Origin of the sequence: Nocardioides currus, from assembly GCF_003057875.1 — a bacterium.
GTDB classification, from domain to species: Bacteria; Actinomycetota; Actinomycetes; order Propionibacteriales; family Nocardioidaceae; genus Nocardioides; species Nocardioides currus.
Map to the genome: position 1 here is coordinate 110723 of NZ_PYXZ01000009.1, position 56947 is coordinate 167669.

Here is a 56947-nt window from a genome sequence, read left to right on the forward strand (position 1 = left end):
CCGATCACCTGCGACTCGTCGAAGGGACCGTCGGTGCGGGGCTGGGCCGGCGCCTCGGCGGTCACGTCCTCCGGCTCACCCGTGGTCGTCTCGGTGTCGGGCTGCGACTTGCGGCCGAACCTCACGTCAGTCACTCCGTTCGTGGTCACGCTGGGCAGCGGGTGTGAATCCGCCAGTAGAACCGTAGCCTCCCGCGCCACGCACCGACTCGGGGAGTGCGTCGACCTCGACGAACCGCGCCCGCTCGAAGCGCTGGACGACCAGCTGCGCGATCCGGTCGCCGCGCCGCAGGGCGACGGGCTCGGTGCGGTCGTGGTTGACGAGCAGCACCTTGATCTCCCCGCGGTAGCCCGCGTCGACGGTGCCGGGGGTGTTGACGATCGACAGGCCGTGGCGGGCTGCCAGCCCGGACCGCGGGTGGATCAGGGCGACGAAGCCGTCGGGCAGCGCGATCGAGATGCCGGTCGGCACGAGCGCCCGCTCACCGGGCTGCAGCTCCACGTCGACAGCGGCGTGCAGGTCGGCGCCGGCGTCGCCGGGGTGGGCGTAGGACGGCAGCGGCAGGTCGGGGTCGAGACGGACGATCGCGACGTCGAGGTCGGGCGTCCGGTCGGGCGTCTGGTCGGGCACGGGCGCAGAATCTACCCGCCAGCGCCGCGTGCGCGCGGGCCGCCTAGGCTCTGCGCCGTGGAGTTCGCGGAACGGTTGAGCGTGCCGCTGCGCTGGTGGGTGCAGGGGACGATGCTGGTCGCCACCTTGTGGCTGGCCCTGGTCGTCGCGGTGCCCGAGACCGTCGCCTGGACCGTGACCGGCCTCGCCCTCGCGCTGATGGCCGGCCTCTTCGGGGCGTACGGCGCCGCGCGGATCAGCGTCGACGGCGACGAGCTCCGGGCCGGCCGCGCGCACATCTCCACCCGCCACGTCGGGGCCGTGACGGCGCTGGACGCCGACGGGATGCGGCTGCAGGCGGGGCGGGACGCGGACGTGCGGGCCTACCTGCTGCTGCGGCCCTACCTCAAGCGGGGCGTGCGGGTCGACCTCACGGACCCGGCCGACCCCGCGCCGTACTGGCTGCTCAGCAGCCGCCGGCCCGAGCGGCTGGTCGCGGCGCTCATGGCCGAGCGCACTGCTGGGTAGTGTCTCCCCATGGCATCTGACAGCAGCAAGGCATGGTCTGCCTTCTCCCTCGTCGCCGCCCTCGGGGCCGCGGCAGTCGCGAAGAAGGGCCTCAACACCACCTGGCGCGCGGCGACCGGCAAGAACCCGCCGGCCAACCCCGCCGACCCCGACGTCGACCTGTGGGAGGCGGTGGCCTGGGCGGCCGTCAGCGGCACGCTGATCGCGATCGCCCGGATGCTGGCGACCCGGCGGGCGGCCAACTACTACGCCCGCTCCACCGGCCACCTGCCGCCCGGGCTGCAGAAGGACGACCAGGACAAGGACAAGGCGCCCGCTCCCACCAGCTGAGTCGCTGGTGACGCAACGAGGCCGCACCCCGATGGGGCGCGGCCTCGTGCTGTGTCCGGGTGATCAGGCGCAGTCGCGGCAGATCATCTTCTTGGCGTCCGCGAGCTGCGAACGGTGGTGCACCAGGAAGCAGCTCATGCAGGTGAACTCGTCGGCCTGGGTGGGCATCACCTCGACGGCGAGCTCCTCGTGCGAGAGGTCGGCACCGGGCAGCTCGAAGGACTCGGCCGCCTCGGTCTCGTCCTCGTCGACCTTGCCGGAGTTCTTGTCGTGCCGGCGAGCCTTGAGCTCTTCGATGCTCTCTTCGCTCTGGTCTTCCTCGGTCTTGCGAGGCGCGTCGTAGTCAGTAGCCATGGTCGTCTCTCTCCCCTTCGCGAACGATCCGGCCGTCGGCTCCAATTGGATCGTTCATGTCCAACGTCGGCAGATTGTGCACCATGGCGATCACTTGCGCCACGGCGGTCCCGACGTGACGCCCCAACAGGTGACCGGGCGCGGCTATTCCCGCTCGTCGCGGGCGAGGAATCCGGCCCCCGACAGGGCCTCCAGGAAGGTCTCCCAACCGTCCGCCGGGGCGCCGACCACGAGGGCTCCGGTGGGCGCGTCGGGGACGGACTCGTGCAGCCGCCCGGGGAGCACCCCGAAGCGTCCGCCCGCCTCCGTCAGCACCAGCGAGGCGGCGCTGTAGTCCCAGGGACGCGGCCCCTCCTCGACGTACGCGTCGCCGCTCCCGTCGGCGACGTGGCACAGGTCGAGGGCGCTCGAGCCGTGGCGGCGGATGTCGCGCACACGCGGCAGCAGGGCCGCGACGCAGGCGGCCTGGTGGGTGCGCACGTCCGCGCGGTAGCCGAACCCGGTGTGCACGAGCCGCTCGGCGACCGGCGGGCTGGGGCGTACGGCGATGGGCACCCCGTCGCGGGTCGCGCCCGAGCCCCGCGCGGCGGCGTACTCCACGCCCGACGTGCCGTTGATCACGGCCCCGGCGACGATCTCGCCGCGGTGCTCGGCGGCGATGGACACCGCCCACTCCGGCAGGCCGTAGAGGTAGTTGACCGTGCCGTCGATCGGGTCGACGATCCAGCGCACGCCGGAGGTGCCGGGGTGGTCGGCGCCCTCCTCCCCCATGATCGCGTCGTCGGGCCGGACGGCCAGGATGCGCTCGCGGATCAGCTCCTCGCTGGCCCGGTCGGCGGCGGTCACCACGTCGGTCGAGCTGGACTTGGTGTCGGCCACGTCGATGCCGCCGCGGCGCATGGTCCGCGCCAGCACGACGGCCTCACGCGCGACGGCGAGGGCGAGCTCGCGCAGGGCCTCGTGGTCCAACAGGAGCGTGCTCATGGCCGTACTCGCTTCGCTCCGTGCGTCCATGAGGCACTGTGGGCGCTGTTCTTGTTGATTCGCTCGCTGCGCTCGTTCATGCGTCCATCCCGCACAGGGCGGGGCGCTCACCGCGCGGGTTGGGGCAGCAGCCGACCGCGCACACCCCGGGCCAGGCCCGCAGGTCGCCGACGGCACTCGCCTCGACCGACTCCCCGCGCTCGGCGGCCGCACGCTCGACCAGCAGGTCTCGGACCATGGCCACGAACCGCGGGTCAACGCCCGGCGTCGCGGCGCGCACGGCCTCGAGCCCGAGCTTCTCCGCGGTGGCCAGGGCCTCGGTGTCGAGGTCGTAGATGACCTCCATGTGGTCGGACACGAAGCCGACCGGGATGAGCACCACCGCCCGTCCACCGCGCTCCGCGACGGCTGGGAGGTGGTCGTTGACGTCGGGCTCCAGCCACGGGGTGCGCGGCGATCCGGAGCGCGAGCAGTAGACGAGGGACTGCTCGTGGTGGCGCCCGGTCTCCTGCCGCACCCGCGAGGTGACCTCGGCGGCGGCGCTGAGGTGCTGGCGCACGTACGCGTCCCCGTCGGGCCCGCTGGTGGCCGCCATCTCCGTGGGGATCGAGTGGGTGACGAAGACGAGCTCGGCCCGCTCGCGCACGCCGTCGGGCAGCTCGGCCAGACCGGCGAGCGTGGCGTCGACCACGGGCTCGACGAAGCCCGGGTGGTTGAAGTACTGCCGGAGCCGGTCGAGCCGGGGTGCCCCCTCCACCTCGGCGACGGCGTCGGCGAGGTTCTCGCGGTACTGACGGCAGGAGGAGTAGGACGAGTAGGCCGAGGTGGTCAGGACGGCGGCCCGGGTGATCCCGTCGTCACGCATCTGCGCGAGCGCCTCGGCGAGGTAGGGCGTCCAGTTGCGGTTGCCCCAGTAGACGGGGAGGTCGATGCCGCTGCCGGCGAGGTCCTCGCGGATGGCCGCGAGGAAGGCGCGGTTCTGGTCGTTGATCGGGCTCCGGCCGCCGAAGAGGAAGTAGTGCTCGCCGACCTCCTCGAGCCGCTCGCGCGGGATCCCGCGCCCGCGGGTGACGTTCTCCAGGAACGGCACCACGTCGTCCGGCTTCTCCGGGCCACCGAAGGACAGCAGCAGCAGGGCGTCGTACGGCGAGACGTCTGGACCGGCAGGCGAGAACATGCCATCAGCCTAGTGACGTGGGTGGCGCCCACTACCCTCTCCCCATGGCTTCGTGGACCAACTGGGCAGGCACCGAGCGGGCCCAGCCGCGCGACGAGGTCACTCCGACGGTCGCGTCGCAGATCGTCGAGGTCGTCGAACGCGCCGTCGCCCACCGCACCACCGTGAAGATGGCGGGCGCCGGGCACAGCTTCACCGGCATCTCGGCCCCGGTCGACACCCTGCTGCGTCCCGACCACCTCTCCGGTGTCGTGTCGGTCGACCGCGAGGCGATGACCGTCACCGTGCAGGCCGGCACCCCCCTGCGTGTCCTCAACGCCGAGCTCGCCCGCCTGGGGATGGGGCTGCACAACATGGGCGACATCGACGAGCAGACGCTCGCGGGCGCCACCTCGACCGGCACGCACGGCACCGGCGGCACCGTCGCCTCGCTGTCCGCGCAGATCGCCTCCTTCACCATGATCAGCGGCCGGGGCGAGATCATCACCGCCTCCCCCACCTCGTTCCGCGAGCTCTTCGAGGTCGGACGCGTCGGGCTCGGCGCGCTCGGTGTGCTCACCGAGATCACCCTCAACGTCGAGCCGCTGTTCGCCCTCGAGGCCCAGGAGCGGCCGATGTCGTGGGACGCCGCCATGGCGACGTACGACGAGCTGACGACCGACCACCACCACGTCGACGCCTACTGGTTCCCCCACACGGACCACGTGATGACCAAGCTGAACGACCGGCTGGCGGAGCTGGACGACCTGCGCCCCCTCGGCCGGTTCAAGCGGTGGCGCGACGACGAGTTCCTCTCCAACACCGTGTTCGGCGCGCTGACCGCCGTCGGCAACCGCGCGCCGGCGGCCGTCCCGCGGCTCAACCAGATCTCCGGCGGCGCGCTCTCGGAGCGCACCTACAGCGACATCGCGCACCGCGTGTTCACCTCGCCGCGCCGCGTGCGGTTCAAGGAGATGGAGTACGCGCTCCCCCGCCAGGTCGGCCTCGAGGCGCTCAAGGAGGTTCGCCGGGTGATCGACGCGGCGGGCTGGCGCATCGGCTTCCCGATCGAGATCCGCTCCACCCCGGCCGACGACATCGCGCTGTCAACCGCCGCTGGCCGCGCGTCGATGTATCTCGCCTTCCACGTGCCGGTGAAGGCCGACCACACGGAGTACTTCGCGGGCGTCGAGCAGGTGCTGCGCCACTACGACGCGCGCCCCCACTGGGGCAAGATGCACAGCCTCGGCGTCGACGACCTCGCAGCGCTCTACCCGCGCTTCGACGAGTTCCTCGACCTGCGCGACCAGCTCGACCCGGAGCGGGTCTTCACCAACCCCTACCTCGAGAAGGTGCTGGGGAAGTGACCCCGGGCGCCTAGACCGAGGACGGCCCGCGGGGCAGGGGCGCGCGCAGGTCGAGCACGACGGCGACCAGGCGCAGCACCAGGCAGAACCCCGCCCCCGCGCCCGCCACCAGCGCGAACGGCTGGTCGAGGTGGTCGAGCCCCACCGCGATCGCCGCCCCGGCGAGCGCGGGCGTGGCGTACAGGTTGCCGCTGAACACGTCCGGCGGCCGGCCGGACAGCACGTCTCGGACCATGCCGCCCCCGATCCCGGTGACCATCCCCATCAGGGCGGCCGGGATGGGGCCGAGACCGTACTCCACGGCCTTGAGCGCGCCGGTGACGCAGAACAACGAGAGCCCGAACGCGTCGAACACGGTCACGATCGGCTCGAGCCGGCCCACGACCGGGTGGAAGACGAAGGTGAGCAGGCCGGCGGTGACCGGCACGAGGAGGTAGCGCCAGTCCGCCAGCGCGGCCGGCGGCGTGGCATCGATGAGGACGTCGCGCAGGAACCCGCCCCCGAGGCCGGTCGTGCCCGCGAGCACCAGCACCCCGAACACGTCGAAGTGCCGCCGCACGGCCACCAGCGCTCCCGAGGTGGCGAAGACGAAGATCCCGAGCAGGTCGAGGACGACCAGTGCGTCGGTGGAGTCGGGCAGGACGACTCCCGGCAGCAGCAGGACGGGCACCGCTGCACGCTATCGGCAGGCACGCCGCCCGCGTAGCCGGGCTCCGCGCACGCGCTGGCGTAGGCTCGAACGGACCGGACACCGGCGTGTCGACGACCACCAGCTGGAGTGCACCATCCATGGCCCACCTGACGCTTGCGGGACGCAGCGACGACGGGTCGCGCCTGCTGCTGGTGGACGACCACGGAACCGAGTTCACCCTCGACATCGACACCCCGCTCCGAGCCGCCATCCGCGGCGAGCACGCCCGCATCGGCCAGTTGGAGATTCACATGGACAGCGCTCTTCGCCCCCGCGACATCCAGACCCGCATCCGGGGCGGCGAGACACCCGAGTCGGTGGCCCAGGTGGCGCAGACCTCGATCGAGAAGATCATGGTCTTCGCTGCGCCCGTGCTCGCCGAGCGCGCCCACGTCGCCGAGCGGGCACAGTCCTCGTCGCTGCGACGCAAGACCGGCGAGACCGGCGCCCGGACCCTGGGCGAGGCGGTCAGCGCCCACCTCCACGGCCTCAACGTCGACCCCGACCTCGTCGAGTGGGACGCGTGGCGGCGTGAGGACGGCCGCTGGACACTGGTCGGCGCGTTCCGCACGACGCAGCGGAAGGGGAAGGCGACCTTCGCGTTCGACGTGCGCGGCAACTTCGTCACCGTCGAGGACGACGACGCCCGCTGGCTGGTGGGCGACGTCGTGGCGCGCGCCGCCGCAGGCGAGCCGAGCACCGGGTCCCGCGACGACCTCCAGCAGGCGCGGACCCGCCGGCTCAGCGCCGTACCCGCCGAGGAGCTGCCGCTCGGCGACGACGCGATCGAGCTGGTCACCGACGCGACCGAGGAGGCCGACGCGACCGAGACGACCCTCGACCTGACCGAGGCGGGTCTGGGCTCCGATGAGTCGACCCGTCCCGACGAGGACTCGGCGGAGGACTCGGCGGAGGACTCGGCGCGGGACGCCGACGAGAAGACCGGCGACCCCGCTCCCGACCCGGCGGCCGACGAACCCACCTCGCGCCGGCCCGCCCGGAAGGCGCGTGGCCGGGCGTCGGTGCCGAGCTGGGACGAGATCATGTTCGGCGGCCCGAGCGAGTGAGGCGACCGCGGCCGTGCGGCTGACCGCGCTGAACATCCATCCCGTCAAGAGCACGGCGATCCGACCCGTCGACACGGCGTCGGTCGGGCTCGGCGGGCTGACCGGGGACCGCACCTGGGTGGTCGTCGACGACGACGGGGTGATGGTCAGCGCGCGCGAGGTGCACGCGCTCTTCGCCGTCACGGCCGACACCCCGGACACGGACGCCGGGCTCACCCGCGCGCTGCGCCTGCGGACGGCCGACCTGCCCGACCTGCTGCTCGACGCACCGACGGGTGAGTCGGTGCGGGCGAAGGTCTTCTCCAACGAGCTCCGCGGCATCCCGGCGGGGCCCGGGGCGGACGCCTGGGTCCAGAAGGCCCTGGGCCGCGACGACCTCCACCTGCTCTGGTGCGACGACCCGACCCGTCGCACCCTCAACCCGGCCTTCTCGAGCCCGGGCGACTTCACGGCGTACGCCGACGGCTACCCCGTCACGATCGCGTCCGAGGCCTCGATGCGCCGGCTCAACGACTGGATCGCCGAGGGTGCCCTGGACCGGGGCGAGGAGCCGCCCGCTCCGCTGCCCATCTCCCGTTTCCGGCCCAACCTGGTGGTCGACGGCGAGGAGCCGTTCGCGGAGGACGACTGGTCGCAGGTGACGATCGGCGAGGTGCGGTTCCGCGTCGCCAAGCCGACCGACCGGTGCGTGATGACGACGATCGACGTCGAGTCCCTGCGGACCGACAAGGAGCCGATCCGCACGCTGGCCCGGCACCGACTGGTCGAGCACAAGACGTTGTTCGCCGTGCACCTGATCCCCGAGACGACCGGGCGGATCAGCGTCGGCGACGCCGTCGACGTGCGCTGAGCCCCGCTCAGCCCGCGCCCCGCGTCCACGCGCACGGCGCGTCGGACGGGTGGAAGTCGCCGTACGGCGACGACGCACGCTCGGGCGCACGTGCCCGCCGGACTTCATCACGTCCGACGCGCCGCAGCGGCTGGGACGCGAACGAGCGGGGACGGCCGGTGGCCGTCCCCGCTCGCTCTCCTCCATGACTCAGGTCAGCGGATGGTGCCGACCTTGACCTTGACCGTCTTGCTGGTGGCGCCGGAGGTGGCGGTCACCTTGACGGAGATCTTCTTGCCCTTGAGGTCGCGGGTGACCTTGAGCTTGGACTTCGTGGCCTTCTTGATCTTCTTCGCGCCCGCGAACCACTGGATCTTGTAGGAGACCGATGCGCGCGAGACGAGCGCCTTGAAGCTCTTGAGCTTCAGGGTCGAGCCGACCTTGAGCGCACCGGCGACGTCGATCTTCTTCGAGAACGAGATGACGGGCGCCGGGGGCGTCACGACCGGCGGGGTGACCACCGGCGGGGCCGGGGGCGTCACGACGGGCGGGGCCGGCGCGGCGACGATGGGGCCGACCACGGTCGACATGTTGGTGCGGTCCTGGTAGCCCGGCGCGGAGGCGTCGACGATGACGACGAGGCTCTTGCCCAGGTCGGTGGCCGTCGGGACGTACGTCGAGGCGTTGGCGCCGGCAATGGGGCCCTCGTCGTTCCACCACTGGTAGGCCGCGGTGATCTCGGAGTCGGGAGCGTTCCACGTGCCCTTGGTGACGGTGAGGGTGCTGCCGACCTGCGGCGTGCCGCTGATCTGCGGGATGGTGACGCCCTCGAGGAACGGCAGCGGGTCGTGCTCGCCGGCGACGAGCTTGGCGTCGATCGCCGAGACGTCCTGGTCCTCGGAGACGACGATGTCGTCCGCCTCGTCGATGTCGGCCTTGTTGTTCCAGGCCTCGTAGAGGTACTGGGTGTCGGACACCTCGTGGCCGAACTCCACGCGGTAGGTGCCGGCGCCGAGCCCCTTCAGCGTGTAGTGCCCCGACGCGTCCGTCGTCGCGTACGCGATGCTGTCCCAGCCATCAGCACCGTGGACGCTGGCGCGCACGTCGGCGCCGGCGATCGGAGCGTTGCTCACGTCGGTGACGGTGCCGGAGACGCTCGAGGGCAGGGCCAGGGTGGCGTTGATGCCGCCCGTGGTCGCACCCGTGCCGACCGTGACGTCCTGCGCGGCCTGGACGGTGAGCTGGTCGCGGTAGTACTCGCTGGCGAAGCGGGGCTCGTTGAACGGCGGGGCCACCTGGTGAGCGGGGCGCGGCGGCGGGAACCCGCTGTCCTCATAACCGACGCGGTAGGTCCCGGCGGGGAGCCCGCCGACGTCGTAGGAGCCGTCGGGCTCGACCCACGCCCCGCTGGCAAAGCGCCACCACGTGTCGCCGTCGACGGTCTCGGTCGCGGCGTAGACCGAGACCTGCACGCCCGAAGCGGACTGGCCGGCAGGGACGCTGACGGTGCCGGCCACGTGGCTGGCCGGGGTGAGCGCGACGTCGATGTCGCGGTCACCGTCGAGCACGACGGTGTCGGCCTGCTCCACCGTCGGCGCGTCGTCGTAGTACTCCCCGAGGTAGTGGCCGCTCTCGTAGTCCTGGAACTCGAAGCGGTAGTCACCGGGGGGCAGGGCGAGCGAGTAGTCGCCGTCGACGTCGGTGATGCCGGAGGCACTCTCGAGGTCGACGTAGTCCCACTCTCCATCCACCTCCTGGAGCGTGCTGACGTACACCCGGTCGACGGGCGCGGCGGCGAGACCGGTCACGGTGCCCGAGACCGTCCACAGCTCGACGGCGTGGGCAGCGGGCACGATGCCGAAGACGCTGGTGGCCACCGCGGCGGCCAGGAGCGCGCCGGCGGGGCGGCGCAGACGAGAGTTCACGAGAGACTCCGATGAGTGGATCGCCGCGCCGCGGAGGGACGCAGTCCGATATCCGGACCGTAGGCGGGCCAGGCGGTGCCCGTGGGCGAACGGCGTCTAGACCACCCGTTCGGGTGCCTCGAACTACATCGCCGTCTCAGCCGACGGACCACTCCACCGCCGGCGGACGCAACCGCGCGCACCGCGGGAGGCCGGCCTCGTCGGTGAGGTCGACCCGGGCGACGACGACGTCGGCCTCGGGCGCGTCGGCGAGCATCAGCTTGGCGCGGCGGAACATCGTCGCGTCCGGCCCCTCCAGCCAGGTGAGGTAGACGAACCGCTCGCCGCGCTTGCCCTGGACGACCGGGCCGTGGAAGTCGCGGACGTCGGCGCCGTACGACTCGGTGACCTCGACCTCCCACGTGGCGCTCGCGGCGTCGGCCGGCACCAGCTCGGCCGGCTCGCGTCGGACCTGGATGCCGACCTGGACGTCGCGGTGCGAGCCGGGGTCGCGTCCGGGCAGCGTGTGCCCCTCGATGCGGATCCTCACGAGGTCTCGACCGCCCGCGCGGGGTCCGACACCCATCCCGACCAGCTGGCGGGGTAGAGCGCGGCGTCGACGCCGGCCACGGCGAGGGCCAGCAGGTCGTGGGTGGCGGTGACGCCGGACCCGCAGTAGACGGCGACGTCTGCTCCGGGTACGGCGCCCACGCCGGCGTAGAGGGCCCGGAGCTGGTCGGCGGGCAGGAACGTCCCGTCGGCGGCGAGGTTGCGGGAGGTGTCGATGTTGACCGCTCCCGGGATGTGTCCGGCGACCGGGTCGACCGGCTCTGTCTCGCCGCGGAAGCGCTCGGGGGCGCGGGCGTCGATCAGCACGCCGGCAGCCGGCACGGCGCCGGCGTCGACGACCGGGAGGGAGCCGCCCGTCCCGGTGAAGTCGCCCGGCGCCGGCGCGACGGCGTCCGTCGACACCTCGCCACCGCCGGCGACCCACGCCGACCACCCGCCGTCGAGGACGCGCACGTCCGGGTGCCCGTGGTCACGCAGCAGCCACCAGGCCCGCCCCGCCGCACGGCCCTGCCAGTCGTCGTACACCACGACCGGGACGTCGCTGCTGACGCCGGCTGCCCGCATCGCGGCGGTGAAGTCGTCCGAGCCGGGCAGCGGGTGCCGACCGTCCTCGCCGACCGGGTCACCGGGCGGTCCGGAGAGGCACGAGTCGAGGTCGACGTACGCCGCGGTGGGCACGTGTCCCCCGCGGCGAACTCATCCCCGCCGGGTGGTCCGCCCAGCCGGTAGCGGACGTCCAGCACGGTGACCCGGCCGAGCAGCGACACGAGCTCCGCGGCCGGGATCAGCGGTGAGGTCACCCGGTCAACCTATGACAGGATCACGCCTCGTGGCTGAACTGCACTTCTTCACCGGCACCATGGACAGCGGCAAGTCGACCCTGGCCCTGCAGACCAACCACAACCACGCGGCACGGGGCCGGGTCGGGCGCATCTTCACCTCCCACGACCGGGCGGGGCAGGCCGTGCTGTCGAGCCGGCTCGGGCTGACGCACGACGCCCTCGAGGTCCCCGAGGACTTCGACTTCTGGCGCTACGTCGTCACGTCGCTGACCGCGGGCGGCCGGATCGACTACCTGATCTGCGACGAGGCCCAGTTCTACACCGGCGAGCAGATCGACCAGCTCGCCAAGATCGTCGACGAGCTCCAGATCGACGTCTTCGCCTTCGGCATCCTCACCGACTTCCGCAGCCAGCTGTTCCCGGGCAGCAGCCGCCTGGTCGAGCTCGCCGACCGGATGAACGTCCTCCAGGTCGAGGCGCTGTGCTGGTGCGGCAAGCGGGCGACGCACAACGCCCGCACCGAGAACGGCGTCATGGTCACCGAGGGCGACGTCGTCGTGGTCGGCGACGTCGAGGCCGCCGACGAGCCGCCGGCGCACGTCGCCTACGAGGTGCTGTGCCGCCAGCACCACCGCCGTCGCCTCACGGCCGCGCGCGCCAAGGCGGTCTCGCTCGCCCCCGAGCCCCTCCCCTTCGGCTGACGCACCCCGGTCAGGGCCGGCGCACGAGTCGACCGACGACCCGCAGCGGCGCCGTCGCCCGCCACGAGTGCGAGGCGTGCAGCTCGGCGAGCTGGTCGGCGAGGCTGGCCGCTTCGCGCTGGGCCCGCCGTGCCACGGCACGGGCGCTGCGGAGGTCGGGGGTGAGCGCCGCGGCCAGGGTGGCGGCCGGCGCCGCCGCTTGCCGGTGTCGCGGCGCGCCCTGCCCGTAGACGTCGACGGTGGTGCCGAAGAACTCGACGTCGCGCTTGCCGAGCAGGTCGGGTACGGCGCTGCGCAGGTGCTCGGCGTAGTCGCGCGCGGCCTCCGGCGTGTCCGCCAGGTAGAGCTTGTTGGGCGACAGGGCGAACGGGACCAGCCGCGGCTGGTCGAGCAGGTACGTCGCCGTGCCGGTCAGGACGCCGAGCCAGTGGCCGTTCAACATGTCGTCGAGGACCACGACGCCGCCCTCGCCCAGGCTGGCCTCCGCCAGCTCGAGGTCGTGGCGGGTGATCTCGGCGGTGTGGCCACCGTCGACCGAGAACATCCGGGGCCGGCCGAACACCTCTCGGGCGTCCTCGACCGACACGTCCAGGCTGGAGCGCGCCACCACCGCGACCGGGACGCCGGGCGCCCACCGCTCCAGGTTGTCCTCGAACCGGCCGCGGTCGCCGCGCCCCGAGTGGTCGGTGTTCTGCTCCTGGTGCTCGAAGACGTCGAGCGCGACGGCTGATTCCCCCGGCCCGAGACCGTTGGCGAGCAGCAGGAACGAGCGCCCGTGGTGGACCCCGATCTCGGCCACCCCGCCTCCGAGCCCGAGGTCCAGCTGGTGCAGGAGCAGGTCGGCCATCAGCTCGGCCGACTCGGGCTCGAACCAGCCCTGGACCTCGGCCAGCCCCTGGTCGCGGTAACGGTCGAGCCGCTCGCGCACGTCCTCGAGCTGGTCCACGGGGCTCCCGTCAGTCGTCGGGCAGGGCGGCGAACGCCTTCTTGGAGTCGTTGTACCACCCGAGCGACCGCTTCGGGTGGCGCCACCGGCTCTTCATCTCGTCGCGCGCCGGGCCGTGCGCCGTGTCGCCGGCCCTGACGGCCTCCTTGAGGTGCCTGTCCTGCGAGTTGATGACGTCGTCGGCGGTCTCGCCGTGGTGCTCGAGGTCGCAGGGTCCGCCGAGCTGGCGGCACGTCATGGTCTTCATCGTGGTCCTTCCGTGGTCGTCCGCGCCCTCGACGAGCGCTCCCTGCCTCGTTGACGGATCCCGAGGACCGATCGTGACAGGTCAGCCGACGAGGATCGGGATCAGCATCTCCGCGGCGGTGAGCGAGCCGTGCATGCCGACCAGCGACTTCTCGTAGGGGAAGTCGGCGCTCGACACGATCGCGGCGTCGTCGTGGCACGCCACCATGACGTCGCCGACGCGGGGCAGGACACCGGGCGACACCTCGCCGAACCAGCCGCGCGCCACGGCGTCGTCGCGGGTCAGCACCAGCGCCCGCTCCCCCAGCACCTCGCGCCAGGTGGCGACCACCGAGTCGACCGCCCCGCGCGAGCAGTAGAGGTGGCGGAACCGCGCCTCGCCGCCGAGCAGGCTGACGCCGTCGCGCAGCTCGACCACCTCGTCGACGTCGACCCGGGCGGCGACGGCCGAGTCGACCATGCCGTGGTCGGCCACCACCAGGAGCCGCACGGACGCCGGCAGCGCCTCGCGCATCTGCTCCGCCTCCGCGTCGACCATCGCGAGCTGCTGCAGCCACTGGGTCGACGCGACGCCGAACTTGTGGCCGGTCCAGTCGAGGTCGGAGTCGTAGACGTAGGTCAGCGACGGGGTGTACGCCGCTGCGCCGACCATCGCCGCGATCCGCTCGCCGACGCGGTCGGCGCCGACGTAGGTCGCGCCCCGGTGGGCGGCGACGGTGAGCCCGGACCCGTCGAACTCGCGCTTGTTGACGACCGTGACGTGCACGCCCGCCGCACCCAGTCGGGCGAACGCGGTCGGGTGGGGCTGCCAGTCGAGGGGGTCGACGTGCTTGTCCCACGTGAGGTGGTTGATCAGCCGGTCCGTGCCCGGGATCCGTGCGGTGTAGCCGATCAGCCCGTGCGCGCCGGGGACCAGACCGGTGCCGAGGGAGGTCAGGCTGGTGGCCGTCGTCGAGGGCACTCCCGCGGTGCCGACCGAGCCGCCCTCGGCCAGCGAGGCGAGGAACGGTGCGGCGTGGGCGTAGCGCCGCAGCAGCTCGGCCCCCAGTCCGTCGATGAGGAAGACGACGTACGCCCCGGCGTCGGGGAGCACGAGGCCGGAGGGTCCTGTCCCGTCGAGGACGTTGCCGACCCCGAGGGCCCGGGCCACGGCCGGCACGACGTCGCCGAGCGACCGGTCGCCGTACGCCGGCAGCGTGAACCCGTCGGGGCGCGGGTCGGGGTGACTCATCCTCGCGTCAGCGAGGACAGTGACTCGGCGAAGCCCAGGAGGCGGGCCACGGCCTCCCCGCCGTCGGCCGCGGCCGAGACACGGAGCGAGAAGTCGTCGCCGGCGAGGACGCCGGTGTAGCCGTGGTCGGCGTCGCACTCGGGGTCGGAGCAACCGGCGGGCTCGAGGTCGATGCGGCTCACGCCGCCCCAGCCGACCGTGAGCACGGCCTCGGCCGGCGTCGACGGGCCGGAGGTCGGGTTGGCGATCATCCGGGTCACGACCACCGACCGGATCGACGACAGCGACACCGCCTCGGTGGAGGTGGACGTGTAGGGGTCGGGCAGCAGGTCGTCGCCGGGGTGCTCGTCGGTGTGGGCCAGCACGAGCCGCGACGGCGTCAGCGCGGCCACGGTCAGGTGGCGGCGCACCTCGTCGCGGTCGAAGGTCGGCTCGTGGTGGAGGAAGAACGCCAGCAGCTCCTCGCCGCCGACCGCGGAGAAGACCCCGTCGGAGACCACCTCGGGGTAGTAGCCGGTGTGCTCGATGGCTCGCCGGAGGTCCCCGATGGGCCCGGAGTCAGACGTCTTGCTGCGCATGCGGGCAGTCTGTCACGCGGCGCGGACCCTCAGTCGGGCAGCGTGTCGCCCGGCGGCGTCGAGAGCCGGCGCACGAACCAGTCGGACCGCGGGTCGATGACGGGCTCGATCCGGATCGCGCTGCCGAGCACGGCCGCCCCGTTCGCGCCCGCGAGCACGAGGGGCAGGTCGAGGGCGCGCACCTGCGGCAGGTCGTTCTGGATCTGGGCGACGCGCCGCACCAGTCGCTCGATCTCGGTGACGTCGACGATCTCGCTGCCGCGGTAGCCGAAGAGGATCGGCGAGGCCTTGATCTCCCGCACCATGTCCTGCGCGTCGTGCTCGGCGAGCGGCGGGATCCGGAACGACCGGTCGCCCAGCAGCTCGGTCAGCGGCCCGCCGATCCCGAAGGACAGCACGGGTCCGAACAGCGGGTCCTCCATCGAGGAGATGCCCACCGGGACGCCGGGCGGCGCGTTCTTCTGCACCACGAAACCAGCCGTCTCGGGCTCGGTGATGAGCTCGTTGAGCGACCTCCACGCGTCCGACATGTCGGCCGGCCCGTCGATGTTGCGCCACACGTGCGCGAGGTCGGGGCGGTGGCGCAGGTGGGGGGCCGTCGCCTTGAGCACCACGTCCCAGCCGAGCTCCTTGCCCGCGTCGAGCGCCTGCTTGCGCGTCGTGACCGCCCGCGTCTCCCAGAGCTCGATGCCGTACGCCGCCAGCAGCTCACGCTGCTCCGGCATCGTCAGGTCGTGGCCCTCGGGGTGGTGCATGAGCAGCTCGTTGACGACCCGGCGCGCGGCCTGCCGGTCGACGAGCTCCTCGTCGGCGGCGCCCTTGTCGGGGGTGCGCAGCCACACGGCGTACTCCACGACGCGCGCCAGCGCGCGCACCGCCGCCTCGACGGCGGGGTAGGACGGGACGGAGCCGCGGCCCGCGCTGGAGCCGGCGACGTCGGGCACGCGCAGCAGCTCGGGCACGCCCTCGGCGCCGAGGAAGGTCGACACGATCGGCTTGTCGGACTGCTCGCCGACGGCGGCGAGCACGTTGGCGACGTCCTCGCCGGAGGTGTTGAGCGGGGGGATGTAGATCGCCGCGACCGCGTCGACCTCGGGGTCGTCGATGGCCGCGTCGAGGGCGTCCTCGAAGTCCTCGGCGCCGGCGTCGGCGCCGAGCGCGACCTGCTTGTTGACGACGAGGCCCACGCTGGTGGCCGCGTCCGCGGCGAGCAGGCCGAGCGCGTCGGAGTTGCCGACCACGGCGACCCGGCGACCGCGCGGGAGCGGCTGGTGCGCGAGCAGCTGGGCGACGTCGAACATCTCCTCGAGCGTGTCGACCTGGATGACGCCCGACTGGCGGAACATCGCGTCGACGGCCTGCGAGGGCGCGGCGATCTTGCGGACCGCGTGGCCCATCGGGACGCCCTGGGTGGAGCGGCCCGACCGGACGGCGATGATCGGCTTCTTGCGGCTGACGCGGCGGGTGATGCGGGAGAACTTGCGCGGGTTGCCGATCGACTCGAGGTAGAGCAGCACGACCTCGGTGGCGTCGTCCTCGAGCCAGTACTGCAGCAGGTCGTTGCCCGACACGTCGGCGCGGTTGCCGGCGCTGACGAAGGTCGAGATCCCGAGGCCCCGGTTGTTGACCTTCTCCAGGATCGCCGAGCCGAGGGCTCCGGACTGGCAGAAGAAGCCGGCGCGACCGCGGGGAGGCATCACCGAGGACAGCGAGGCGTTCAGGCTGACCTCGGGGTCGGTGTTGATGACCCCGAGCGCGTTGGGCCCGATCAAACGCAGGCCGTAGGAGCGGGAGAGCCCGACGAGGCGGCGCTGGCGGACGCGCCCCTCCTCGCCGGTCTCGGCGAAGCCGGAGGAGATGACGACGAGGCCGTGAACCCCCTTGGCCGCGCAGTCGAGGACGACGTCCTGCACGGCCTCCGCGGGGACGGCGACGATCGCGACGTCGACCTCGCCCGGGATCTCACCGACGGTCTTGTACGACGGCATCCCCGACACCGCGTCGGCGCTGGGGTTGACGGCGTAGACGCGACCCGTGAAGTCGCCCGTGACGAGGTGGCGCACCAGCGCCTGGCCGATCGTGTCCTGGCGTCGGCTCGCGCCGATGACGGCGACCGACCGTGGCCGGAAGAAGCGCTCGATGGAGGCCGACTCCGCGCGGTGCTCGCGCTGGGCCATCACCCCGATCGCGGTGTCGGTGGGGTCGATGCTGAACTCGAGCTCCATCACGCCTTCGTCGTACTGGCTCGCCACCCGGTAGCCGGCGTCCTTGAAGGTGTGGATCATCGCGTGGTTGTCGGGCAGCACCTCGGCGATGAAGCGCTCGATGCCCCGCTCGCGGCCGGCCTGCGCCAGGTGCTCGAGCAGCAGCTGCCCGATCCCGCGACCCTGGTGGCCGTCCTCGACGAGGAACGCGACCTCGGCCTTGCCCTCCTCCACCAGGTCGTAGCGGCCGACGGCGATCATGTTGTCGCCCGAGGTCAGCACCAGCGCGACCCGGGTGACGTAGTCGACCTGGGTGAAGCGCTTGACGTCGCGGTCGGACAGGTGCGGCATCGGGGAGAAGAACCGGTAGTACTTCGATTCCTCCGACACGCGGGCGTAGAACTCCACCAGCAGCCCGGCGTCCTCGGGGCGGATCGGGCGGATGTGCGCCGTCTTCCCGTCGCGCAGCAGCACGTCCGCTTCCCAGTGCCGGGGCGGCGGGGTGCTCGTCACGGCGTCGCTGGTGGTCACGCCGGGAAATCTACAGGTCGCGGAGGTCGCCCTAGGCCGGTGTCAGCCGCAGCAGCCGTCCGGCACCCTCGTCCTGCAGGAGCCAGATCGCGCCGTCGGGTCCCTCCTCGACGGCCCGGATCCGCTCCCCCAGGTCGAAGACCTCGGCGTCACCGGCGCTCCGGCCGTCGAGGTCGACGCGGACCAGCGCCTCGCCCGAGAGCGCGCCGAGGAACGCGTCGCCCCGCCAGTCCTCGAAGAGATCGCCGTCGTAGATCATCAGGCTGCCCGGGGAGATGCTGGGGACCCACGACCGGACCGGCGCGGTGAACCCGTCGCCCGCCGCGTGGTCGGGGATATCGGCGCCGCCGTAGTCGCTGCCGTTGGACACCTCCGGCCAGCCGTAGTTGGCGCCGGCCTCGACCAGGTTGAGCTCGTCGCCGCCCTCGGGTCCCATCTCGGACTCCCACAGCGTGCCGTCGGGGGCGAACTCGAGGCCGAGCGGGTTGCGGTGCCCCCAGCTCCAGATCTCTGCGGTGACCCCGCCGCGGTCCGCGAGCGGGTTGCCCGGCGCGGGCTCGCCGTCGAGGGTCAGCCGCACGACGGAGCCCAGCGTGTTGGACGTGTCCTGGGCCGGTGCGCCGAGCTGGCGCTCGCCGGAGGACACGAAGAGGTGCTCCCCGTCCGGGGAGAACGCGAGCCGGTGCCCGAAGTGGCCCTCGCCCTCGGTCTTGGGGGTCTGGCGCCACACCACCTCCAGGTCCGCCAGGCGGGCGCCGTCGCCGTCGGTCTCGAGGCGGGCCCGGCCCACGGCCGCGCCGACTCCTCCGTCACCACCCTCGGCCCAGCTCAGGTAGACCGTGCCGTCGTCGGCGTACGTCGGCCCCGGCAGCACGTCGCCCAGTCCGCCCTGTCCGGCGTCGACCACCTCAGGGGTGCCTGTCACCTCGACCCGCTCACCGGTGTCGGCGTCGCGCAGGTGCAGGGCGCCGGTGCGCTCGGTGACGAGCAGGTCGCCGCTGTCCGGCAGGAAGGCCATCGCCCAGGGCTCGTCGAAGCGGTCGACCTCCTCGACCTCGAACGGCCACCCCCGGTCGCCCTCGGCGGTGACGGGTCCCAGGGCCCCGGACGAGGCTGTGTCGGAGCACCCGGCGGTGAGCGCGGCGACGAGGCCGATGGCGGCGAGGATCGCTGACTTCATGGCCCCATCGTGCGCGCGAGCCCCAACTCGGCGGCCGAGGTCCTAGGGTCGGCGGATGGAGCCGAGCGACCTGTCCCCCGCCGACCTCGTCCACCTGCGCCGCTGCGTCGACCTGGCCCGTCAGGCGCTGGAGGCCGGCGACGAGCCGTTCGGGTCGGTCCTGGTCGGAGCGGACGGCGAGGTGCTCCACGAGGAGCGCAACCGGACGGGCGACGGCGACCAGACGCGGCACCCCGAGCTGGACCTGGCCCGGTGGGCGGCCGTGCACGTGGCCCCCGAGGTCCGGTCGCGGTGCACCGTCTACACCTCGGGCGAGCACTGTCCGATGTGCTCCGCCGCCCATGCCTGGGTGGGGCTGGGCCGGATCGTGTACGCCGGCTCGACCGCCCAGCTCACCGAGTGGCGACGGGCCATGGGCCTCGCGCCCGGGCCGGTGCTGCCACTGCCCATCGGTGCCGTGGCGCCCGGGGTATCCGTCGCCGGGCCTGCGCCCGAGCTGGCCGACCAGCTGCGCGCCCTGCACGAGAGCAGCGCCGCGCGGGACGCGACCGGCTGAGGCTCAGAGCCGCGCGGCCGTGCGGACCAGGCCGGCCACCCCGGTCGAGGTGCTGTGGGGCGGCCACGCGATGACCGTCGTCACCTGGGGAGCGTCGGTCAACGGCACGACGGCCAGGCCGTCGCGCAGGCCGGCCCGGGCCGACTCCGGCAGCACGAGCGCCGTCCGCCCCAGCCGGACCAGCTGGAGCACCTGCGTCAGGTCGCGCAGCTCGGGCCCCGGGCCGTCGGGGTAGCTGCCGTCGACGTGCGGCCAGCGCGGCAGGGGAAGGTCCGGGATCGAGGTCGCCTCACCCACGGTCATCGACTCGCGGGCACTGGCCGGGTGGCCGGCGGGCAGGATCAGCACCTGGTCCTCCACGACCAGCCGGTCGACGTCGAAGCCGCTGACGTCGTCGAAGGGCAGGTGGAGGATCGCGACGTCCGCGCGCCCGTCGCGGAGCATCGGCGCCTGGTGCCCGGGCGGGCTGAGCACCACCTCGACGTCGACCGCGTCGGGCTCGGCGGCGAAGGCGTCGAGCAGCTTGGCCATGAGCTCGCTGGAGGCCCCGGCCTTGGCGGTCAGCACCACCGAGGCCCGGCCCGCAGCCTCGACCGTCCGGCGGGTCCGTCGCTCCGCCGCCTCGACGGCGGCGAGGGCGACCCTGCCCTCGCGCAGCAGCGTCTCGCCGGCGCTGGTCAGCGTCACTCCGCGTGGCCCGCGCACGAACAGGTCGGCGCCCAACCGGCGCTCGAGCTGCGCGATCGCCCGCGACAACGGCGGCTGCGCCATGCCCAGGCGCCGGGCGGCACGCCCGACGTGCGACTCCTCGGCGACGGCGACGAAGTAGCGCAGCTCTCGGGTCTCCACCTCGCCAGCGTACGCCGCTGACCTGCCCTCATACCGGCGAGGTATCGGGGCGCACCGGATCGGTGTTGGAACCGCCGTACGCCGCGAGCACAGGATCGAGGCATGACCGAGAACACCACACACACCAGGACCGCACTGGTCACCGGCGCCAACAAGGGCATCGGCTACGAGATCGCCGCCGGGCTCTCCCGGCTCGGCTTCCGCGTGGGCGTCGGCGCCCGCGACGCGGGTCGACGCGAGGAGGCCTTGGCGAAGCTCCGGGCCGACGGGCACGACGTCTTCGGCGTCGCCCTGGACGTGACCTCCGACGAGAGCGTCGCGGCGGCCGCGGCGCAGCTCGAGGAGGACGGCGGGCTCGACGTGCTCGTCAACAACGCCGGGATCACCGGCGGGATGCCGCAGGAGCCGAGCATGGTCAGCGCCGAGCAGGTCCTCGGCGTGGTCGACGTCAACGTCGTCGGCGTCATCCGGGTCACCAACGCGATGCTGCCCCTCCTGCGCCGCGCCCCCTCGCCCCGCATCGTCAACGTCTCCAGCACGGTCGGCTCGCTGACCCTGCAGACCGCCCAGGCCGATGCGGTCGGACCGATCTCGGCGGCCTACTCCCCCACGAAGACCTACCTCAACGCCGTCACCGTGCAGTACGCCAAGGAGCTCGCCGGCAGCGGGATCCTCGTCAACGCCGGTTGTCCCGGCTACGTCGCGACCGACCTCAACGGCCACCAGGGATTCCGCACGCCCGAGCAGGGCGCCTCGGTGTTCCTCGACCTCGCGACCCTGCCCGACGACGGACCCAGCGGGACGTTCCGCGACGAGACCGGCGTCCAGCCCTGGTGAGCCGAGGAGCGGTGACGTGCCTCGCCGGATGCTGCTGGAGGCGTCGGGGTACGAATGGCCCATGCGCATCTTCCTCACCGGCGGCAGCGGCAAGGCCGGACGGCACGTCGCCCCCCACCTCGCCGAGCAGGGCCACCAGGTCACCAACGCCGATCTGCTCCCCCTGGACCACCCCGACGTCGCCGACCTCCGGGTGGACCTCACCGACGCCGGTGAGGTCTACTCGGCGCTCGCCGGCCTCGCCACGTTCGACGAGCTCGACCTGCCCGCGAAGCCGTCGTACGACGCCGTGGTGCACCTGGCCGCGGTGCCCGCGATCCTGCTGAGGGCCGACTCGGCGACGTACGCGACGAACGTGCTCAGCACCTACCACGTGCTCGAGGCCGCGACCCGCCTCGGCATCCCCAAGGTCGTCTTCGCCTCCTCCGAGACGACCTACGGAGTGTGCTTCGCCCAGGGCGAGCGCAAGCCGCTCTACGTGCCGGTCGACGAGGAGCACCCGACGGTGCCCGAGGACTCCTACGCCATGTCCAAGGTGGCGGGCGAGGTGACCGCACGCTCGTTCCAGGCGCGCTCCGGCGCCGACGTCTACGGCCTGCGGATCAACAACGTCATCGAGCCGCACGAGTACGCCGAGCTGTTCCCGCCCTTCCTTGCCGATCCCTCCCTGCGGCGGCGCAACCTGTTCGCCTACATCGACGTGCGCGACCTCGGCCAGATGGTGCAGCGCTGCCTGGAGACCGACGGGCTGGGCTACGAGGTCTTCAACGTCGCCAACGCCGACATGTCGGTGGCGGCGACCTCCGCCGAGGTCATCGAGCGGTTCTACGGCGACGTCGAGGTCCGCCGCGAGATGGGCCGTGACGAGACCTTCTTCGCCATCGACAAGGCCCGCGAGCTGGTCGGCTTCGACCCGCAGCACTCGTGGCGCGACGTGCTGGACGACCCCGACCACGATCGACCCGACCACGAGAGCCAGTGAGGACGACCGCCGTGACCGTTCGCAGCCTTCGACAGGAGGAGGCCGCCGAGCGCGCGGCCCTGCTCTCCGTCACGTCCTACGACATCGACGTCGACCTCACCGCCTTGGTCGAGGGCCCCGCGTTCCGGGCGGTCAGCACGATCCGCTTCACCGCCACCGCCGGGGCCTCGACGTTCGTCGACTGCTGCGCGGAGGTCGAGTCGGCGACCCTCAACGGAGCCCCGCTGCCGCCGGTCCAGGAGGGGCGGCTCGCCCTGGCCGACCTCGCCGGTGACAACGAGCTCGTCGTGGCCACGGTGCAGAACGACACCACCCACGGTCGCGGGGTGCACCGCGCGGTCGACCCCGGCGACGACAACGTCTACCTCTGGACCTCGTTCGAGCCCGACGAGGCCCGCTACGCGTGGGCGTGCTTCGACCAGCCCGACCTCAAGGCCCCGCACGCCTTCACCGTCACCGCGCCGGCGACGTGGACCGTGGTGAGCAACTCCGGCGACCCGGTCGTCGAGGACGTCGAGGGCGGTCGGCGCTGGACCTTCGAGCCCACGCCGCCGCTGTCGACGTACAACCCCGTCGTGGTGGCCGGCCCGTTCGTCGAGATCCGGACCGAGGCCGGCGGCTACGACCTCGGCCTCTACGCCCGCCAGACGCTCGCCGGTCCGCTGGAGCGCGATGCCGAGCAGCTCTTCACCCTCACCGCGCAGGGCCTGGAGTTCTTCGGCGACCGCTTCACCATGCCGTTCCCGCAGCGCAGCTACGACCAGGTCTTCCTGCCCGAGTTCGGCGGCGCGATGGAGAACTACGGCTGCGTCACGTGGGCCGACGACGTCCTGCGCCGGCACGAGCCCACGACGGCCGAGTGGCAGGAGTTCACCAACGTGCTGCTGCACGAGATGGCGCACATGTGGTTCGGCAACATCGTGACGATGCGCTGGTGGGACGACCTGTGGCTCAACGAGGCCTTCGCCGAGTTCGCCTGCATGTGGGCAGCCGAGCGTGCCACCGCCTACGGCGACACCGCCGCCAACAACATGGTCCGCGACAAGCTCGACGCCTACCTCGCCGACCAGGGTCCCGGCTCGCACCCCATCCGCCAGCCCGTGCCGTCGGTCGCCGACGCCGAGTCGATCTTCGACTCGATCACCTACCCCAAGGGAGCGGCGGTCCTCAAGCAGCTCATGCACTTCGTGGGCGAGGACGTCTTCTGCGCCGGCATGAGCGCCTACTTCGCCGAGCACGCCTGGACCAACACCACCCTCGACGACCTCGTCGGCTCCCTCGAGCAGGCGAGCGGACGCGACCTCCAGCCGTGGCGCACGGCGTGGCTGGAGACGGCCGGCGTCGACCGGCTCGGGATCGAGCACGCCGACGAGGGCCTGGTCCTGACCGCAGCGGGCGCCCACGGCGCGCCCCACCCGCAGGTCGTCGGCGTCGGCGCCTACCGCCGTTCCGGCGAGGTCCTGGAGGAGGTGGGCGCCGTCAGCGTCGAGGTGCACAGCGGGCGCACGGTCGTCGAGCGGCTCCCCGCGGCCGACCTCTACCTCGTCAACCACGACGACACGACCTTCGCCACCACCCGCCCGGACGCGGCGGGACGCGACGTCCTGGTCAGTCACCCCTCGGGGCTGCCCACCACCCTGACCCGGGCCGTGGCGATGGCCACGGTGTGGGACATGTTGACCAGCGCCGAGGCCAGCGCCGGCGAAGCCGTGGCCGCGCTCACCGACGTGCTGCGGGTGGAGACCGTGGACACGGTGGCCGAACCGTTGCTCGGGCTCGCCCTGACCGCCGCCCAGCGGTGGGCGCCGGAGTCCGCGCGCCCCGGCCTCGAGGCGCAGGTGGCCGGCACGGCCCGGTCGATGGTCGCCGCGGGGGTCTCGCGGCAGGCCGCGCTGCGCGTGCTCGCGCGTACGGCGACGGGCGAGAGCGACCTCGCCGAGGTGCGCGAGCAGGCGGGCGACGACCTCGACCTCCGGTGGCGCGTCCTGGAGCGCCGTGCCGAGCTCGGCGACGTGGACGCGACCGCCGTTCAGGCGCTGCAGGACCGCGATCCCGACCCCGACGCGTGGGTGCGGTCGCTGACCGTGCGGGCGTGCTCGCCCTTCGCCGACGCGAAGGAGGAGGCGTGGACGGCGCTCGTGGAGCGTCGGGTGCCGGTCCAGTCCGCCCGCGTCGTGGGTCCGTCCTTCTGGCGCCCCGGCCAGGACCAGGTGCTGGCGCCCTACGCCGAGCGGTACGTCGAGGCGCTGCCCACTCTGCACGAGGGGGGCATGATCCCCGGCCTCGCCCTGACGGACAGCCTGTTCCCGCTCCACGCGGTCGACGAGGCGTGGGTGGCGCGCGTGCGCGAGGTCGCCGCCGCACGGGCCGCGCCCGTCGTGGTCGGTGCGCTCACCGAGCGCTCCGAAGAGGTCCTGCGGATGGTGCGCACCCGCGCCCTGTGAGTCATCTCGGGGTCCACCGGCGAGCCCCGGTCCGCCGACGGCCCGCCGACCGGGAGAATGCGGGCCATGGCTCGCCGTACCACCAAGCAACCGCTCCCCGACGACTTCGAGGAACACATCCTCGACACCGACCTCGGGGACGAGATGCGCTCGTCCTTCCTCGAGTACGCCTACAGCGTCATCTACTCCCGGGCCCTGCCCGACGCGCGTGACGGGCTGAAGCCGGTCCAGCGCCGCATCCTCTACACGATGAACGACATGGGCCTGCGGCCCGACCGCGGCCACGTCAAGAGCGCCCGCGTCGTCGGCGAGGTCATGGGCCGGCTGCACCCGCACGGCGACAACGCGATCTACGACGCGCTGGTCCGGCTGGCGCAGCCGTGGTCCATGCGGGTGCCGTTCATCGACGGGCACGGCAACTTCGGCTCGCCCGACGACTCGCCCGCGGCGATGCGCTACACCGAGTGCCGGATGCTGCCGGCGGCGGTGGCGATGACGGCCTCGATCGACGAGGACACCGTCGACTTCAAGCCCAACTACGACTCGCGCGAGACCGAGCCGAGCGTGCTGCCCGCGGCGATCCCCAACCTGATCGTGAACGGCACGACCGGCATCGCGGTCGGCATGGCGACCAACATCGCACCGCACAACCTGGTCGAGGTCGTGCAGGCCCTGCGTCACCTGATCACCCACCCCAAGGCCGGGCTCGACGACCTGATGCGGTTCATCCCGGGGCCCGACCTGCCCACCGGCGGCAAGATCGTCGGGCTCGACGGGGTGCGCGACGCCTACGAGACCGGACGCGGCACCTTCAAGATGCGCGCCACCGCCCGCGTCGAGTCGGTGACCGCCCGGCGCAAGGGCATCGTCGTGACGGAGCTGCCGTACGGCGTGGGCACCGAGCGCGTCGTGGAGCGCATCAAGGCCCTGGTGCTGGCCAAGAAGATCCAGGGCATCGCCGACCTGAAGGACCTGACCGACCGCACCCACGGGCTGCGGCTCGTGATCGAGGTCAAGAACGGCTTCGTGCCCGAGGCACTGCTCGAGCAGCTCTACAAGCTGACGCCGATGGAGGACTCCTTCGGCATCAACGCCGTCGCGCTCGTCGACGGGCAGCCCCGCACGCTCGGCCTCAAGGAGATGCTCGAGGTCTTCCTCCAGCACCGCTTCGACGTCGTACGCCGCAGATCGGTGTTCCGCCGCACCAAGGCCGCCGACCGGCTGCACCTCGTCGAGGGCCTGCTCATCGCGATCCTCGACATCGACGAGGTCATCCAGGTCATCCGCTCCTCCGACAACGCAGCCGCCGCCAAGGAGCGGCTGATCGACATCTTCGAGCTCAGCCAGATCCAGGCCGACTGGATCCTCGACATGCCGCTGCGGCGCCTGACGAAGTTCTCCAAGCTCGAGCTGGACAAGGAGAAGGCCGAGCTCGAGCGCGAGATCGAGGCGCTGGACGCGATCATCAACGACGAGCAGCTGCTGCGGAAGGTGGTCTCCGACGAGCTCGCCGAGGTCGCGAAGACCTACGGCACGCCGCGGCGTACGGTCCTGCTCGCCTCGGCCGGGACCACCGTCACCGCGGCGGCCGCCCCGCTCGAGGTGGCCGACGACCCGTGCTTCGCCTACCTCTCCTCCAGCGGTCTCGTCGCCCGCTCGTCGAGCGCGACCCCGCCCGGGCACGGCGAGTCGCGGGCCAACCACGACGTCATCACGTCCGCGGTGCGCACGACCGCCCGCGGCGAGGTCGGCGTGCTCACCTCGCGCGGACGCCTGATCAAGGTCGGCGTGCTCGACATGCCCGAGCTCCCCGACTCCGCCAACGACCCCAACCTCCAGGGTGGCCTGCCGCTCAGCGAGGTGCTCTCCCTCGAGACGGGCGAGCGGGCGCTGGCACTCACCTCGCTGGCCACCGACGGGCCCGGGCTCGCGCTCGGGACCCGCGACGGCGTGGTCAAGCGCGTCAACCCCGAGGTCCTCGGCAGGGACGACTGGGAGGTCATCGGCCTCAAGGACGACGACGAGGTCGTCGGCGCCGTCGAGCTCGTCACCGGCACCGAGACCCTGTGCTTCATCACCACCGACGCGCAGCTGCTGCACTTCGGCGCCGAGGGCGTGCGCCCCCAGGGCCGCTCGGGCGGCGGCATCGCCGGCGTCCGCGTGGCATCGGGCGAGCGCGTGGCGTGGTTCGGCGTCGTCACCGGCGAGGACGCGGTCGTCGTGACCGCCTCGGGCGCGTCCACCGCCCTCCCCGGCACCGAGGCCGGCGCCGTGAAGGTGACCCCGTTCAGCGAGTACCCGCCCAAGGGTCGCGCGACCGGCGGGGTGCGCTGCCACCGCTTCCTCAAGGGCGAGGACACGCTCGTCACCGCCTGGGCGGGCGCCGCCCCGGCGCGGGCCGCCGCCGGTAGTGGTGCGCCGATCGAGCTCCCGCCGGCGACCGGCCGCCGCGACGGCTCGGGCAACCCGGGATCGCAGGCCATCGCCGCCGTCGCCGCGCCCGTCGCCGTACTCCTCGCCGATCGTGCCGCGGACCCGGTCGCGGATGCCCCGGCGGACGCCGAGTGATGTGCGAGGCTGACCGCATGATCGCGCGTGCCGCTCGGCGGCCTGTCTCGCTGGTCCTGTCCGGGGTCCTGACCGGGGTGCTGGCCCTCTCGGCCTGCAGCGGTGGCGGCGAGGAGAAGGTCAGCGAGGACACGTCGCCCGAGGAGGTGCTCGCCGGCGCCGCGACCGCGCTCGGCGAGACCAGCGGCGTCAACCTGACCCTCTCGACGACCGACCTCCCCGACGGGGTCTCGGGCATCGTCAAGGCCGACGGGCTGGCCACCGACAAGCCCGCCTTCGAGGGCGACATCACGGTGATCTTCGCCGGCCAGAGCGTCGAGGTCCCGGTCATCGCGGTCGACAAGCTGGTCTATGCGGTCCTGCCGTTCAGCGACGGGAAGTACCAGGACATCGACCCCGCGGAGTACGGCGCCCCCGACCCGGCGACGCTGATCAACTCCGACACCGGCTTCTCCTCGCTGCTCGGCGTCACCTCCGACCTGGAGGAGGGCGACAGCGTGCGCGGCGGCGCCGACAACACCGAGGTGCTCACCACGTTCACCGGCACCGTCCCGGGCGAGGCGATGAAGAAGGTGATCCCGAGCTCGTCGGGCGACTCCTTCGACGCGGAGTACCTCGTCTCCGACAACGGCGAGCTCCGCCAGGCGGTGCTGACCGGCGCCTTCTACCCCGACAGCGACGACATGACCTACACCGTCGACTTCGCCGACTACGGCACGACCAAGGACATCGTCGCTCCATGACGGGCGGGACCGGGTCGGCCCCGACCCGGGCGCTGCTCAGCCTGGCCGCCGTGGCGGTCGCCTTCGCGGCCGCCGACACCTACGTCGTCGTGCTCGCGCTGCCCGAGATGATGTCCAGCGTCGGGGTGCCGATCGACCAGCTCCAGCGCGCGGCCCCGATCGTCTCCGGCTTCCTGCTGGGGTACGTCGCGATGCTGCCGCTCATCGGACGCATCGCCGACCTGCGCGGTCGCGTGCCGGTGCTCGTCTTCTCGCTCGTGCTGTTCGCATTCGGCTCGCTCGTCACGGCGCTGGCCTACGACATGCCCTCGATGGTGATCGGGCGCTTCCTCCAGGGCGTCGGCGGCGGCGGACTCGTCCCCGCCACCCTCGCGCTGGTCGCCGACCTCTACCCCGCGGAGCGGCGCGGGGTGCCGCTGGGCGTGGTGTCCGCGGTCCAGGAGATCGGCTCGGTCCTCGGCCCACTCTTCGGGGCGCTCGTCCTCGCCTTCGCCGACTGGCGGGCGATCTTCCTGATCAACCTCGCGGTCGGGCTGGTGCTCGCCGCGGCCCTGCGCGCCCTCGGTCCCGGTCCCGCGGTGGTCGAGGAGCGAGCCTCGAGACCCCCCGACGTCCTCGGCGCGCTCCTCCTCCTCGCCTCCCTCGTCGCCGGGGCGCTGGTCTTCGTCCGCCCCGCCGACCTCCTGCGCGACCTCACGTGGGGCCAGCTGTTCATCCCCTACACGGGCGACGGCCGCTGGCTCACCCCGATCGGGCTGGTCGCGATCGGCGCAGTCGTCCTCCTGGTCGCCCGCTGCCTCACCGCGAAGCGCCCGCTGTTCGACTTGCGCCACTGGGGCGCGAGCCTCGTCGAGGCCGACCTCGTCGGGGCGCTGCTGCTGGCCGCGGCGCTCGCCGGCGTCATCCTGGCGTTCGCCACCGCCGACCCCAAGGTCCAGGTCTTCTCCGACCAGGGCTGGTGGTTCCTTCTCGGCTCACTCGTCGCCTCGGTGCTCTTCGCCCGCCACCTGCGCCGGGCGAGCGCGCCGCTCGTCCCGCACGGTGCGCTGCGCCGTACCCCCGCGTGGGGCGCACTACTCGTCAGCTTCTTCATCGGCGCCGCGCTGATCGCGGCCCTGATCGACATCCCGCTCTTCGCCCGCACCACCGTCTATCCCGACTCCCAGCTCGCGGCCGCGCTGGTGCTGGTCCGCTTCCTGGTCGCGCTGCCCGTCGGCGCGGTGATCGGCGGCTACCTCATCCGTCGCTTCTCCCCCGGCCTCGTCACCGCGGTCGGGATGCTGCTCGCCGCGACCGGCTTCGTGCTGATGGCGCAGTGGGGCCTGACGACCGTCGAGGAGCCGATCGCCAACCTGGGCCTCGTCACGGGCGGCTTCGGCTTCGGCCTGGCGCTGGCGCCGGTCAACGCCGCGCTGCTCGCCTTCACCGACGACGACGTGCACGGCGTGGCGAGCGCGTTCGTCGTGGTGTCGCGGATGGTCGGCATGCTCGTCGGCATCTCCGCACTGACCACGATCGGGCTGCGCCGCTACTACGCCGAGCAGGGCGTCGTACCCCCGGCCCGCGAGGTCTGCGACGGCAAGTCGCGCTGCAAGGACTACTCCGACCTGCTCCGCGTCGCCGGCATCGCCCAGGAGCACACGGTGTTCTACGGCGCCGCCGTCTGCGCGGTCGTCGCGGCCGTCCTCGCGCTCGTCCTGTTCCGGCAGGCGAAGGCCTCGCCGGTCTCCACCCGCGGGGCCCTCACCCTCCACTGATCCTGCTCAGCCCGTGTGGTGCACCTCCTGGAGCGCGAAGACGGGCGTGTCGATCCCCTCGAACCGCGCCTTCAGCTGGAGCGCGAGGTAGAGCGAGTAGTGCCGCGACTGGTGCAGGTTGCCGCCGTGCATCCACAGCTGCTCGACCTGCGTCGGCTTCCACATGTTCCGCTGCTCGCCCTCCCACGGTCCGGGGTCCTTGGTGGTGTCGGAGCCGAGGCCCCACACCTTCCCCAGCCGGTCGGCGGTCTCCTGGTCGATCAGGTCGGCCACCCAGCCGTTCATCGAGCCGTAGCCGGTCGCCATCACGACCACGTCGGCGGGCAGCTCGGTGCCGTCGGCGAGCACCACGGCGTCTTCCGTGAGGTGGTCGATCTGGCCGTTGACCAGCTTCACGTCACCGTTCGCGACGAGGTCGGCTGCGCCGACGTCGATGTAGTAGCCCGAGCCGCGCCGGAGGTACTTCATGAACAGCCCGGACCCGTCGTCGCCCCAGTCGTGCTGGAAGCCCGACCTCTCGAGCCGCTCGTAGAAGTCCTTGTCCTTCGCGGCCATCGCCTCGTAGGCCGGGATCTGGAAGGTGTGCAGGATCCGGTAGGGCAGGGAGGCGAAGATCAGGTCGGCCTTCTCCGTCGTCACGCCGGCCGCGACCGCCCGCTCGGAGTAGAGGTCGCCGAGCCCGATCTCCATCAGGCTGTCGCTCTTGACGATGTGGGTGGAGCTGCGCTGCACCATCGTCACGTCGACGTCGTTCTCCCAGAGGGCGCCGCAGATGTCGAAGGCAGAGTTGTTGCTCCCGATCACCACGACCTTCTTGCCGCGATAGGCGTCGGGGCCGGGGTGCGCCGAGGAGTGGTGCAGGTCGCCTCGGAAGACGTCCATGCCCGGCACGTCGGGGATGTTGGCCTTGCCCGACATGCCGGTCGCGAACACGAGCTGGGTCGGGCGCAGCGTCAGCGGCTTGCCCTCGCGCTCGACCTCGACGGTCCACTCGCGCGTCTCCTCCGACCAGGTCGCGCTGGTCGCCGTCGTGCTCGACCAGTAGGGCACCTCCATCACCTTCGTGTAGGACTCCAGCCAGTCCCCGATCTTGTCCTTGGGCGCGAACACCGGCCAGTTGTCCGGGAACTTCAGGTAGGGCAGGTGGTCGTACCAGACCGGGTCGTGCAGGCACAGCGACTTGTAGCGGTTGCGCCACTGGTCGCCGGGTCGCGGGTGCTTGTCGATGACGAGGCTGGGCACCCCGAGCTGCCGGAGGCGGGCGCCGAGGGCGATGCCGCCCTGGCCGCCGCCGATGACCAGGACGTAGGGCTGGGTGGTGCTGCCGAGGCTCTCGGCCTCCTCCTGCTTGCGCTCGAGCCAGGTCTGCCGCTTCTTGTCCGCCCCGTGCTCGGCCCCGCGCGGGCGGTGCTCGTTGCGCGGCTCCTCGTGACCCTTCAGCTCGTAGAGCGTGGTCAGGAAGGTGAACGCCCGGCGCTCACCGTCCTCCTCGACGAGCCGGAGGAGGCCGCGTCCGCGGCCGACGGCGGTCTCGAAGAGGAACCACGCGGTCACCACGCCGTCCGCCTCGTCGGCCGGCTCCTCGAGCACGAACCCCGACGGGTCGGTGCTCGCCAGCGTGCTCTCGAGCAGGGTCGTGACGCCGGCGCGGCCCTCCACCGTCGTGATGTTCCAGCTGAACGACACCAGGTCGCGCCAGTAGGACTCGGTGGCGAACAGCGCGGCGGCCGCCGCGACGTCGCGGGCGACGAGGGCCGCCTCGAGGTCGGCGAACCAGGCGGTCGCCACCTCGCTCGGGTCGCCGGTCGTGGTCGTGGTGGGCGGGTCGAGGGTCTCGGTCATGGGTGTCTCCTTCCGACGTGACCCACGACACACCCCGCCGTACCCTTGGCGGCAGGGTTGCAGGGGGTTGCAATCGCGGGAGGCGGCGGCAGACGAGACGGAGGCGACATGGGCGAGGAGAGCGCGCCGTGGCGCTCGCGCGACCGGGTGCTGTCCGGTGGCGCTCCCTCTCCCGGGATCCGTCCCGAGATCAGTGCGTCCTGGCGGCGCGTGCGGGCCGGCGGGCTGGCTCCCGGTGCGGAGCCGGAGGTCGCGCCGCTCACCGAGGGTGAGGTCGAGTCGCGTCGCAGCACCAGCGCGCTGGCCCCGCTCCTGCCGAGCATCACCTCCTCGCTCGCCCCGGTCGTCGACGACGGGCTGCTGGTGGTGGTCACCGACACCGAGGGGCGCGTGCTGTGGCGTCAGGGCTCCTCGGGCGTACGCCGCCTGGCCGACCGGCTCGGGTTCGTGCCCGGCTCGGCGTGGACCGAGTCCAACGTCGGGACCAACGCCATCGGCACCTCCCTCGTCGTCGGCGAGCCGGTCCACATCCAGGGCCCGGAGCACTACGTCGACTCCCACACCCGCTGGAGCTGCGCCGCCGCGCCGGTCCTCGACCCGTGGACGGGCGAGACGCTCGGCGCGGTCGACATCAGCGGTCCGGCCTTCGCGGTGCAGCGCTCGGTGCTGGCCCTGGTCGGGGTGACCGCACGGCTGGCGGGCGCCGAGGTGCGCTCCGAGCACGCGGCGGCCCTCGAGCGACTGCGCGCGCACGCCGCCCCCGTGCTGGCGCGGGTCGGTGGCCGGTCGCTGGCCGTCGACCCGACCGGGCACATCGCGGCGGTCACCGGCTTCACCGCGCCCGACCGGCTGGTGCTGCCCGCGGACCTGTCACCCGAGTCGACCTGGCTGCCGACGCTCGGGGCCGTCACCGTCGAGCCGCTGCCGGGCGGGTGGCTGGTGCGGCTCGGCAGCACGACGAACGGGCCGGCTGCCTCCCGGCTCGAGCTCGACCTGCGCGAGGGACGGACGCTGCGGGTAAGCACGGCCAGCCACGACTGGGAGCACCGGCCGAGCCGTCGGCACGCGGAGATCCTGCTGGCTCTGGCCCAGTCGCCCGCGGGGAGGACGGCGGCCGAGCTCGCCGACGACCTCTTCGCCGACGCGTCGCGGGCGCTCACGGTCCGGGCGGAGATGTCCCGCCTGCGCCGTACGCTCGGATCGCTCCTGGAGGCCCAGCCCTATCGCATCGCGCCCTCCGTGCACGTCACCGTGCTGTTCCCCCACGACGGCCCGGCGATCCCGGGGTCCAGCGCACCGGTGGTGGCGGCGCGACGCCCAGAGCCTCCGCTAACCTCGCAGCCGTGGACGACTTCTCCGACCTGATCGCGGCCAACAAGACCTTCGCCGACGACTTCGACCTCGGCGGCTTCGACGGCGTCGCCAAGGCCGGCGTCGCCATCGTCACCTGCATGGACTCGCGCATCGACCCGTTGCGGATGCTCGGCCTCACCCACGGTGACGCCAAGATCTTCCGCAACCCGGGCGGGCGCGTCACCCAGGCCGCCCTCGAGGCGCTGGTGCTGGGCGTGCACCTCCTCGGCGTCGAGCGCGTGCTCGTCATCCCCCACACCCGCTGCGCGATGGCCTCGGCCAGCGAGGCCGAGCTGCGCGTGAAGATCGGCGAGGCCACGGGCACCGACGCGTCGTGGCAGTCCTTCGGCGTCATCACCGACCAGCGGGCCAGCCTCGGCGAGGACGTCGCGAAGGTGCGCTCGCACCCGCTGATCCCCGACTCAGTCGCGGTCGGCGGGTTCATCTACGACGTCGACACGGGCTTGCTCGACCAGCAGTTCTGAGCCAGCAGTTCTGAGAAGGTGCTGGGACGTCCTAGCACCTCGGCGTAGCCTGTCCCGCATGGCAGCGGACAGGGACCCGATCCACGAGGCGCACGGTCAGTGGACCCGTCACGGCTGGGACGACGCCGCCGACGGCATGGCCATGGTCACCTCGGTGGTGCGGGTCCAGCAGCTGCTCATGGAGCGCATCGACGCGGTGCTGCGACCGCTCGACCTGACCTTCGCGCGCTACGAGGTGCTCCGGCTGCTGTCCTTCGTCCAGTCGGGCTCGATGCCGATGACCCGCCTCGGATCGCTGCTCCAGGTGCACCCCACCAGCGTGACCAGCGCCGTCGAGCGCCTCGTGAGGCAGGGGTACGTCGAGCGCCTGCGCCGCGAGGACGACCGGCGCGTGATCCTGGCCGCCCTGACCGACGCCGGTCGCGACGTCGTCGAGCGCGCCACGCTCGGTCTCAACCGCGACGTCTTCGAGCGGCCCGGCATCCCCACCGCCGACGTGCTGCGACTCACCGAGCTGCTGGGCGAGCTGCGCTCCGCGGCCGGCGACCACGTGGTCGCCCCGGCTACTTCCGGGTAGTTACTTGGGTGTCCTAGTATCTGGTTGGTAGGACATCCAACAACCTCGAGGATCCCCGCATGGTCGACCTGCACCAGCCCCAGCACCCGGTCCGTCTCGTCACGGCGTCGAGCCTGTTCGACGGCCACGACGCCTCGATCAACATCATGCGGCGGATCTTCATGAGCCAGGGCTGCGAGGTGATCCACCTCGGCCACAACCGCTCCGTCCAGGAGGTCGTGGACGCGGCGCTCGAGGAGGACGCCCAGGGCGTGGCCGTGTCGTCCTACCAGGGCGGCCACGTGGAGTACTTCGAATACCTCGTCGAGTCGCTGCGTGCCGCCGGTGCCGACCACGTCAAGGTCGTCGGCGGCGGCGGGGGCGTGATCGTGCCGGCCGAGATCGAGCGGCTGCGCGCGTCCGGTGTGACGATCTTCTCCCCCGAGGACGGCCAGCGGATGGGGCTGGTCGGGATGATCAACTCCGTCGTCGCCGACTGCGACTTCGACCCGTGGCAGACCTCGCCGGCCGACGTCGACGCCGTCCTCGCCGGCGACCGCCACGCGATCGCCCGCGCCATCACCGGCGCCGAGACCGGCCAGCTGAGCGACGAGATGCTGTCCCGCATCACCTCGGCGGCCGCCGCCCACACCGCTCCCGTGCTCGGCATCACCGGCACCGGCGGGTCCGGCAAGTCGTCGCTGACCGACGAGCTGGTGCGCCGCTTCCGCGTCGACCAGCAGGACAAGCTCCGCGTCGCTGTCATCGCGGTCGACCCGACCCGGCGCAAGGGCGGCGGCGCGCTGCTCGGCGACCGCATCCGCGCCAACTCCCTCGACGGAGACCGCATCTTCTTCCGCAGCCTCGCGACCCGCGGCGCCCACGAGGTGCCCGAGCACCTCGACACGGTGATCGCGGTGATGAAGGCCGCCGGCTTCGACCTCGTCATCGTCGAGACGCCCGGCATCGGCCAGGGCGACGCGGCCATCGTCCCCTTCGTCGACCACTCGCTCTACGTCATGACGCCCGAGTTCGGCGCCGCCTCGCAGCTGGAGAAGATCGACATGCTCGACTTCGCCGACACGGTCGCCATCAACAAGTTCGAGCGCCGCGGCGCCAAGGACGCCATGCGCGACGTCGGTCGCCAGCTGGTGCGCAACAAGGAGGCGTTCGGGAAGCAGCCGACCGACATGCCCGTCTTCGGCACCAGCGCGGCCACGTTCAACGACGACGGCGTCACCGCGCTCTACCAGCACCTGCGCGACACCCTCGCCGGCGCCGGGCTCCCGGTCACCGAGGGGACGCTCCCGCACGTCGCCGTACGCCACTCGTCGGGGATCCGGCAGGTCGTGCCGACCGACCGCGTCCGCTACCTCACCGAGATCACGGAGACCGTCCGCGGCTACCACGCCCGGACCCTCACCCTCGCCGAGGCGGCCACCCGCGTGCAGCGGATCGAGGCGGTCTCGGCCGAGCTCGCCGACAACGCCGAGGTCGCCGACCTGCTCGACTCCGCCCGCAAGGACCTGCCCCACGAGGTGAGCGACCAGATCGCCGCGTGGCCGGCGGTCGTGGAGTCCTACTCCGGCGACGAGCAGGTCGTCGTGGTGCGCGGCAAGGAGATCCACACCAAGCTGACGCGTGAGTCGCTGTCCGGCAACAAGATCCCGCGGGTCTCGCTCCCTCGCTACACCGACCACGGCGAGCTGGTGAAGTTCTGGCGCGGGGAGAACCTCCCGGGCTACTTCCCCTTCACCGCGGGCGTGTTCCCGTTCAAGCGCGACGGCGAGGACCCGGCCCGGATGTTCGCCGGCGAGGGCGACCCGGCGCGCACCAACCGCAGGTTCAAGATCCTCAGCCACGACGGCGAGGCCACCCGCCTCTCGACCGCCTTCGACTCCGTGACGCTCTACGGCCGCGACCCCGACCCGCGCCCGGACGTCTACGGCAAGGTCGGCACGTCCGGCGTCTCCGTCGCGACGCTCGACGACATGAAGGAGCTCTTCGACGGCTTCGACCTGATCGCCCCGTCGACGTCGGTCTCGCTGACCATCAACGGCCCGGCTCCGACCGTGCTCGCCTTCTTCCTCAACACCGCGATCGACCAGGCCGCCGAGCGCGGGATCTCCGCGGCGGAGGCGCTGAAGCAGGTGCGCGGCACCGTGCAGGCCGACATCCTCAAGGAGGACCAGGGCCAGAACACCGCGCTGTTCTCGACCGAGTTCTCGCTGCGGATGATGGGCGACATCCAGCAGTACTTCATCGACAACGCGGTGCAGAACTTCTACTCCGTGTCGATCTCCGGCTACCACATCGCCGAGGCCGGGGCCAACCCGATCAGCCAGCTCGCCTTCACGCTGTCCAACGGTTTCACCTACGTCGAGTCCTACCTCGCGCGCGGCATGCACATCGACGACTTCGCGCCCAACCTGTCGTTCTTCTTCTCCAACGGCATGGACCCGGAGTACAGCGTGATCGGGCGCGTCGCCCGCCGCATCTGGGCGATCACGATGAAGGAGAAGTACGGCGCCAACGAGCGCTCGCAGAAGCTGAAGTACCACGTCCAGACGTCCGGCCGCTCGCTGCACGCGCAGGAGATGGACTTCAACGACATCCGCACCACGCTCCAGGCGCTGATCGCGATCTACGACAACGCCAACAGCCTGCACACCAACGCCTACGACGAGGCCGTCACGACGCCGACCGAGGAGTCGGTCCGCCGCGCGCTGGCCATCCAGCTCATCATCAACCGCGAGTGGGGGCTGGCGATGAACGAGAACCCGCTCCAGGGCTCGTTCGTCATCGACGAGCTGACCGACCTGGTGGAGGCGGCCGTGCTCGCGGAGTTCGACGCCATCAACGAGCGCGGCGGCGTGCTCGGCGCGATGGAGACCGGCTACCAGCGCGGTCGCATCCAGGACGAGTCGATGCTCTACGAGCACCGCAAGCACGACGGCTCGCTGCCGATCGTGGGCGTCAACACCTTCGTCAAGCCCGACTCCGACGTCACCCCCGCCGAGGTCGAGCTCGCCCGGGCCACCGAGGCCGAAAAGGAGTCGCAGCTCTCCCGCGTGCGCGCCTTTCAGGCCGCCCACACCACCGAGGCGGCCGAGGCGCTCGCACGGCTCAAGGAGGCGGCGGTCAACGGCGACAACGTGTTCGCGGTCCTCATGGACGCCGCGCGCGTCTGCTCGCTCCAGCAGGTCACGGAGGCGTTCTTCGAGGTGGGCGGGCAGTACCGCCGCAACGTCTGATGGCGCGCGTCGTCTCGCTGGTCCCCTCGCTGACCGAGGCGATCGCCAGCGTGGACGCCGCGTCGCTGGTGGGCGTGACCGACTGGTGCAGCCACCCGGCCGATCTCGACACCACGCGGGTGCGCGGCACCAAGAACCCCGACACCAAGGCGATCATCGCCTTGGCGCCCGACGTGGTGATCGCCAACAAGGAGGAGAACCGCGAGCTCGACGTGCGCCGCCTGCGTGACGCCGGCGTCGAGGTCTGGGTGAGCGTCATCGAGACGGTCCCGCAGGCGATCGACGCCATGGAGGAGCTGTTCGACACGGTGCTGCGCTGGGAGCGACCTGAGTGGCTGGCCACGGTCCGGTCGCTCTGGTGCGGGGCACCGTTGCCTGCGCGGACGCGCGTCGCCGTACCCATCTGGCGTGATCCGTGGATGGTCGTCGGCCGCGACACCTTCACCGGCGACCTGCTCGCCCGCGCGGGCCTCCCCCACGTCTTCGCCGACCACGCCGACCGCTACCCGAGCCTCGGCCTCGCGGACATCGACGGCGCCGGCGCCGACCTGGTCCTGCTGCCCGACGAGCCCTACGTCTTCACCGCCACCGACGGCCCCGAGGCATTCACCCGCACTCCGACCCAGCTCATGTCGGGGCGCCTGATCACGTGGTACGGCCCGTCGCTGGTCGAGGCCCACGCCATGCTCCAGACCATCTCGCCCGCCGATCCGGCGTAGACGCGCGGACCATGGTCGACCCATCCGCCCCCAGTCACGCTCAGCGGCGACCGGCGGCGCGACCAATGCCCGCGCGTCTGCGCGACGAGCCAACGGACGGGGCCTCAGGCGCCCCGCGGCGGTAGCGCCCGACCCATGATGACGTGCCCGGGCGCCAGGCCGGCGCCGATGACGGCCCATCCGGTCGCGCGGTACAGGCCACGGGCCGGATCGGAGGGGTCGGCCGAGGTCATCAGCACCCAGCGCGCGTGCGCGAGCCCGTCCGTGAGAGCCGCCACGAGCTGCCGCCCGACACCCGCGTGTCGGGCGGGCTCGTCGACGCCGATGCTCACCAGCTCGAAGTGACCGCCGAGCCAGTCTGCTGCGACCTCGGGGTGCAGCACCGCGGCAGCGTTGTCGGTCCACCACTGTCCGGGCTCGCCGGTGTAGCCATAGGCGAATCCGACGAGCGCACCGTGGTGGCGTGCCAGCGCCAGCCGAAACCCAGCCCGCGATGCGTGGCGGTCCCAGACCTGCTCGCGCCAGGCCACGAGGTCCTCGAAGTCGCCGAACACGCGACGGTAGAGCGGCCAGAGGTCGCCGCTGACGTCGACCGCAGACGCATCCGTCACGACTGTCACGTCCACCATCAGGCGTCGAGGGTCTCCACGTCGACCTCGTAGGCACCCTGCACGATGAAGTCCTTGCGCGGCGCGACGTCGGAGCCCATCAGCAGCTCGAAGACCGAGGAGGCGACCTCGGCGTCATCGACGGTGAGGCGACGCAGGGTGCGGTGGCGGGGGTCCATGGTGGTCTCGGACAGCTGGTCGGCGTCCATCTCGCCGAGGCCCTTGTAGCGCTGGACCGGGTCCTTCCAGCGCACGTTCTTCTTCGCCAGCTCCGCGAGCTTCCGCTGCAGCTCGTCGTCGGAGTAGGTGTAGACGTACTTGTCCATCCCCTTCTTGGGGTTGGTCAGCTCGATCCGGTGGAGCGGGGGTACGGCGGTGAAGACCCGGCCGGCGAGGATCAGCTCGGGCATGTACTTGAAGAACAGGGTCGCGAGCAGGCAGCGGATGTGCGAGCCGTCGGAGTCCGCGTCCGCCATGAAGATGATCCGGCCGTAGCGGGCGGCCTCGAGCTCGAAGGTCCGCCCCGAGCCGGCACCGACCACCTGGATGATCGAGGCGCACTCGGTGTTCTTGAGCATGTCGCCCACGGATGCCTTCTGGACGTTGAGGATCTTGCCGCGGATCGGGAGCAGCGCCTGGTACTCCGAATCGCGGGCGAACTTCGCCGTGCCCAACGCCGAGTCACCCTCGACGATGAACAGCTCGGTGCGCTCGTTGTCCGCCGAGCGGCAGTCGGCCAGCTTCGCGGGCAGCGCGGACGACTCGAGAGCGTTCTTGCGCCGCTGGGTCTCCTTGTGCTGCTTGGCCGCGATCCGGGTCTTGGAAGCCCCGACGACCTTCTCCATGACCAGCTTGGCCTGGGCCTTCTCGGCGCGCTTGGTCGAGGTCAGGAACGCCTTGAGCTCGGCCGCGACCACCTTGCGCACGACGTTGCGCGCGGCCGGCGTGCCGAGGATCTCCTTGGTCTGGCCCTCGAACTGCGGCTCGGCGAGACGCACGGTGACCACGCCGGTCATGCCCTCGAGCACGTCGTCCTTGATCACGTTGTCGTCGTTGACCTTGAGCACCTTCGCCGAGCGCATCACGTCGTTGAAGGTCGCGGTGATCGCCTGCTCGAAGCCGCTGACGTGGGTGCCGCCCTTGGGGGTGGCGATCACGTTGACGTAGGACCGCACCTGGGTGTCATAGGTGTTGGACCAGCGCAGGGCCACGTCGACGCTGAGCTCGCGCTCGACCTCCTGCGGGGTCATGTGGCCCTGGTCGTCGAGCAGCGGGACGGTCTCGGTGAAGGTGTCCGCGCCCTGCAGGCGCAGGATGTCGGTGACCGGCTCGCCCTGGGAGAGGTAGTCGGCGAACTCGCTGATGCCGCCCTCGTGCAGGAACTTCTCGGTCACCTTCTCGGGACCGCGGTGGTCGTTGATGACCAGCTCGAGGCCGGGCACGATGTACGACGTCTGGCGGGCGCGGCCCAGCAGGCCCTCGAGCTCGATGCCGGCGTCCTGGGTGAAGATCTGCCGGTCGGGCCAGAACTGGATGCGGGTGCCCGTCTTGCCCTTGGCGACCCGCTTGCCCTTGCGACTCAGGCCCGACCGGGGCGTGAACGACGCCTTCGGGCCGTCGCCGGAGAAGACACCGGGGACACCGCGCTGGAAGGACAGGCCCTGCTGGCTGGGCGAGCGGTCGACGTCGATGTCCATGCGCGAGGACAGGGCGTTGACGACGGACAGGCCGACGCCGTGCAGGCCGCCGGTCGCGACGTACGACCCGCCGCCGAACTTGCCGCCGGCGTGCAGCTTGGTCGCCACGACCTCCACGCCGGGCAGCCCGGTCTTGGGCTCCTTGTCGGTCGGGATGCCGCGCCCGTCGTCGTACACCTCGACCGAGTCGTCGGGGTGGAGGGTGATCTCGACGCGGTGGGCGACCCCGGCGAGCGCCTCGTCCACGCCGTTGTCGATGATCTCCCACAGGCAGTGCATGAGCCCGCGGGTGTCGGTCGAGCCGATGTACATCCCGGGGCGCTTGCGGACGGCCTCGAGACCCTCGAGGACGAGGAGGTGCGCTGCGTTGTAGGTGTTGTCTGCCGGTGCTGCCACAAGGAGAAAACCTACCCGCGACACGCCGTGGGCGAGTGCAGGGCACGCTGCGCCGGAGAAGGACGTGACGGGTCTAGCGTGATGCCATCCCCATCGAGCAATCCGATCCACGGCAACGCACCGAATACCCAGTACGTCCCATGCTTGGGGATATCTGCTTCGGGGCAGGTTGAACAGTGATTGACTGGGTACGTCCCACCCGAGACCAGCACCCGGGAATCTTTGACCCGGTGGCTACGTTGGGCCAGACACCGATGGAGAGAAAAGAGGCCGATGTGACTACCGCCATTGCCCCCCAGCCTGCCGCCCTGACGGCGGGCGATCGCTGTGACCGTTGCGGCGCCCAGGCCTACCTGCGTGTCGAGCTCCAGACCGGTGGTGAGCTCCTGTTCTGCGCCCACCACGCTCGCGAGCACGGCGACAAGCTCCGCCAGGTCGCTGCCACCGTGCACGACGAGACGCACAAGCTCGACGACAAGCCGGCCGTCAGCGACAGCGACCTCTGAGCGCGACACCCCACCCGACTTCCAGAACGGCCCCGGACACGCTCTCCGGGGCCGTTCTGCATGTCCGGACGCCTGTGGGGAGGCCGCGGGCAGGCAGAACCTGACCGCTAGGCCGGCGCGGCCACCAGGCCGTCGGCCAGCACCAGCAGGAGCGGCTCGACCTCGCTGATCGGCTGGTCGGCGCCGTCCGCCACGGTCGCCACCCCGCCCACGAGCCGGTTGACGTCGGCCGCGGTGATCCCCTCGCGCAGCACGCCCTCGGCGTGCAGCCGCTCGCAGACGCGCTCGGTCGCCTCGAGCAGCACCCGGCACTTGGGGGCGATCGGGGAGTCGGGCTGGACCATCGCGGCGGTGATCTTGGCCGGCCCGCCCTTGTGCAGGCTGATGAGCTCGGCGTACGTGACGAGCCACCGCTCGAGGAGCTCGCGCGGCGGGCCCTCGAAGGCGAGCACCTTCTCCGTGGCCTCCTCGACCCGGTCGACCCACCCCTGCATGACCGCGTTGACCAGGTCCTCGCGCGAGGGGAAGTGACGGTAGAGGGTGCCGGCGCCGACGCCTGCGCGCTTGGCGACGAGGTCGAGGGAGGCGTTGTAGCCGTGCTCGCGGAACACCTCGCGCGCGGTCTCCACGATCAGGTCGCGGTTGCGCCGGGCATCGGCTCGCATGGGCACCCCTCTTGCTAAACGGAGACACTCTCCGTATTGTTCTCGAAAGCGGAGAACTTCTTCGCCTACAGTACACCGGCCCTCAGGGCCAGAACAGGACCGTTTCTCGTGAACCTCCGTTCTCGCACCGCCGCCTCGTCCCCGGCACTCCCCGACGAGCTGCCACCCGACGCCGCCCGCGTCGCCACCGGCGTCGCCATCGTCCTGATCGCCCAGCTCATGCTCGTGCTGGACGCGACCGTCGTGAACGTCGCCCTCCCCCGCATCGACGCCGACCTGGGCTTCGGCCCCGCGGCGCTGTCGTGGGTGCTCAACGCCTACACCCTCGCCTTCGGCGGCCTGCTCCTCCTGGGAGGTCGCCTCGGCGACGTCCGCGGTCGACGTCGCCTCTTCCTGGTCGGACTCGGCGTCTTCACCGTCTCCTCCCTCCTGGGTGGCCTGGCCCAGACACCGACGCAGCTGGTCCTGGCCCGCGCGGCCCAGGGCGTGGGCGCCGCCATGGCCGCCCCCAGCGTGCTGGCCCTGCTGACCACCAACGCCCCCGACGAAGCCGCCCGCAACCGTGCCCTCGCGCTGTTCGGTGCCGTGTCGTCGGGTGGCGCGTCGATCGGCCTGATCCTCGGCGGTCTGCTCACCGACGTCGCGTCGTGGCGCTGGACGCTGTTCATCAACGTCCCGATCGGCCTCGCGGTGCTCCTGCTCACGCCGCGGTTCGTCGGCGAGACCCCGCGTCGCGAGGGTCGCTTCGACGTCGTCGGCGCGGTGACCGCCACGCTCGGCGCCGCCTCGGTCGTCTGGGCCCTGGTCGGCGCCCCCGAGGAGGGCTGGCTGTCGACCCGCACCCTCGGCGGCCTCCTCGTGGGTGCCGTGAGCCTCGCCCTGCTGGCGCGCACCGAGCGCCGCCACCCGCACCCGCTGATCCGTCCCGCCCTGCTGGCGGACCGCCGACGGGTCGCCGTGCTCGGTATGATGGCCCTGGTCGTGGGCGGTCAGCTCTCGATGTTCTTCCTGACCGTGCAGTACATGCAGCGTGCCCTCGGCATGGGTCCGCTCGCGACCGGCTTCGCGTTCCTGCCGTTCAGCCTCGGCATCTTCGCCATGTCGCGACTGACTCCGTCGCTGCTCGCCCGCCACGGCGCGGCCAGGCTGATCCCCGTCGGCGCCGCACTGCTGACCACGGGGTTCGTGCTCCTCAGCCGGGTCAGCGAGACCTCGACGTACGCCGCCGGCGTGCTGCCCTCGATGCTGCTGTCCGGCATCGGCGGGGCGCTGGTGTTCATGCCCGTGACGGCCACCGTGCTCTCGGGCGTGGAGCACGAGCACGCGGGCGCGGCGTCGGGCCTCCTGCAGACCATGCAGCAGCTCGGTGCCGCGGTCGGGGTCGCCATCGTGGCCTCGGTGTACGCCGTCGGCGCACAGCCGGACAGCTTCGTCCCGGGCGCCCGCGCGGCCTATCTCACCAGCGCGAGCTTCGCCGCCGTCGCGTTCGCCATCGCCGTCGTGGCGCTGGTCAGGAGCCGGCGGGCATCGGCCGCGGCCTCGGCCCCGGAGCCCGAGACCGAGCTCGAGCCCCTGCCCGACCTCGCCGCCTGAACGCTTCCCCCGCTCGGCAGCCGGCCAGGACGTCGGTAGGTTCACCCCGTGAACTCCATCGACGTCCTGGTCGGCGTCATCTTCGTCGTCGGGCTCGCGGGCATCGTGGTGCCGGTGATCCCGGGCCTGCTGCTGATCCTGGGCGGGTTGCTGCTGTGGGCCGTCGACGTCAACACGACCACCGGCTGGCTCGTGCTCGTCGTGGCGGTCGCCTTCCTCGCGGTCGGCACGGTGGTGAGGTACGTCGTCCCCGGTCGTCGCCTCAAGGCCGCCGGAGTCCCCCGCTCGACCCTCGTCGTCGGAGGCCTGCTGGGCATCGTCGGCTTCTTCGTGGTCCCCGTGGTCGGACTGTTCATCGGGTTCGTCCTCGGGGTGTACGCCGCCGAGCGCCGTCGCCTCGGCGCCGCCGACGCCGGTCCGGCGACCCGCCACGCGTTGAAGGCCGTGGGCCTGTCGATCCTCATCGAGCTCACCGCGTCGTTGCTCGCCGTGGCGACCTGGGTCGTCGGCGTGCTGGTGACCTGATGGGCGTCGTCCTCGCCCTCGCGGCCGCCCTGGCCTACGGGCTGTCCGACTTCGTGGGCGGCCTCGCGTCGCGGCGTACCTCCGCCTGGCCGGTCGCCTTCATGTGCGCCGTCGGCGCCCTCGGCTGCTCGGTCGTGGTCGCCCTGGTGACCGACGGCGATCCCACCGGGTCCGATCTCGCGTGGGGTGCGCTGGCCGGCATCGGCTCCGGGCTCGGCGGCGCCTTCCTCTACCGCGGGCTCGCTGCCGGCCGGATGGGCGTGGTGGCACCGGTCTCCGCGGTCGGCGCCGCCGTCCTGCCCGTGGTGGTCGGGGTGGCCACCGGCGAGCGCCCGGAGCTCCTCGTCTGGCTCGGCATCGCCGCCGCCGTGCCCGGCATCTGGCTGGTGAGCCGCGAGCCGGGCGGCGACGGCAGCCTCGCCGCCGGGCTGGTCGACGGCGTGCTGGCCGGCCTCGGCTTCGGGCTGCTGTTCGCCGCCATCGGCCAGGTGCCCGACGGTGCGGGCTACTGGCCGCTCGCGCTGGCCCAGGTCGCCGCGCTGGCGGCCGTCGTCGCGACCGCCGTCGTGCTCCGGGTCGCGTGGCGTCCCACCGCGCGCTCGGAGGTGACCGGTGGCCTGCTCGCCGGCGTCCTCGCCACCGCGGCCGCCCTCGGCTTCCTGCTCGCGACCCAGACCGGGCTGCTCACCGTGGCCGCCGTGCTCACCTCGCTCTATCCCGCCTTCACGATCCTGCTTGCCGCCACCGTGCTGCGCGAGACCATCCACCGCGGCCAGGCCGTCGGACTTGCGTTCTGCGGGCTCTGCGTGGCCCTGGTCGCCGCCGGGTGAGACCGGCGATGAGGTGGCCGCTCGTCCTTGCGACGGCCCTCCTCTGCGCGTGCACGACGACGCCCACCCCGGAGCCCACGCCCGAGCCCGAGCCGACGTCGGAGCCGACGGACGCGAGCACCCCGCGGACCGAGCCGCCGTCCCGGCCGATCACGATCGCGGTCGCCGGCGACGTGCACTTCGAGGGCGCCCTGCGCAGCCGCCTCGCCGATCCGGCCACCGCGCTCGCCCCCGTCACCGGCACCCTCGCCGCCGCCGACCTGGCGATCGTCAACCTGGAGACCTCGATCGGGACCGGGGGCCGCCCCGACCCGACCAAGCGGTTCACCTTCCAGGCCCCGCCCGCCGCCTTCCGTGCCCTCGCCGACGCCGGGATCGACGTGGCGACGATGGCCAACAACCATGCCCTCGACTTCGGACGCGAGCCGCTCGCCGGGATGTTCGCCGCGATCGACCGGGCCGCCCCGTCGCTGACCGTGGTGGGGGTCGGACGCGACGCCGACGAGGCGTTCACGCCCGCGCTGACCGACGTCCGCGGCACGGTCGTGGCCACCCTCGGCGCCACCCAGGCCTCGCTGGACCCGACGGCCGACCCCACCGACCAGTGGGCCGCCACCGCCACCTCCCCCGGCACCGCCGACGCCGTCGATCCGCGACGCCTGCTGCAGGCGGTGGCCGACGCCGATGCGTCGGCCGACGTGGTCGTCGTCTACGTGCACTGGGGCGTCCAGGGCGAGGGGTGTCCGACGACGGGCCAGCAGGACCTAGCGGCCCGCCTGGTCGATGCCGGCGCCGACGTGGTCGTCGGCAGCCACGCCCACCGGCTGCAGGGTGACGGCCGGCTCGGACCGGGCTACGTGGCCTACGGGCTCGGCAACTACGCGTGGTACATCCAGGACGGCGCGACCGCGACCACCGGCCTGCTGACGCTCACGGTCCGGGCGGCGGCGCGACCCGAGGGACGCGCGCGGGTCGTCCACCACGCCTGGGAGCCTGCGCGGATCGGGTCCGACGGCCTGCCCCGCGTCGTGGCCGGTCCGGCGGCTGCCCGGTTCGAGGCCGACCTCATCTCGCTGCGTCGCTGCGCCGGTCTCGCTCCCTGACGACTAGCGCCGGGCGAGCCAGGCGAGGAGCAGTCGTCCGACCCGGTCGAGCTGGGCGCGCTCCACGACACCGACGACGTCGCCCGACGAGTGGTAGCCGGCGTACGGCGTGCTCCCGAGCCGCGCTCCGGGCATCCCCGCCCGCACGAACGACCAGTGGTCGCTGCTGCGCTGCCCGGGGTCGGGGACCGCGGCCACCCCGACCCGTCCGGCCGCGGCGAGCAGCTGGCGTTGCACCGGGTCGGACTCGGCGGCGGACCCGACCGGCACCCGGGCACCGACCCCGACGCGGTCCAGCGAGACCATCCCCCCGACGGCGTCGCGCTCTCCCGCCCCCATCGCGCGGACGTAGGCCCGCGAGCCGAAGTGGTGCTGCTCCGGGTCGGTGGCGCTGCGCGGCTCCTCCGCCCCGAAGGCCACGAAGACCACCGGCAGCCGGGTGCGCCGGTCGGTCACCGCCTCGGCGGCCGCGAGGACCACCCCGACGCCGGACGCGTTGTCCTCCGCGCCCGGCGCCTGCGGCACCGTGTCGAGGTGGGCGCCGACGACGAGGTGCGGCCGGTCCGGGTCGAACCCGGGCGGCGTCGCGATCACGTTGGTCGAGCGGCCGGCAGCGACGGGCACGCCCCACGAGCTCCCGGCTGGTACGGCGAAGCGCTGGCGCCGTACGTCGTAGCCGAGGCCCTCGAACCGGTCGGCGACCCAGCCCGCCGCCCGGTCGAAGGACGGGCTCGTCGCCTCCCGCGGACCGACGGCCCCGGCGAGGTGCCGGACCGCGGCCATCGCGACGGCGGTGTCGAAGTCACCCGGACGCACCGACCGGAGCGGCTCCCCGGCCGGGCCGGGCGATGACGGTGCCGGTGCCGGCGACGCGCTCCGGACGGACGCCGGAGGACCCGGCGATGGGTCGGCAGGCGCGTCGGCGGGCGGCGAACATGCGACCGCGGCCAACCCCGCACAGAGCAGGGCGGCCGCGGAGCGCACGGAGCGGATGGTCAGTCGAGGTAGTCGCGCAGGACCTGCGAGCGGCTCGGGTGACGCAGCTTGCTCATCGTCTTCGACTCGATCTGGCGGATCCGCTCACGGGTCACGCCGTAGACCTTGCCGATCTCGTCGAGCGTCTTGGGCTGGCCGTCGGTCAGGCCGAAGCGCATCGACACCACGCCCGCCTCGCGCTCGGAGAGCGTGTCGAGCACGGCGTGCAGCTGCTCCTGCAGCAGCGTGAAGCTGACCGCGTCGGCCGGGACGATCGCCTCGGAGTCCTCGATCAGGTCACCGAACTCCGAGTCGCCGTCCTCGCCGAGGGGCGTGTGCAGGGAGATGGGCTCGCGGCCGTACTTCTGGACCTCGATGACCTTCTCGGGGGTCATGTCGAGCTCCTTGGCGAGCTCCTCGGGCGTGGGCTCGCGGCCCAGGTCCTGGAGCATCTGCCGCTGGACGCGCGCGAGCTTGTTGATGACCTCGACCATGTGCACCGGGATGCGGATGGTGCGGGCCTGGTCGGCCATCGCGCGGGTGATGGCCTGGCGGATCCACCACGTGGCGTACGTCGAGAACTTGTAGCCCTTGGTGTAGTCGAACTTCTCGACCGCGCGGATCAGGCCGAGGTTGCCCTCCTGGATCAGGTCGAGGAAGAGCATGCCGCGGCCGGTGTAGCGCTTGGCCAGCGAGACGACGAGTCGCAGGTTGGCCTCGAGGAGGTGGTTCTTGGCGCGGCGGCCGTCCTCGGAGATCCACTCGAGCTCCTCGAGCACCTTCGGGCTGATCTTGCCGCCCTTGCCGAGCTTCTCCTCGGAGAAGAGACCGGCCTCGATCCGCTTGGCGAGCTCGACCTCCATCTCGGCGTTGAGGAGGGGCACCTTGCCGATCTGCTTGAGGTAGTCCTTGACCGGGTCGGCGGTGGCGCCGGCCACCATGACCTGCTGCTCCGGCTCGTCGGTGTCGTCGGAGGCGGAGACGGTGAAGGCCTGCTTCTCGTCGTCCTTGATCGTCGGGTCGCTCTTGACGTCCTTCTCGAACTGCTCGTCCGGGACGTCGGGCAGGATCTTGGTGCCGTCGGGACCGATGGTCGCGGCGGCGAGGTCCTCCGCGACGTCGACGGTGTCGGTCGCCTTCGCGGTGGTCGCCTGGGCGGTCGTCTTCTTCGCCGTGGTCGCCTTGGCCGTCGACTTCGTCGCGGTGGTCGTCGCGGTGGTCTTCGTCGCGGCAGCGGCCGGGGCGGCCTTCTTGGCGACGGCCTTCTTGGCCGGAGCCTTCTTCGCGGCAGCGGTGGTGGTCTTGCGGGCGCCGGAGGACGCGGCAGCGGCACGGGTGCTGGCCGCGTCGACGTTGACGGTGATGCCCAGGCCGCTGAGGTGGACCAGCAGGGCCTTGAGATGACGGGGCTCGACGGCCGCGTCGTCACTGGCTTGGCGGACCTCGCCGGGGGTCACGCTCCCGATCGGGGTCGCACGCTCGATCAGCGCGACGATGGACGGGTGCGCGAGCACCTCTGCTGGAAGCAACTTTCGTGCGTGCTGGGACACGAACACCTCTCGTCGAACGGCATCGGGGCGCGGCAAGGCCCGGTGTAGTCAAGAGCCGCGTCGTCATTCTGCCACGGCCACCCTCAGGGTCCGAACCGGCGCCGTGGTTGGACTGAACTTGAGTGGATTCGTACACTTTGCGTCGAGGGGAGTACCTCACCAAGATCATCCGGTCAGTACGGCGCCACCACTGGCGCCCCGGATGGGCGCCCGCGGTCCGACGGACCGGGGCGAGGGAGACCTCAGGCCATGACACGTGTGTCCTGAGAACCCGAGGAGCCCCTGTGCTCGACTCCATCGCCACCCCCACCCTGTGGTGGATCACCATCGCCGCGGTCGTCGGACTGCTGGTGGTCGACTTCGTCGCGACCCGCAAGCCGCACGAGGTCTCGATGAAGGAGGCGACCGCCTGGTCCGTCTTCTACATCACCCTCCCCCTGCTGTTCGGCCTCTACGTCTGGAACGCGCACGGCGCCGACCGGGGGCTGGAGTACTACACCGGATACCTCGTCGAGAAGACGCTCAGCGTGGACAACCTGTTCGTCTTCATGCTGCTGCTCGCGGCCTTCGCCGTGCCCAAGGTCCTGCAGCAGCGGGTGCTGCTCTACGGCATCGTCGGCGCGCTCGTCCTGCGCGGCATCTTCATCGCCCTCGGGGCGGCCGCCCTCGAGCGCTTCGACTGGGTCTTCCTGGTGTTCGGCGGCGTGCTGCTCCTGACCGGACTCAAGCTGCTGCGCGACGCGATGTCGGGCCACGACCACGAGGTGGACGTCGAGGACATGCGCATCGTGCGCCTCGCCCGCCGGCTGATGCCGGTGACCAGCGACTACGAGGGCAGCCGCATGAGCGTGGTCCGCGAGGGTCGCCGCTGGCTGACGCCGCTGGCCCTGGTGGTGGTCGCGGTGTTCGCCACCGACATCGTCTTCGCCGTCGACTCGGTGCCGGCCGTCTACGGCATCACCGGCGATCCCTACCTGGTCTTCGCGACCAACGCCTTCGCCCTGCTCGGCCTGCGCGCGCTGTACTTCGTGCTGCAGGGCGCACTCGACAAGCTGGTCCACCTGTCCTACGGGCTCGCCGCGATCCTCGGCTTCATCGGCGTCAAGCTGGTCCTGCACTGGGCGCACGGCGTGTGGCCCGGTGTGCCGTCCGTGCCGACGCTGGCCTCGCTGGGCGTGATCGTGGGCATCCTGGCGCTGACCACGGCCACGAGCCTGGTCGCCTCGCGCCGGCGCGAGCAGGAGCCGGAGGCGCCCGAGGACGTCACCGTCTGACCGGACGCCAGCAGTGTTGCCGGGGCCGGACCGTCAGTCGACGGCTCCGGCCCCGGCAGTCGACTTGGCGGCGGCCTTCTTCTGCTTCTTGTAGTCGCGCACCTTCTGCAGCGACGCGGGGTCGACCACGTCGGCCACCGACCGGTAGCCGTCGAGGGCGTAGTCGCCGACGACGCCCTCCCAGCCGTCGGGGCGCACGCCGCGCTGCTTGGCGAGCAGGGCGACGAAGATCTGCGCCTTCTGCTTGCCGAAGCCGGGCAGCGCCATGATCCGCCTGAGCAGGTCCTTGGCGTCCGACGCCTCGGTCCACAGCCGGGAGGCGTCCCCGTCGTAGTCGTCGGTGACGATCCGGGCGAGCTCCTGGAGCTTGGTCGACATCGAGCCGGGGAACCGGTGGATGGCGGGGGTCGTGGCCGCCATCGCCGCGAACTCCTCGGGGTCCGCGGCGGCGATCGCGGCCGGGTCGAAGGAGCCGAAGCGCGCGGTCACCTTGGCGGGACCGCGGAACGCGTGCTCCATGGGGTACTGCTGGTCGAGCATCATCCCCGCGAGGAGCGCGAAGGACGACTCGTCGAGGATCTGGTCGGCGGCGGCGTCGCCGGTGATCTGGATGGCCATGCGGCCATCTTGCCCGATCCGGGCGTGGCCGCCGACCGTGTCGTGGGTGCTTCCTCGGCCGGCCCTCAGTCCGCCTTGACCGCGAGCACCGGGCAGTGCGCGTCGAGCAGGATGCGCTGCGCGTTGGAGCCGAGGATGAGCTTGCCGACGGGCGAGCGGCGCCGCAGGCCGATGACGAGGAGCTCGGCGGAGTTGGCCTCGGCGAGGCTGATCAGGTCCTCGGCCGGCTCGAAGCCGCGCACGAGCTGCCGGATGTCGTACTCCACGCCGGACGCGTCGAGCGTCGTGCGCACGGCCTCCATGTCGTCCTCGGCCGCTCGCGCCTTGTTCTGGTCGAAGTCGTTGCCGCCGCGGTGGGAGTTGACCACCACGAGCTTGCTGCCCCGCAGCTTGGCCTCCGAGATGGCGGTGGCGAGAGCGGCTTCGCCCTCCGGCTTGGGGACGTATCCGACGACGACGGTGCCCATGGGGTCTCCTTCTCGCGTGCCGGCGCGCAAGGTTGCGCCCGGGCTCGTTTGCACCGTACCGAATCCGTGCGCTCCGCGGGAGCCTGTGGAGGACGCGATGCGGATCGGGTCGCACCGGGGCAGGGTGGTCCCATGCCGCTGTCCGCGCCCATCACCCGCACCGACCACGCCGTGCTGCGGGCCGCCGTCATCGCGCTCAAGGAGGAGACGCCGCGCGGTCGCCTGCCGGTCGTGCTGCACGTGGGCGTGCCGGGTCGGGCGCACGCCTCGCACGGCGTGGCACCCGGCCAGCGGCTCGACCAGGCCCTGCGCGGCGACCTGTGTGCGGCCCTGCTCCAGCGCACGGCGACGGCCGGTCCGAGGTGGGCCTGGCTCACCCGCAGCGGGCCGCTGGAGCTGCACGACGCCGACGTCGCCTGGTCGGCTGCGTGGTACGCCGCGTGCGCGGAGGCGCAGGTCGACGTGCCGTTCGTCGTGGTCACGCGCGCCGGCTGGCGCGACCCGCGCAGCGACGTACGCCGCGAGTGGAGCCGACTGCGTCGTCGCTCGGGGACGCCGGAGAGTCCGGGGAGCTGATCAGTCCCAGGTGTGGGCGGGCTCGTTGGTGTGCATGCGCTCGCGATACTCCAGCAGCGTGGCCCGCAGGGCGTCGAACCGGTCCTCGCTGCCGCGCTGGTGCATGCGGTTCACGAACCACTCGGCCCCGTTGGTGCCCAGCAGGCACCGCTGCTCGATGATCCCGAGCAGCCGGTCGCGCACCGACGCCTCGACGCCCCACGAGTCGAGCCCCTCGGCCGCCATCGGGAGCAGGCGGCGCACGACGAGCTCGGTGGCCCGCACCTGGCCGATGCCGGGCCAGTAGATCTGGGCGTCGATGCCCTGCTGGGCGGCGACGTGGAAGTTCTCCTCGGCGGCCGAGAATGACATCTGCGACCACAACGGCCGCTCGCTCTCGGCCAGGAAGCGCACCAGCCCGAAGTAGAAGGCGGCGTTGGCGATCGTGTCGGCCACCGTGGGCCCCGCGGCCAGCAGCCGGTTCTCCACGCGCAGGTGCGGCACTCCCCCGGCGATGTCGTAGACGGGACGGTTCCAGCGGTAGATCGTGCCGTTGTGGAGCCGCAGCTCAGGCAGGTTGGGGGTGCCACCCGACTCCAGGACCTCGAGCGGGTCCTCGTCGTCGGTGATCGGCAGCAGGGCCGGGAAGTAGCGGACGTTCTCCTCGAACAGGTCGAAGACCGAGGTGACCCAGCGCTCGCCGAACCACACGCGCGGCCGTACGCCCTGCACCTTGAGCTCGTCGCTGCGGGTGTCGGTGGCCTGCTCGAACAACGGGATGCGGGTCTCGCGCCACAGCTCCTTGCCCAGGAGGTACGGCGAGTTGGCGGCCACCGCGAGCTGCACCCCGGCGATCGCCTGCGACGCGTTCCAGTAGTCGGCGAAGTCGTCGGGCGAGGTCTGCACGTGGAACTGGGTGCTCGTGCACGCGGCCTCGGGCACGATCGAGTCGGCCGTGGTGGAGAGCCGGTCGCGGCCGGTGATGTTGATGGTGATGTCCTCACCGCGCGCGGAGAGGATCTGCTCGCTCAGCAGCTTGTAGCGCGGGTTGGAGCTGAGGCTGTTGACCTCCATGTGGCCCTCGTCGAGGGTCGGGAGGATGCCGATCATCACCTGGTGGGCGCCCGACCTCGACGCCTTCTCCTCGGCGTCGTTGAGGGAGCGGCGCAGGCTCTCCTCGAAGGTCGTCAGCCCGCCCTCGCGCAGGGTCGCCGGGGCGACGTTGATCTCGATGTTGAACTGGCCCAGCTCGGTCTGGAACTCGGGCGAGGCGATCGCCTCGAGCACCTCGGCGTTCTTCAGGGCCGGGTCGCCGTTCTCGTCGACGAGGTTGAGCTCGACCTCGAGCCCGGTCATCGGGTCGTCGGTGTCGAAGCGGGCCTCCCGCAGCATCCGGGCGAACACGTCGAGGTTGCGGCGCACCTTCTCCCGGTGCTGGGTGCGGTCCGCGCGTGAGAACTCCTGCTGCTCCACCTCTTCGCCCATGGGGTGACCCTAGCGAGGAGCGCGCCGCGGCGGGAGGAGCCGACCAGCCGTCAGGCGGCGCCCTCCCCCGGCCGCGTCATCGACGCCCACAGGTCGGGCGAGGTGGCGGACGTCAGGAGGTCCGCCACCAGCCGCGCGAGCGAGTGCTGCGGCGCGACCGAGCGAGCCAGGTCGACGGCGCACCAGGCGAGCGCCCCCTCGCCGGCGAGCCAGGCGGTGAACGCGAGGACCGAGGCCGGACCGGGCACCAGCACCTCCGGCGTGCGCCGCACGACGTCGCTCCAGAACTCGACGTACGTCCGGGCGACGTCGCGGGTGAGCCAGCACCAGGCCTCGTCCCGCAGGTCAGGGAGCGCGAGCGCGACGGCCAGCGTGGCCACTGCCTCGGCCGGGGCCGGCTCCCGCGCCTCGGCGTGCCGGCTCACCAGCGGGCGCACCCCGGCCGGGGCGAGCGGCCGGGCGGCGTCGAGCAGGTCACCCACCTGACGGGCGGCGTCGTCGTCGCGGGCGAGGGTGGCGGCGAGCGCCTCCCGCGAGGCGTGGGTGACGCGACCGCTGAGGACGGACTCGGCGGCGAACCGGTGGTGGTCGACGTCGAAGGGGACGCCGCGGTAGGTCTCGGGCGCGCGGCCCGGCAGGACCGAGAACCAGTGACCGTCGTGGACCCGGAGCACCTCGAACACCTCGACACCGGCGGCGGCGAGGGCCTCGTGCAGCGTCCACGCGGTCTCGTCGGCGACGGCGGTGTCGTCGTCGTAGACGACGAGCACGACCGTGGTCACGGCGTGCGCGGCAACAGGATGCAGGAGCGCCTCGACGACCAGGTCGACGTCGGACTCGTCGTCGGGCAGGTCGGCGCGGGCGTGGAACGGCCGGTCACCGGCGAGGCTGAGGAGCACGACCGAGTGGGCGGGTCGGAAGCCGATGGCGACGGGGACGAAGGCCAGCAGGTCCTCGGGACAGGTGGCCCGCATCGGGCGCGGGCTGTGGTGTGGAGTGGTCATGGACGGACGCTTCCCCTCGCTACGACAAGGATGCGAGGAGATGTCGGGCTGTGGACAACCGACTGCGACAATGGCGGGATGAGGCGGAACGGCACGTGAGGAGCACCGCCTCGGTCCTCCACCTCGACCTCGACGCGTTCTTCGCCGCCGTGGAGCAGCGCGACAAGCCGTCGCTGCGCGGCAAGCCGGTCATCGTGGGCGGGGTCGGCGGGCGGGGCGTCGTCGCCACCGCGTCCTACGAGGCCCGGGTGTTCGGCGTCCGCTCGGCGATGTCGACGCGCGAGGCCCGGGCCCGTTGCCCGCACGCGGCGTTCCTGACGGGTCGCTTCCACGCCTACCGCGAGACGTCCGGCAAGGTGATGGCGGTCCTGCGCGCCGCGTCCCCGCTGGTCGAGCCGCTCTCCCTCGACGAGGCCTTCGTCGACCTCGCCCAGGCCGGGCTGCCGGACCTGGAGGTGGCCACCGTCGCGGCGTACGGCGAGGAGCTGCGCGCGCAGGTCGCCGAGGTCACCGGCGGGCTGACCGGGAGCGTGGGCATCGGGTCCTCGAAGTTCATCGCCAAGGTCGCCAGCGAGCTCGACAAGCCGGACGGGTTGACCGTGGTCGCGCCCGGCACCGAGCGCGACCTGCTGCGACCGATGAAGGTGGGCGTCATCCCGGGCGTCGGCCCCGCCACCAACGAGCGGCTGCGACGCGCCGGCATCCACACCATCGCCGACCTCGAGGCGGTGACCGAGGACGAGATGGTGCGCCTGCTCGGCAACGCCCACGGCCACGGCCTCTTCCGGCTCGCCCGCGCCCAGGACGACCGGCCGGTGGTCGCCGACCGCGAGACCAAGTCGGTCAGCTCCGAGGGCACCTACGACACCGACCTCACCGACCGGAAGCTGATGGAAGGCCTGCTGGCGCGGCAGGCCACGCACGTCGGGGAACGGCTGCGCAAGCACGGGCTGTCGGGGCGCACGGTGACGATCAAGGTGCGCCTCCACGACTTCACCACGCTGAGCCGGTCGTCCACGCTGCCGAGCCCGACCGACAGCGGACCGGCCATCGGACGCGTCGCACGCTCCCTGCTCGCCGACCTGGACACCTCCGGTGGGGTGCGGCTGCTCGGCGTCGGGGTCTCGGGCCTCGCCGACTGGATCCAGGAGGACCTGTTCGGCGAGACGGAGCCGGAGGAGCCCGAGGTCGAGCTCCCGGCGCTGCCCTCCACCCGACGGTCCTACTCCCCCGGCATGGACGTGGTCCACGACGAGATGGGCCCCGGCTGGGTCTGGGGCTCCGGCAAGGGCGTGGTGACCGTGCGCTTCGAGACGGCTCGGACGCCGCCCGGCCCGGTGCGGTCCTACTCCGTGGACGACCCGGCGCTCGCACCTGCCCCCGTGCCGACCGAGGGATGAGGCCCGGCGGCCCCGCGACGTACGCCGGCACGTCATCCGCCGTTCGTTGCGGCCCGCGACGGGCGCTGCGACCATGGACGGGAGAAATGGGTGAGGGGCTCCAGGCGGTATGAGCGCTTGGAGCCCCTCGGTCTGACCGGTTGCGGTGACGTCCGGTCGATCATGACCTCCGCCGTCCTCCGAGGACCCCGTCACCGGGCCCCCGCAGCGAGCAAGCTCGCCGGGTGAGTTCGACTTTCCGATCCGATCCCCAACCCCGCAAGCGGTGTTGGTAGGGAGAGTTCTATGTCGCCGCGGCGGTGCCGCGCAAGGGGTTCGCGGAACAAAACCTCTGGTCCCACAGGCACGTCCACAGAAGGGTGCCTGTGCTCCACAGGTGGCGGCCCGTTCTCCACACAGGTGTGGATCACCCTGTGGATGACCAACACCGCGCATCCCTGTGGCCATCCATGGGTACGCACGCTCCGAACCACCCCTGAGAAGTCCCTGAGAGTTGGTCGAGGTTGCAACTCTGCGGAACAGCCGGACGTCAGTGCAGATGAAGGGCAACCACAGTTGCCGGGGAATCTCCGGACACCGTGAGCCGTTGAACACGACGTGACGCGATCCCGGGGATGCGGCACTACGGAGGAGGCGACCATGACCACGACACAGATCACCAAGAACGCACCGGCCCGCAGCGCGGCCGGCCGGGGCACGCGCGGAGCCACGCGGGAGATCGAAGGTCGCGACAGCGTCGGGTTGTACCTCGACGAGATCGCTCGCACTCCCCTGCTCGACGCCGCCACCGAGGTCGAGCTCTCCAAGACCATCGAGGCCGGCCTGCTGGCCGAGAAGCTGCTCGAGGAGGGCCGCGTCGGCCGCAAGAAGGGTGGCGCCCCGATGAGCGCCAACCAGGAGGAGCTCGAGTGGCTGGCCGAGGAGGGCCGCAAGGCCGTCGACCAGTTCATCTCCGCCAACCTGCGCCTCGTCGTGTCGATCGCCCGCAAGTACGGCCGCTCGCAGATGCCGATGCTCGACCTGATCCAGGAGGGCAACACCGGCCTGATCCGCGCGGTCGAGAAGTTCGACTACTCCAAGGGCTACAAGTTCTCGACGTACGCCACGTGGTGGGTGCGCCAGGCCATCACCCGCGGCATCGCCCAGCAGGCCCGCGTCGTCCGGCTGCCCGTCCACGTCGTCGAGGAGCTCAACCAGGTCTCGGGCGCGCGGCGCACCCTCGAGCGCCAGCTCGGCCGGGACCCGGAGCCGCACGAGATCGCCACCGAGCTCGGGATGGACATCGACCGCGTCCTCGACCTGATGTCGTGGGGCCGTGACCACGTCTCCCTCGACACCCCGGTCGACGAGGACGGCGACACCTCGCTCGGCGACCTGATGGCGCAGGAGACGGCCCCCGGCCCCGACCTGGAGTTCCTCGACGTCGAGGCCCGCCAGCGCCTCGAGGACCTGGTCGCGCACCTCGACGACCGGGCCGCCGACATCATCCGGGCCCGCTACGGCCTGACCGACGGCCGGCAGCACAAGCTCGCCGACATCGGCGCCAAGCACGGCATCTCCGCCGAGCGCGTGCGCCAGCTCGAGCGGGAGGCGCTGCAGAAGCTCCGCCGCATCGGCGACCCGGACCTCGCGACCGGCACCGCCGCCTAGCAGCACCCGTCACCGAGGCCCGCTCCGACGCACGTCGGGGCGGGCCTCGGGGCGTCTCGGACGTCGGTCGCGGCGGTGAGCCAGCCACGTTCCCGATCCGCGGACCGTGGCTCGCGCACCGCCGCCGTACGCCGACACGCGCCCACCCCTCCGAGCGGTGACCCACCCACAGTCCACCGCCGCGAACCGTGGCTCACGCACCGCCGCGGGGCGGCGACAAGGGAGCAGGGATCAGTACGCCGCGGAGGTGAGCGCGGCGGCCGCGTCGAGGGCGACGGTCCCGACATCGGCGGGCACGGGCTGCTCGGCGGCG

Annotated in this window: 54 protein-coding genes (2 of these 54 cut by a window edge); 27 read left to right on the plus strand and 27 right to left on the minus strand. The window is 72.2% G+C overall.

The annotated features are described in order from the left end of the window. Positions 1-134, minus strand: partial view of a DUF3710 domain-containing protein gene (locus C7S10_RS18225; protein ID WP_165807214.1) — the 5' end (the start) only. The gene continues 511 nt to the left of window position 1, outside the view; only the first 134 of its 645 coding nucleotides appear in the window; it begins with the start codon at positions 132-134; its stop codon lies beyond the left edge, outside the window. Then, the gene (dut, locus tag C7S10_RS18230) at positions 127-630 is read right to left on the minus strand and encodes a dUTP diphosphatase (protein WP_108345876.1); all 504 of its coding nucleotides are present in this window, start codon (positions 628-630) and stop codon (positions 127-129) included. Before dut ends, C7S10_RS18225 begins: the two co-directional genes overlap by 8 nt. Before the next feature lie 57 nt (positions 631-687). Between dut and C7S10_RS18235 the strand changes: the two genes are divergently transcribed. Both C7S10_RS18235 and C7S10_RS18240 read left to right on the plus strand, forming a co-directional pair. Continuing rightward, a complete protein-coding gene (locus C7S10_RS18235; RefSeq protein ID WP_108345877.1) occupies positions 688-1137 on the plus strand; it encodes a DUF3093 domain-containing protein in 450 nt (149 codons plus the stop codon). 9 nt (positions 1138-1146) lie between these two features. Then, a complete protein-coding gene (locus tag C7S10_RS18240) occupies positions 1147-1467 on the plus strand; it encodes a DUF4235 domain-containing protein (protein ID WP_108345878.1) in 321 nt (106 codons plus the stop codon). A 63-nt stretch (positions 1468-1530) separates the two neighbouring features. Here the strand turns inward: C7S10_RS18240 and C7S10_RS18245 are convergent, their stop codons facing one another. From C7S10_RS18245 to C7S10_RS18255, 3 genes are all read right to left on the minus strand, one after another. Beyond that, the gene (locus C7S10_RS18245) at positions 1531-1821 is read right to left on the minus strand and encodes a DUF4193 domain-containing protein (RefSeq protein ID WP_108345879.1); all 291 of its coding nucleotides are present in this window, start codon (positions 1819-1821) and stop codon (positions 1531-1533) included. Positions 1822-1965: 144 nt separating this feature from the next. Then, the gene (locus C7S10_RS18250; RefSeq protein ID WP_108345880.1) at positions 1966-2805 is read right to left on the minus strand and encodes an inositol monophosphatase family protein; all 840 of its coding nucleotides are present in this window, start codon (positions 2803-2805) and stop codon (positions 1966-1968) included. Between the two features lie 76 nt (positions 2806-2881). After that, positions 2882-3982 carry a ferrochelatase gene (locus C7S10_RS18255; RefSeq protein ID WP_108345881.1) on the minus strand — a complete coding sequence of 367 codons (1101 nt, stop codon included), beginning with the start codon at positions 3980-3982 and terminating at the stop codon, positions 2882-2884. A 44-nt stretch (positions 3983-4026) separates the two neighbouring features. On the opposite strand from C7S10_RS18255, the gene C7S10_RS18260 reads away from it, so the two are divergent. Next, a complete protein-coding gene (locus C7S10_RS18260) occupies positions 4027-5328 on the plus strand; it encodes a D-arabinono-1,4-lactone oxidase (RefSeq protein WP_108345882.1) in 1302 nt (433 codons plus the stop codon). A 10-nt stretch (positions 5329-5338) separates the two neighbouring features. On the opposite strand, the gene C7S10_RS18265 is transcribed toward C7S10_RS18260, so the two are convergent. Continuing rightward, positions 5339-5998: a trimeric intracellular cation channel family protein gene (locus C7S10_RS18265; protein WP_243395459.1), complete on the minus strand. Its 660-nt coding sequence runs from the start codon at positions 5996-5998 to the stop codon at positions 5339-5341. Positions 5999-6117: 119 nt separating this feature from the next. Here C7S10_RS18265 and sepH point away from each other — a divergent pair, with 119 nt between their 5' ends. Further along, on the plus strand, positions 6118-7086 hold the full coding sequence (sepH, locus tag C7S10_RS18270) for a septation protein SepH (RefSeq protein WP_108345883.1): 969 nt from the start codon (positions 6118-6120) through the stop codon (positions 7084-7086). 13 nt (positions 7087-7099) lie between these two features. Beyond that, positions 7100-7936, plus strand: coding sequence for an MOSC domain-containing protein (locus C7S10_RS18275; protein WP_165807215.1), 837 nt, complete (start codon positions 7100-7102; stop codon positions 7934-7936). Between the two features lie 194 nt (positions 7937-8130). Here the strand turns inward: C7S10_RS18275 and C7S10_RS18280 are convergent, their stop codons facing one another. The 3 genes from C7S10_RS18280 to C7S10_RS18290 all read right to left on the minus strand — a co-directional run bounded on the left by C7S10_RS18280 (position 8131) and on the right by C7S10_RS18290 (position 11067). Further along, the gene (locus C7S10_RS18280; RefSeq protein ID WP_114327807.1) at positions 8131-9840 is read right to left on the minus strand and encodes a carboxypeptidase regulatory-like domain-containing protein; all 1710 of its coding nucleotides are present in this window, start codon (positions 9838-9840) and stop codon (positions 8131-8133) included. A 136-nt stretch (positions 9841-9976) separates the two neighbouring features. After that, positions 9977-10369: a DUF5990 family protein gene (locus C7S10_RS18285; protein WP_207769459.1), complete on the minus strand. Its 393-nt coding sequence runs from the start codon at positions 10367-10369 to the stop codon at positions 9977-9979. After that, the gene (locus tag C7S10_RS18290) at positions 10366-11067 is read right to left on the minus strand and encodes a sulfurtransferase (RefSeq protein WP_341476756.1); all 702 of its coding nucleotides are present in this window, start codon (positions 11065-11067) and stop codon (positions 10366-10368) included. Before C7S10_RS18290 ends, C7S10_RS18285 begins: the two co-directional genes overlap by 4 nt. A 151-nt stretch (positions 11068-11218) precedes the next feature. Here C7S10_RS18290 and C7S10_RS18295 point away from each other — a divergent pair, with 151 nt between their 5' ends. Continuing rightward, positions 11219-11872: a thymidine kinase gene (locus C7S10_RS18295; protein ID WP_108345887.1), complete on the plus strand. Its 654-nt coding sequence runs from the start codon at positions 11219-11221 to the stop codon at positions 11870-11872. Between the two features lie 10 nt (positions 11873-11882). Here the strand turns inward: C7S10_RS18295 and C7S10_RS18300 are convergent, their stop codons facing one another. The 6 genes from C7S10_RS18300 to C7S10_RS18325 form a co-directional block, all read right to left on the minus strand. Then, complete coding sequence (locus C7S10_RS18300) at positions 11883-12818, minus strand: class I SAM-dependent methyltransferase (RefSeq protein WP_108345888.1); 936 nt, start codon at positions 12816-12818, stop codon at positions 11883-11885. A gap of 10 nt (positions 12819-12828) precedes the next feature. Beyond that, positions 12829-13065: a hypothetical protein gene (locus C7S10_RS18305; protein WP_108345889.1), complete on the minus strand. Its 237-nt coding sequence runs from the start codon at positions 13063-13065 to the stop codon at positions 12829-12831. A gap of 81 nt (positions 13066-13146) precedes the next feature. Further along, on the minus strand, positions 13147-14295 hold the full coding sequence (locus C7S10_RS18310) for an alkaline phosphatase family protein (protein WP_108345890.1): 1149 nt from the start codon (positions 14293-14295) through the stop codon (positions 13147-13149). Continuing rightward, positions 14292-14873 carry a DUF5998 family protein gene (locus C7S10_RS18315; RefSeq protein ID WP_108345891.1) on the minus strand — a complete coding sequence of 194 codons (582 nt, stop codon included), beginning with the start codon at positions 14871-14873 and terminating at the stop codon, positions 14292-14294. The genes C7S10_RS18310 and C7S10_RS18315 overlap by 4 nt, the downstream gene beginning before the upstream one ends. 29 nt (positions 14874-14902) lie before the next feature. Further along, positions 14903-17608, minus strand: coding sequence for a bifunctional acetate--CoA ligase family protein/GNAT family N-acetyltransferase (locus C7S10_RS18320; RefSeq protein ID WP_108345892.1), 2706 nt, complete (start codon positions 17606-17608; stop codon positions 14903-14905). Between the two features lie 31 nt (positions 17609-17639). Further along, the gene (locus C7S10_RS18325; protein ID WP_108345893.1) at positions 17640-18788 is read right to left on the minus strand and encodes a PQQ-dependent sugar dehydrogenase; all 1149 of its coding nucleotides are present in this window, start codon (positions 18786-18788) and stop codon (positions 17640-17642) included. A gap of 55 nt (positions 18789-18843) precedes the next feature. On the opposite strand from C7S10_RS18325, the gene C7S10_RS18330 reads away from it, so the two are divergent. Continuing rightward, positions 18844-19344 carry a nucleoside deaminase gene (locus C7S10_RS18330; protein WP_108345894.1) on the plus strand — a complete coding sequence of 167 codons (501 nt, stop codon included), beginning with the start codon at positions 18844-18846 and terminating at the stop codon, positions 19342-19344. A gap of 3 nt (positions 19345-19347) precedes the next feature. Here C7S10_RS18330 and C7S10_RS23035 read toward each other — a convergent pair whose 3' ends face one another. Further along, entirely contained in the window at positions 19348-20193 is an 846-nt protein-coding gene (locus C7S10_RS23035; RefSeq protein ID WP_108345895.1) for a LysR family transcriptional regulator, read from the minus strand. A 102-nt stretch (positions 20194-20295) separates the two neighbouring features. Here C7S10_RS23035 and C7S10_RS18340 point away from each other — a divergent pair, with 102 nt between their 5' ends. The 6 genes from C7S10_RS18340 (at position 20296) to C7S10_RS18365 (ending at position 29524) form a co-directional block, all read left to right on the plus strand. Then, a complete protein-coding gene (locus tag C7S10_RS18340; RefSeq protein WP_108345896.1) occupies positions 20296-21030 on the plus strand; it encodes an SDR family NAD(P)-dependent oxidoreductase in 735 nt (244 codons plus the stop codon). 61 nt (positions 21031-21091) lie between these two features. Then, the gene (locus C7S10_RS18345; protein WP_108345949.1) at positions 21092-22012 is read left to right on the plus strand and encodes an NAD-dependent epimerase/dehydratase family protein; all 921 of its coding nucleotides are present in this window, start codon (positions 21092-21094) and stop codon (positions 22010-22012) included. Between the two features lie 11 nt (positions 22013-22023). Further along, positions 22024-24456: an aminopeptidase N gene (pepN, locus tag C7S10_RS18350; protein ID WP_108345950.1), complete on the plus strand. Its 2433-nt coding sequence runs from the start codon at positions 22024-22026 to the stop codon at positions 24454-24456. Between the two features lie 66 nt (positions 24457-24522). Beyond that, complete coding sequence (locus tag C7S10_RS18355; RefSeq protein ID WP_108345897.1) at positions 24523-27024, plus strand: DNA gyrase/topoisomerase IV subunit A; 2502 nt, start codon at positions 24523-24525, stop codon at positions 27022-27024. A 17-nt stretch (positions 27025-27041) separates the two neighbouring features. Continuing rightward, positions 27042-27767 (plus strand): LppX_LprAFG lipoprotein, encoded by a 726-nt coding sequence (locus C7S10_RS18360; RefSeq protein WP_165807216.1) that lies wholly within the window; start codon positions 27042-27044, stop codon positions 27765-27767. Next, entirely contained in the window at positions 27764-29524 is a 1761-nt protein-coding gene (locus C7S10_RS18365; RefSeq protein WP_108345899.1) for an MFS transporter, read from the plus strand. Before C7S10_RS18360 ends, C7S10_RS18365 begins: the two co-directional genes overlap by 4 nt. A gap of 6 nt (positions 29525-29530) precedes the next feature. Here the strand turns inward: C7S10_RS18365 and C7S10_RS18370 are convergent, their stop codons facing one another. Continuing rightward, entirely contained in the window at positions 29531-31366 is a 1836-nt protein-coding gene (locus tag C7S10_RS18370) for a flavin-containing monooxygenase (RefSeq protein ID WP_108345900.1), read from the minus strand. 108 nt (positions 31367-31474) lie between these two features. On the opposite strand from C7S10_RS18370, the gene C7S10_RS18375 reads away from it, so the two are divergent. The 5 genes from C7S10_RS18375 to C7S10_RS18395 are packed head-to-tail and all read left to right on the plus strand — an operon-like array spanning position 31475 to position 37733. Continuing rightward, complete coding sequence (locus C7S10_RS18375) at positions 31475-32731, plus strand: GAF domain-containing protein (RefSeq protein WP_108345901.1); 1257 nt, start codon at positions 31475-31477, stop codon at positions 32729-32731. Next, positions 32710-33204 carry a beta-class carbonic anhydrase gene (locus tag C7S10_RS18380; protein ID WP_108345902.1) on the plus strand — a complete coding sequence of 165 codons (495 nt, stop codon included), beginning with the start codon at positions 32710-32712 and terminating at the stop codon, positions 33202-33204. The genes C7S10_RS18375 and C7S10_RS18380 overlap by 22 nt, the downstream gene beginning before the upstream one ends. Positions 33205-33262: 58 nt before the next feature. Beyond that, positions 33263-33781 (plus strand): MarR family winged helix-turn-helix transcriptional regulator, encoded by a 519-nt coding sequence (locus C7S10_RS18385; protein WP_108345903.1) that lies wholly within the window; start codon positions 33263-33265, stop codon positions 33779-33781. Positions 33782-33840: 59 nt separating this feature from the next. Beyond that, complete coding sequence (icmF, locus tag C7S10_RS18390; protein ID WP_108345904.1) at positions 33841-37014, plus strand: fused isobutyryl-CoA mutase/GTPase IcmF; 3174 nt, start codon at positions 33841-33843, stop codon at positions 37012-37014. Continuing rightward, the gene (locus C7S10_RS18395) at positions 37014-37733 is read left to right on the plus strand and encodes a helical backbone metal receptor (RefSeq protein WP_108345905.1); all 720 of its coding nucleotides are present in this window, start codon (positions 37014-37016) and stop codon (positions 37731-37733) included. The genes icmF and C7S10_RS18395 overlap by 1 nt, the downstream gene beginning before the upstream one ends. Before the next feature lie 104 nt (positions 37734-37837). Here the strand turns inward: C7S10_RS18395 and C7S10_RS18400 are convergent, their stop codons facing one another. Together C7S10_RS18400 and C7S10_RS18405 are read right to left on the minus strand one after the other, a co-directional pair. Further along, entirely contained in the window at positions 37838-38344 is a 507-nt protein-coding gene (locus tag C7S10_RS18400; protein WP_165807217.1) for a GNAT family N-acetyltransferase, read from the minus strand. A 17-nt stretch (positions 38345-38361) separates the two neighbouring features. Next, entirely contained in the window at positions 38362-40434 is a 2073-nt protein-coding gene (locus C7S10_RS18405) for a DNA gyrase/topoisomerase IV subunit B (RefSeq protein WP_243395460.1), read from the minus strand. Positions 40435-40688: 254 nt separating this feature from the next. On the opposite strand from C7S10_RS18405, the gene C7S10_RS18410 reads away from it, so the two are divergent. Further along, complete coding sequence (locus C7S10_RS18410; RefSeq protein ID WP_207769460.1) at positions 40689-40940, plus strand: DUF7455 domain-containing protein; 252 nt, start codon at positions 40689-40691, stop codon at positions 40938-40940. 107 nt (positions 40941-41047) lie between these two features. Here C7S10_RS18410 and C7S10_RS18415 read toward each other — a convergent pair whose 3' ends face one another. After that, a complete protein-coding gene (locus tag C7S10_RS18415; RefSeq protein ID WP_108345909.1) occupies positions 41048-41605 on the minus strand; it encodes a TetR/AcrR family transcriptional regulator in 558 nt (185 codons plus the stop codon). A 108-nt stretch (positions 41606-41713) separates the two neighbouring features. On the opposite strand from C7S10_RS18415, the gene C7S10_RS18420 reads away from it, so the two are divergent. The 4 genes from C7S10_RS18420 to C7S10_RS18435 are packed head-to-tail and all read left to right on the plus strand — an operon-like array spanning position 41714 to position 45656. Then, positions 41714-43198, plus strand: a complete 1485-nt coding sequence (locus C7S10_RS18420) for an MFS transporter (protein WP_243395461.1) — start codon at positions 41714-41716, stop codon at positions 43196-43198. A 48-nt stretch (positions 43199-43246) separates the two neighbouring features. After that, the gene (locus C7S10_RS18425; protein ID WP_108345910.1) at positions 43247-43723 is read left to right on the plus strand and encodes a DUF456 domain-containing protein; all 477 of its coding nucleotides are present in this window, start codon (positions 43247-43249) and stop codon (positions 43721-43723) included. Continuing rightward, the gene (locus C7S10_RS18430; protein ID WP_108345911.1) at positions 43723-44553 is read left to right on the plus strand and encodes a DMT family transporter; all 831 of its coding nucleotides are present in this window, start codon (positions 43723-43725) and stop codon (positions 44551-44553) included. The genes C7S10_RS18425 and C7S10_RS18430 overlap by 1 nt, the downstream gene beginning before the upstream one ends. A gap of 8 nt (positions 44554-44561) precedes the next feature. Continuing rightward, a complete protein-coding gene (locus C7S10_RS18435) occupies positions 44562-45656 on the plus strand; it encodes a CapA family protein (RefSeq protein WP_108345912.1) in 1095 nt (364 codons plus the stop codon). 3 nt (positions 45657-45659) lie between these two features. On the opposite strand, the gene C7S10_RS18440 is transcribed toward C7S10_RS18435, so the two are convergent. Both C7S10_RS18440 and C7S10_RS18445 read right to left on the minus strand, forming a co-directional pair. Beyond that, the gene (locus C7S10_RS18440) at positions 45660-46472 is read right to left on the minus strand and encodes a M28 family metallopeptidase (protein ID WP_243395462.1); all 813 of its coding nucleotides are present in this window, start codon (positions 46470-46472) and stop codon (positions 45660-45662) included. 179 nt (positions 46473-46651) lie between these two features. Next, entirely contained in the window at positions 46652-48187 is a 1536-nt protein-coding gene (locus C7S10_RS18445; RefSeq protein WP_108345914.1) for an RNA polymerase sigma factor, read from the minus strand. A gap of 278 nt (positions 48188-48465) precedes the next feature. Between C7S10_RS18445 and C7S10_RS18450 the strand changes: the two genes are divergently transcribed. Next, positions 48466-49455: a TerC family protein gene (locus tag C7S10_RS18450; RefSeq protein WP_207769461.1), complete on the plus strand. Its 990-nt coding sequence runs from the start codon at positions 48466-48468 to the stop codon at positions 49453-49455. 33 nt (positions 49456-49488) lie between these two features. On the opposite strand, the gene C7S10_RS18455 is transcribed toward C7S10_RS18450, so the two are convergent. After that, on the minus strand, positions 49489-50073 hold the full coding sequence (locus C7S10_RS18455) for an HhH-GPD-type base excision DNA repair protein (RefSeq protein WP_108345915.1): 585 nt from the start codon (positions 50071-50073) through the stop codon (positions 49489-49491). Between the two features lie 65 nt (positions 50074-50138). Beyond that, the gene (locus C7S10_RS18460; RefSeq protein WP_108345916.1) at positions 50139-50540 is read right to left on the minus strand and encodes a universal stress protein; all 402 of its coding nucleotides are present in this window, start codon (positions 50538-50540) and stop codon (positions 50139-50141) included. 132 nt (positions 50541-50672) lie between these two features. Between C7S10_RS18460 and C7S10_RS18465 the strand changes: the two genes are divergently transcribed. After that, positions 50673-51116, plus strand: a complete 444-nt coding sequence (locus C7S10_RS18465) for a hypothetical protein (RefSeq protein ID WP_108345917.1) — start codon at positions 50673-50675, stop codon at positions 51114-51116. Here C7S10_RS18465 and C7S10_RS18470 read toward each other — a convergent pair whose 3' ends face one another. Beyond that, entirely contained in the window at positions 51117-52580 is a 1464-nt protein-coding gene (locus tag C7S10_RS18470; protein WP_108345918.1) for a glutamate-cysteine ligase family protein, read from the minus strand. 50 nt (positions 52581-52630) lie between these two features. Then, positions 52631-53584 carry a DUF4192 domain-containing protein gene (locus tag C7S10_RS18475; protein WP_108345919.1) on the minus strand — a complete coding sequence of 318 codons (954 nt, stop codon included), beginning with the start codon at positions 53582-53584 and terminating at the stop codon, positions 52631-52633. A 95-nt stretch (positions 53585-53679) separates the two neighbouring features. Between C7S10_RS18475 and C7S10_RS18480 the strand changes: the two genes are divergently transcribed. Further along, a complete protein-coding gene (locus C7S10_RS18480; protein WP_108345920.1) occupies positions 53680-54984 on the plus strand; it encodes a DNA polymerase IV in 1305 nt (434 codons plus the stop codon). A gap of 639 nt (positions 54985-55623) precedes the next feature. Continuing rightward, positions 55624-56634 carry a sigma-70 family RNA polymerase sigma factor gene (locus C7S10_RS18485; RefSeq protein ID WP_108345921.1) on the plus strand — a complete coding sequence of 337 codons (1011 nt, stop codon included), beginning with the start codon at positions 55624-55626 and terminating at the stop codon, positions 56632-56634. Between the two features lie 231 nt (positions 56635-56865). Here the strand turns inward: C7S10_RS18485 and C7S10_RS18490 are convergent, their stop codons facing one another. Then, positions 56866-56947, minus strand: the 3' portion of a protein-coding gene (locus C7S10_RS18490; RefSeq protein WP_108345922.1) for a glycoside hydrolase family 3 N-terminal domain-containing protein. 1211 nt of this gene lie beyond the right edge of the window; only the last 82 of its 1293 coding nucleotides appear in the window; its start codon lies beyond the right edge, outside the window; its stop codon occupies positions 56866-56868.

Coding starts and splice junctions, on each gene's coding strand:
- C7S10_RS18240 (WP_108345878.1), top strand. CDS start 1,147: ATGGCATCTGACAGCAGCAAGGCATGGTCTGCCTTCTCCCTCGTCGCC.
- C7S10_RS18245 (WP_108345879.1), bottom strand. CDS start 1,821: ATGGCTACTGACTACGACGCGCCTCGCAAGACCGAGGAAGACCAGAGC.
- C7S10_RS18250 (WP_108345880.1), bottom strand. CDS start 2,805: ATGAGCACGCTCCTGTTGGACCACGAGGCCCTGCGCGAGCTCGCCCTC.
- C7S10_RS18255 (WP_108345881.1), bottom strand. CDS start 3,982: ATGTTCTCGCCTGCCGGTCCAGACGTCTCGCCGTACGACGCCCTGCTG.
- C7S10_RS18260 (WP_108345882.1), top strand. CDS start 4,027: ATGGCTTCGTGGACCAACTGGGCAGGCACCGAGCGGGCCCAGCCGCGC.
- sepH (WP_108345883.1), top strand. CDS start 6,118: ATGGCCCACCTGACGCTTGCGGGACGCAGCGACGACGGGTCGCGCCTG.
- C7S10_RS18305 (WP_108345889.1), bottom strand. CDS start 13,065: ATGAAGACCATGACGTGCCGCCAGCTCGGCGGACCCTGCGACCTCGAG.
- C7S10_RS18310 (WP_108345890.1), bottom strand. CDS start 14,295: ATGAGTCACCCCGACCCGCGCCCCGACGGGTTCACGCTGCCGGCGTAC.
- C7S10_RS18315 (WP_108345891.1), bottom strand. CDS start 14,873: ATGCGCAGCAAGACGTCTGACTCCGGGCCCATCGGGGACCTCCGGCGA.
- C7S10_RS18325 (WP_108345893.1), bottom strand. CDS start 18,788: ATGAAGTCAGCGATCCTCGCCGCCATCGGCCTCGTCGCCGCGCTCACC.
- C7S10_RS18330 (WP_108345894.1), top strand. CDS start 18,844: ATGGAGCCGAGCGACCTGTCCCCCGCCGACCTCGTCCACCTGCGCCGC.
- C7S10_RS18340 (WP_108345896.1), top strand. CDS start 20,296: ATGACCGAGAACACCACACACACCAGGACCGCACTGGTCACCGGCGCC.
- C7S10_RS18345 (WP_108345949.1), top strand. CDS start 21,092: ATGCGCATCTTCCTCACCGGCGGCAGCGGCAAGGCCGGACGGCACGTC.
- C7S10_RS18355 (WP_108345897.1), top strand. CDS start 24,523: ATGGCTCGCCGTACCACCAAGCAACCGCTCCCCGACGACTTCGAGGAA.
- C7S10_RS18360 (WP_165807216.1), top strand. CDS start 27,042: ATGATCGCGCGTGCCGCTCGGCGGCCTGTCTCGCTGGTCCTGTCCGGG.
- C7S10_RS18365 (WP_108345899.1), top strand. CDS start 27,764: ATGACGGGCGGGACCGGGTCGGCCCCGACCCGGGCGCTGCTCAGCCTG.
- C7S10_RS18370 (WP_108345900.1), bottom strand. CDS start 31,366: ATGACCGAGACCCTCGACCCGCCCACCACGACCACGACCGGCGACCCG.
- C7S10_RS18375 (WP_108345901.1), top strand. CDS start 31,475: ATGGGCGAGGAGAGCGCGCCGTGGCGCTCGCGCGACCGGGTGCTGTCC.
- C7S10_RS18385 (WP_108345903.1), top strand. CDS start 33,263: ATGGCAGCGGACAGGGACCCGATCCACGAGGCGCACGGTCAGTGGACC.
- icmF (WP_108345904.1), top strand. CDS start 33,841: ATGGTCGACCTGCACCAGCCCCAGCACCCGGTCCGTCTCGTCACGGCG.
- C7S10_RS18395 (WP_108345905.1), top strand. CDS start 37,014: ATGGCGCGCGTCGTCTCGCTGGTCCCCTCGCTGACCGAGGCGATCGCC.
- C7S10_RS18410 (WP_207769460.1), top strand. CDS start 40,689: ATGGAGAGAAAAGAGGCCGATGTGACTACCGCCATTGCCCCCCAGCCT.
- C7S10_RS18415 (WP_108345909.1), bottom strand. CDS start 41,605: ATGCGAGCCGATGCCCGGCGCAACCGCGACCTGATCGTGGAGACCGCG.
- C7S10_RS18430 (WP_108345911.1), top strand. CDS start 43,723: ATGGGCGTCGTCCTCGCCCTCGCGGCCGCCCTGGCCTACGGGCTGTCC.
- C7S10_RS18435 (WP_108345912.1), top strand. CDS start 44,562: ATGAGGTGGCCGCTCGTCCTTGCGACGGCCCTCCTCTGCGCGTGCACG.
- C7S10_RS18455 (WP_108345915.1), bottom strand. CDS start 50,073: ATGGCCATCCAGATCACCGGCGACGCCGCCGCCGACCAGATCCTCGAC.
- C7S10_RS18460 (WP_108345916.1), bottom strand. CDS start 50,540: ATGGGCACCGTCGTCGTCGGATACGTCCCCAAGCCGGAGGGCGAAGCC.
- C7S10_RS18465 (WP_108345917.1), top strand. CDS start 50,673: ATGCCGCTGTCCGCGCCCATCACCCGCACCGACCACGCCGTGCTGCGG.
- C7S10_RS18470 (WP_108345918.1), bottom strand. CDS start 52,580: ATGGGCGAAGAGGTGGAGCAGCAGGAGTTCTCACGCGCGGACCGCACC.
- C7S10_RS18475 (WP_108345919.1), bottom strand. CDS start 53,584: ATGACCACTCCACACCACAGCCCGCGCCCGATGCGGGCCACCTGTCCC.
- C7S10_RS18485 (WP_108345921.1), top strand. CDS start 55,624: ATGACCACGACACAGATCACCAAGAACGCACCGGCCCGCAGCGCGGCC.